This is a genomic window from Serratia sp. H1w, from assembly GCF_000633355.1.
Classification (GTDB): Bacteria; Pseudomonadota; Gammaproteobacteria; order Enterobacterales; family Enterobacteriaceae; genus Chania.
The window spans coordinates 1-57,671 of sequence record NZ_AYMQ01000087.1; the positions used below are offsets into that span (position 1 = coordinate 1).

General features: G+C 54.9%; 54 protein-coding genes (1 of these 54 running past the window's edge). 41 read left to right on the forward strand and 13 right to left on the reverse strand.

Translation table 11 applies throughout. The features are described from left to right. Position 1 precedes the first annotated feature (1 nt). On the reverse strand, positions 2 to 556 hold the full coding sequence (locus U869_RS0119775; RefSeq protein ID WP_025119781.1) for a GTP pyrophosphokinase family protein: 555 nt from the start codon (positions 554 to 556) through the stop codon (positions 2 to 4). 103 nt (positions 557 to 659) lie between these two features. Here U869_RS0119775 and U869_RS0119780 point away from each other — a divergent pair, with 103 nt between their 5' ends. From U869_RS0119780 to U869_RS0119910, 29 genes are all read left to right on the forward strand, one after another. Continuing rightward, positions 660 to 1,301 (forward strand): phage baseplate assembly protein V, encoded by a 642-nt coding sequence (locus U869_RS0119780; RefSeq protein WP_025119780.1) that lies wholly within the window; start codon positions 660 to 662, stop codon positions 1,299 to 1,301. After that, the gene (locus U869_RS0119785; RefSeq protein WP_025119779.1) at positions 1,298 to 1,645 is read left to right on the forward strand and encodes a GPW/gp25 family protein; all 348 of its coding nucleotides are present in this window, start codon (positions 1,298 to 1,300) and stop codon (positions 1,643 to 1,645) included. The genes U869_RS0119780 and U869_RS0119785 overlap by 4 nt, the downstream gene beginning before the upstream one ends. A gap of 4 nt (positions 1,646 to 1,649) precedes the next feature. Continuing rightward, entirely contained in the window at positions 1,650 to 2,558 is a 909-nt protein-coding gene (locus tag U869_RS0119790; protein ID WP_025119778.1) for a baseplate assembly protein, read from the forward strand. Continuing rightward, positions 2,551 to 3,078 carry a phage tail protein I gene (locus U869_RS0119795; RefSeq protein ID WP_029987267.1) on the forward strand — a complete coding sequence of 176 codons (528 nt, stop codon included), beginning with the start codon at positions 2,551 to 2,553 and terminating at the stop codon, positions 3,076 to 3,078. Before U869_RS0119790 ends, U869_RS0119795 begins: the two co-directional genes overlap by 8 nt. Before the next feature lie 13 nt (positions 3,079 to 3,091). Beyond that, positions 3,092 to 5,371, forward strand: coding sequence for a phage tail protein (locus U869_RS30135; protein ID WP_025119776.1), 2,280 nt, complete (start codon positions 3,092 to 3,094; stop codon positions 5,369 to 5,371). Between the two features lie 2 nt (positions 5,372 to 5,373). Continuing rightward, positions 5,374 to 5,895, forward strand: a complete 522-nt coding sequence (locus U869_RS0119805) for a tail fiber assembly protein (RefSeq protein ID WP_025119775.1) — start codon at positions 5,374 to 5,376, stop codon at positions 5,893 to 5,895. 279 nt (positions 5,896 to 6,174) lie between these two features. Beyond that, the gene (locus tag U869_RS0119810) at positions 6,175 to 7,344 is read left to right on the forward strand and encodes a phage tail sheath protein (RefSeq protein WP_025119774.1); all 1,170 of its coding nucleotides are present in this window, start codon (positions 6,175 to 6,177) and stop codon (positions 7,342 to 7,344) included. Between the two features lie 15 nt (positions 7,345 to 7,359). Then, entirely contained in the window at positions 7,360 to 7,881 is a 522-nt protein-coding gene (locus U869_RS0119815) for a phage major tail tube protein (RefSeq protein WP_025119773.1), read from the forward strand. A gap of 62 nt (positions 7,882 to 7,943) precedes the next feature. Further along, positions 7,944 to 8,240 (forward strand): phage tail assembly protein, encoded by a 297-nt coding sequence (locus U869_RS0119820; RefSeq protein WP_025119772.1) that lies wholly within the window; start codon positions 7,944 to 7,946, stop codon positions 8,238 to 8,240. 32 nt (positions 8,241 to 8,272) lie between these two features. Then, positions 8,273 to 8,392: a GpE family phage tail protein gene (locus U869_RS30970; protein ID WP_071998264.1), complete on the forward strand. Its 120-nt coding sequence runs from the start codon at positions 8,273 to 8,275 to the stop codon at positions 8,390 to 8,392. Continuing rightward, positions 8,385 to 10,832: a phage tail tape measure protein gene (locus tag U869_RS0119825; RefSeq protein ID WP_025119771.1), complete on the forward strand. Its 2,448-nt coding sequence runs from the start codon at positions 8,385 to 8,387 to the stop codon at positions 10,830 to 10,832. Before U869_RS30970 ends, U869_RS0119825 begins: the two co-directional genes overlap by 8 nt. A 13-nt stretch (positions 10,833 to 10,845) precedes the next feature. Next, positions 10,846 to 11,331 (forward strand): phage tail protein, encoded by a 486-nt coding sequence (locus U869_RS0119830; protein WP_025119770.1) that lies wholly within the window; start codon positions 10,846 to 10,848, stop codon positions 11,329 to 11,331. Then, positions 11,328 to 12,506, forward strand: a complete 1,179-nt coding sequence (locus U869_RS0119835) for a phage late control D family protein (protein WP_025119769.1) — start codon at positions 11,328 to 11,330, stop codon at positions 12,504 to 12,506. The genes U869_RS0119830 and U869_RS0119835 overlap by 4 nt, the downstream gene beginning before the upstream one ends. Positions 12,507 to 12,580: 74 nt before the next feature. Continuing rightward, on the forward strand, positions 12,581 to 12,799 hold the full coding sequence (locus U869_RS30975) for a DNA-binding transcriptional regulator (protein WP_071683683.1): 219 nt from the start codon (positions 12,581 to 12,583) through the stop codon (positions 12,797 to 12,799). A 324-nt stretch (positions 12,800 to 13,123) separates the two neighbouring features. After that, positions 13,124 to 13,573 carry a DUF2502 domain-containing protein gene (locus U869_RS0119840; protein WP_025119768.1) on the forward strand — a complete coding sequence of 150 codons (450 nt, stop codon included), beginning with the start codon at positions 13,124 to 13,126 and terminating at the stop codon, positions 13,571 to 13,573. A gap of 176 nt (positions 13,574 to 13,749) precedes the next feature. Next, on the forward strand, positions 13,750 to 14,757 hold the full coding sequence (gene btuC, locus U869_RS0119845) for a vitamin B12 ABC transporter permease BtuC (RefSeq protein WP_025119767.1): 1,008 nt from the start codon (positions 13,750 to 13,752) through the stop codon (positions 14,755 to 14,757). A gap of 70 nt (positions 14,758 to 14,827) precedes the next feature. Beyond that, a complete protein-coding gene (locus U869_RS0119850; protein WP_025119766.1) occupies positions 14,828 to 15,379 on the forward strand; it encodes a glutathione peroxidase in 552 nt (183 codons plus the stop codon). 15 nt (positions 15,380 to 15,394) lie between these two features. Next, positions 15,395 to 16,150: a vitamin B12 ABC transporter ATP-binding protein BtuD gene (btuD, locus tag U869_RS0119855; protein ID WP_025119765.1), complete on the forward strand. Its 756-nt coding sequence runs from the start codon at positions 15,395 to 15,397 to the stop codon at positions 16,148 to 16,150. Positions 16,151 to 16,549: 399 nt separating this feature from the next. Continuing rightward, positions 16,550 to 17,704 (forward strand): UDP-4-amino-4-deoxy-L-arabinose aminotransferase, encoded by a 1,155-nt coding sequence (gene arnB, locus U869_RS0119860; RefSeq protein WP_025119764.1) that lies wholly within the window; start codon positions 16,550 to 16,552, stop codon positions 17,702 to 17,704. Beyond that, complete coding sequence (gene arnC / locus U869_RS0119865; protein ID WP_025119763.1) at positions 17,691 to 18,671, forward strand: undecaprenyl-phosphate 4-deoxy-4-formamido-L-arabinose transferase; 981 nt, start codon at positions 17,691 to 17,693, stop codon at positions 18,669 to 18,671. The genes arnB and arnC overlap by 14 nt, the downstream gene beginning before the upstream one ends. Next, the gene (arnA, locus tag U869_RS0119870; RefSeq protein ID WP_025119762.1) at positions 18,671 to 20,653 is read left to right on the forward strand and encodes a bifunctional UDP-4-amino-4-deoxy-L-arabinose formyltransferase/UDP-glucuronic acid oxidase ArnA; all 1,983 of its coding nucleotides are present in this window, start codon (positions 18,671 to 18,673) and stop codon (positions 20,651 to 20,653) included. Before arnC ends, arnA begins: the two co-directional genes overlap by 1 nt. Further along, on the forward strand, positions 20,650 to 21,561 hold the full coding sequence (gene arnD / locus U869_RS0119875; protein ID WP_025119761.1) for a 4-deoxy-4-formamido-L-arabinose-phosphoundecaprenol deformylase: 912 nt from the start codon (positions 20,650 to 20,652) through the stop codon (positions 21,559 to 21,561). The genes arnA and arnD overlap by 4 nt, the downstream gene beginning before the upstream one ends. Then, a complete protein-coding gene (gene arnT, locus U869_RS0119880) occupies positions 21,558 to 23,222 on the forward strand; it encodes a lipid IV(A) 4-amino-4-deoxy-L-arabinosyltransferase (RefSeq protein ID WP_025119760.1) in 1,665 nt (554 codons plus the stop codon). The genes arnD and arnT overlap by 4 nt, the downstream gene beginning before the upstream one ends. After that, on the forward strand, positions 23,219 to 23,563 hold the full coding sequence (gene arnE / locus U869_RS0119885; protein WP_025119759.1) for a 4-amino-4-deoxy-L-arabinose-phosphoundecaprenol flippase subunit ArnE: 345 nt from the start codon (positions 23,219 to 23,221) through the stop codon (positions 23,561 to 23,563). Before arnT ends, arnE begins: the two co-directional genes overlap by 4 nt. Next, a complete protein-coding gene (gene arnF, locus U869_RS0119890; protein ID WP_025119758.1) occupies positions 23,560 to 23,952 on the forward strand; it encodes a 4-amino-4-deoxy-L-arabinose-phosphoundecaprenol flippase subunit ArnF in 393 nt (130 codons plus the stop codon). Before arnE ends, arnF begins: the two co-directional genes overlap by 4 nt. A 150-nt stretch (positions 23,953 to 24,102) precedes the next feature. Beyond that, a complete protein-coding gene (locus U869_RS0119895; RefSeq protein ID WP_025119757.1) occupies positions 24,103 to 24,561 on the forward strand; it encodes an NlpC/P60 family protein in 459 nt (152 codons plus the stop codon). Positions 24,562 to 24,618: 57 nt separating this feature from the next. Next, positions 24,619 to 25,632 (forward strand): lipoate--protein ligase A, encoded by a 1,014-nt coding sequence (locus U869_RS0119900; RefSeq protein WP_025119756.1) that lies wholly within the window; start codon positions 24,619 to 24,621, stop codon positions 25,630 to 25,632. 298 nt (positions 25,633 to 25,930) lie between these two features. Further along, complete coding sequence (locus U869_RS0119905; protein ID WP_025119755.1) at positions 25,931 to 26,668, forward strand: EAL domain-containing protein; 738 nt, start codon at positions 25,931 to 25,933, stop codon at positions 26,666 to 26,668. 251 nt (positions 26,669 to 26,919) lie between these two features. Continuing rightward, positions 26,920 to 28,362, forward strand: a complete 1,443-nt coding sequence (locus U869_RS0119910) for a protein adenylyltransferase SelO (RefSeq protein ID WP_025119754.1) — start codon at positions 26,920 to 26,922, stop codon at positions 28,360 to 28,362. Positions 28,363 to 28,389: 27 nt separating this feature from the next. On the opposite strand, the gene U869_RS0119915 is transcribed toward U869_RS0119910, so the two are convergent. The 9 genes from U869_RS0119915 to U869_RS0119955 form a co-directional block, all read right to left on the reverse strand. Continuing rightward, entirely contained in the window at positions 28,390 to 29,160 is a 771-nt protein-coding gene (locus U869_RS0119915; protein ID WP_029987262.1) for a heme ABC transporter ATP-binding protein, read from the reverse strand. Between the two features lie 7 nt (positions 29,161 to 29,167). After that, on the reverse strand, positions 29,168 to 30,172 hold the full coding sequence (locus U869_RS0119920; RefSeq protein ID WP_025119752.1) for an iron ABC transporter permease: 1,005 nt from the start codon (positions 30,170 to 30,172) through the stop codon (positions 29,168 to 29,170). Then, a complete protein-coding gene (locus tag U869_RS0119925) occupies positions 30,172 to 31,002 on the reverse strand; it encodes a hemin ABC transporter substrate-binding protein (protein ID WP_025119751.1) in 831 nt (276 codons plus the stop codon). Before U869_RS0119925 ends, U869_RS0119920 begins: the two co-directional genes overlap by 1 nt. Beyond that, positions 30,999 to 32,033 (reverse strand): hemin-degrading factor, encoded by a 1,035-nt coding sequence (locus tag U869_RS0119930; protein ID WP_025119750.1) that lies wholly within the window; start codon positions 32,031 to 32,033, stop codon positions 30,999 to 31,001. Before U869_RS0119930 ends, U869_RS0119925 begins: the two co-directional genes overlap by 4 nt. Positions 32,034 to 32,098: 65 nt before the next feature. Next, on the reverse strand, positions 32,099 to 34,174 hold the full coding sequence (locus U869_RS0119935; protein ID WP_025119749.1) for a TonB-dependent hemoglobin/transferrin/lactoferrin family receptor: 2,076 nt from the start codon (positions 34,172 to 34,174) through the stop codon (positions 32,099 to 32,101). A 95-nt stretch (positions 34,175 to 34,269) separates the two neighbouring features. Further along, positions 34,270 to 34,464 (reverse strand): hemin uptake protein HemP, encoded by a 195-nt coding sequence (hemP, locus tag U869_RS29565; protein WP_025119748.1) that lies wholly within the window; start codon positions 34,462 to 34,464, stop codon positions 34,270 to 34,272. Positions 34,465 to 34,619: 155 nt separating this feature from the next. Continuing rightward, a complete protein-coding gene (locus tag U869_RS0119945) occupies positions 34,620 to 35,105 on the reverse strand; it encodes a glutathione peroxidase (RefSeq protein WP_025119747.1) in 486 nt (161 codons plus the stop codon). A gap of 54 nt (positions 35,106 to 35,159) precedes the next feature. Further along, positions 35,160 to 36,206, reverse strand: coding sequence for a 3-deoxy-7-phosphoheptulonate synthase (locus tag U869_RS0119950; protein WP_025119746.1), 1,047 nt, complete (start codon positions 36,204 to 36,206; stop codon positions 35,160 to 35,162). A 334-nt stretch (positions 36,207 to 36,540) separates the two neighbouring features. After that, positions 36,541 to 37,362, reverse strand: coding sequence for a pyruvate, water dikinase regulatory protein (locus U869_RS0119955; RefSeq protein WP_025119745.1), 822 nt, complete (start codon positions 37,360 to 37,362; stop codon positions 36,541 to 36,543). A 481-nt stretch (positions 37,363 to 37,843) separates the two neighbouring features. On the opposite strand from U869_RS0119955, the gene ppsA reads away from it, so the two are divergent. Next, positions 37,844 to 40,222: a phosphoenolpyruvate synthase gene (gene ppsA / locus U869_RS0119960; protein WP_025119744.1), complete on the forward strand. Its 2,379-nt coding sequence runs from the start codon at positions 37,844 to 37,846 to the stop codon at positions 40,220 to 40,222. Positions 40,223 to 40,612: 390 nt separating this feature from the next. Here the strand turns inward: ppsA and ydiK are convergent, their stop codons facing one another. Both ydiK and araD read right to left on the reverse strand, forming a co-directional pair. Further along, positions 40,613 to 41,713, reverse strand: a complete 1,101-nt coding sequence (gene ydiK / locus U869_RS0119965) for an AI-2E family transporter YdiK (protein ID WP_025119743.1) — start codon at positions 41,711 to 41,713, stop codon at positions 40,613 to 40,615. Between the two features lie 229 nt (positions 41,714 to 41,942). Beyond that, positions 41,943 to 42,638: an L-ribulose-5-phosphate 4-epimerase gene (gene araD, locus U869_RS0119970; RefSeq protein WP_025119742.1), complete on the reverse strand. Its 696-nt coding sequence runs from the start codon at positions 42,636 to 42,638 to the stop codon at positions 41,943 to 41,945. Positions 42,639 to 43,119: 481 nt separating this feature from the next. Between araD and U869_RS0119975 the strand changes: the two genes are divergently transcribed. The 9 genes from U869_RS0119975 to menI all read left to right on the forward strand — a co-directional run bounded on the left by U869_RS0119975 (position 43,120) and on the right by menI (position 54,838). Beyond that, on the forward strand, positions 43,120 to 43,929 hold the full coding sequence (locus U869_RS0119975; protein WP_025119741.1) for a DeoR/GlpR family DNA-binding transcription regulator: 810 nt from the start codon (positions 43,120 to 43,122) through the stop codon (positions 43,927 to 43,929). Positions 43,930 to 44,134: 205 nt separating this feature from the next. After that, the gene (locus U869_RS0119980; protein WP_025119740.1) at positions 44,135 to 45,139 is read left to right on the forward strand and encodes a substrate-binding domain-containing protein; all 1,005 of its coding nucleotides are present in this window, start codon (positions 44,135 to 44,137) and stop codon (positions 45,137 to 45,139) included. 69 nt (positions 45,140 to 45,208) lie between these two features. Next, positions 45,209 to 46,723 carry a sugar ABC transporter ATP-binding protein gene (locus U869_RS0119985; RefSeq protein WP_025119739.1) on the forward strand — a complete coding sequence of 505 codons (1,515 nt, stop codon included), beginning with the start codon at positions 45,209 to 45,211 and terminating at the stop codon, positions 46,721 to 46,723. Then, on the forward strand, positions 46,716 to 47,705 hold the full coding sequence (locus tag U869_RS0119990) for an ABC transporter permease (RefSeq protein ID WP_025119738.1): 990 nt from the start codon (positions 46,716 to 46,718) through the stop codon (positions 47,703 to 47,705). The genes U869_RS0119985 and U869_RS0119990 overlap by 8 nt, the downstream gene beginning before the upstream one ends. Positions 47,706 to 47,719: 14 nt before the next feature. Continuing rightward, positions 47,720 to 48,766: an ABC transporter permease gene (locus U869_RS0119995; RefSeq protein WP_025119737.1), complete on the forward strand. Its 1,047-nt coding sequence runs from the start codon at positions 47,720 to 47,722 to the stop codon at positions 48,764 to 48,766. Continuing rightward, on the forward strand, positions 48,766 to 49,662 hold the full coding sequence (locus U869_RS0120000; RefSeq protein ID WP_025119736.1) for an L-ribulose-5-phosphate 3-epimerase: 897 nt from the start codon (positions 48,766 to 48,768) through the stop codon (positions 49,660 to 49,662). Before U869_RS0119995 ends, U869_RS0120000 begins: the two co-directional genes overlap by 1 nt. Next, complete coding sequence (locus U869_RS0120005) at positions 49,662 to 51,140, forward strand: FGGY-family carbohydrate kinase (RefSeq protein WP_025119735.1); 1,479 nt, start codon at positions 49,662 to 49,664, stop codon at positions 51,138 to 51,140. The genes U869_RS0120000 and U869_RS0120005 overlap by 1 nt, the downstream gene beginning before the upstream one ends. 228 nt (positions 51,141 to 51,368) lie before the next feature. Continuing rightward, positions 51,369 to 54,425: an FAD-binding and (Fe-S)-binding domain-containing protein gene (locus U869_RS0120010; RefSeq protein ID WP_025119734.1), complete on the forward strand. Its 3,057-nt coding sequence runs from the start codon at positions 51,369 to 51,371 to the stop codon at positions 54,423 to 54,425. After that, positions 54,422 to 54,838, forward strand: a complete 417-nt coding sequence (menI, locus tag U869_RS0120015; protein ID WP_025119733.1) for a 1,4-dihydroxy-2-naphthoyl-CoA hydrolase — start codon at positions 54,422 to 54,424, stop codon at positions 54,836 to 54,838. The genes U869_RS0120010 and menI overlap by 4 nt, the downstream gene beginning before the upstream one ends. 141 nt (positions 54,839 to 54,979) lie before the next feature. On the opposite strand, the gene U869_RS0120020 is transcribed toward menI, so the two are convergent. Then, the gene (locus U869_RS0120020; RefSeq protein WP_025119732.1) at positions 54,980 to 55,384 is read right to left on the reverse strand and encodes a hypothetical protein; all 405 of its coding nucleotides are present in this window, start codon (positions 55,382 to 55,384) and stop codon (positions 54,980 to 54,982) included. Between the two features lie 474 nt (positions 55,385 to 55,858). Here U869_RS0120020 and sufA point away from each other — a divergent pair, with 474 nt between their 5' ends. After that, positions 55,859 to 56,230: a Fe-S cluster assembly scaffold SufA gene (sufA, locus tag U869_RS0120025; RefSeq protein ID WP_025119731.1), complete on the forward strand. Its 372-nt coding sequence runs from the start codon at positions 55,859 to 55,861 to the stop codon at positions 56,228 to 56,230. Positions 56,231 to 56,241: 11 nt separating this feature from the next. Further along, positions 56,242 to 57,671 carry the 5' portion of a Fe-S cluster assembly protein SufB gene (gene sufB, locus U869_RS0120030; RefSeq protein ID WP_025119730.1) on the forward strand. 70 nt of this gene lie beyond the right edge of the window, so 1,430 of the gene's 1,500 nt are visible here — the first part of the coding sequence; its start codon is at positions 56,242 to 56,244; its stop codon lies beyond the right edge, outside the window.

The window sequence follows — 57,671 nt, forward strand, 5'->3', positions numbered from 1 at the left end:
ACTATTCCGCGCAGCTATTTAGCCGTGAAAATTGGCGTCTAATTACGTCGGGGAGGCCAATGTTTGATTTGTAGCCGATATCATGTTCAATTTCAGCCCAGGCGTGTTGGAGTATTGTTCTTATCTGAATTTCAATTTTGGTGTCTTTGTATTTACTGTGCTCGAATAAAGCCGATCTGTTTTTATCTAATGAAATAATATAGTGCAGTGATAAATACCCAAATCTATCTGGCTCTAGAGAAGATGCTTTGTTTATGGAGTTTTCTTTATCTACTAAAAATTCACGCTCTACAATTTCAGCAACTTTATCAACATCATCAGCGTAGTGAGTGATGATGCGAATTCCAACCACATCTGTTATCTCATCTATGTTTCTATATTTGTTCTTTTTGACTAATTTCTTTTCTAGACTATCGCGTTCTTTTACTCTTGACTCCAACGAGTGAATGGATATCCCATTGTTTAATAATAAGCTGGAAAGTAAGGACTCGAAACTTTTAGCACAAGAGTCATACTTTACTTTTTCTTTGTCAAAGGAACTGAGAATTTTTTCCATAAAAACCTCTTTTTTTTTTCAAGATAACATAATGCCGGTTGTTTCTTCAATCACCAAAGATCTCTTGATTGAGTCAATTGTCACAGTGCCTCAAGATCTTCCTATGACAACTCAATCCAAAATTTCAGAACTCGCACGAGCAGTGCGCAACCTCATCCGCATCGGTGTCGTTGTTGACGTCAATACCGATGAGGGATACTGCCGCGTCCAAACCGGCGGCAATACCACCGACTGGCTGAATTGGTTGACCTGTCGCGCCGGGCGCTCTCGCACTTGGTGGGCACCGTCAGAAGGTGAGCAGGTGCTTGTGTTGTCCCTGGGTGGCGAACTGGATACCGCCTTTGTGCTGCCGGGCATTTATTCCGATGACAACCCGCCGCCGTCAGTCTCCCCCGATGCTTTTCATGTCAGCTTTCCCGATGGTGCGGTCATTGAGTACGAGCCAGCAACCGGCGCGCTGAAAGTTACCGGCATCAAAACGGCGGACGTGACCGCCTCCGAGTCGGTCACCGTCACGGTGCCCGTGGTCACGGTCAACGCCAGCGAGAAAATCACTCTAAACACACCGGAGGTGGTCTGCACCAACAAGCTGACCACCGCCACACTGGAAGTGCAGAAAGGCGGTGAGATGAAAGGGAATATCAGCCATTCCGGCGGCACCTTCACATCCAACAACGTGCAGATAGACAACCACGGTCACGGCGGCGTGCAGCGCGGCGGTGGCTGGACGGAGGGCACAAGATGACAGCGCGCTACAGCGGCATGAACCGCGACACTGGCACCGAATTAACCGACCTTGACCATATCCGCCAAAGCGTGCGCGACATACTCATCACGCCGATTGGATCGCGGGTGATGCGTCGTGAGTACGGCTCACTGTTATCAGCCTTGATTGACCAGCCGCAAAACGCAGCGGTCAAGCTGCAAGTGATGGCAGCCTGCTACGTGGCCATTCTCAAGTGGGAGCCGCGCATCAGCCTGACGGCCATCACCTTCGAGAGCTATTTCAATGGCCAAATGGTCGTCGATATCACCGGCGTGCGCCGCGACGTAAGTGGCACATTTTCTTTAACCGTCCCCCTGAGCTGACACTATGCCTACCATTGATTTAAGCCAGCTTCCCGCCCCGAATGTGGTGGAGGAGCTGGATTATGAGAGCCTGCTGGCTGAGCGCAAAGCAACGCTGATTTCCTTGTACCCGCCAGACCGGCAGGAGGCTATTGCGCGCACCTTGGCGTTGGAGTCCGACCCTATCGTCAAGCTGCTGCAAGAAAACGCGTATCGCGAGCTAGTGCTGCGACAACGGGTGAATGAGGCTGCCCTTGCGGTGATGGTGGCCTTTGCCAGTGGTGGTGACCTTGACCAGCTCGGCGCGAATTTTGATACGCCGCGACTGGTGACCATTCCCGCCAATGACACCACGTTACCGCCAACCCCGGCGGTCATGGAATCTGATAGCGAGTATCGGCTGCGCATCCAGCAGGCATTTGAGGGTATCAGCGTTGCCGGGCCGTCGGGTGCCTATGAGCGTCATGGCCGCAACGCCGATGGCCGTGTTGCGGATGTGAAGGCAACCAGTCCGAGTCCTGCCTGTGTGACCATTTCGGTGCTGTCGCGCGAGGGGAACGGCACGGCCAGTGCCGACTTGCTGGCAGTGGTTGCTCGCGCCTTGAATGATGAGAACGTGCGCCCGGTGGCTGACCGCGTGACGGTACAGGCCGCAACCATCGTTAAGTATATTGTTGATGCGGTGCTCTATCTCTATCCAGGCCCGGAGGCGGCCCCCATACAGGCCGCAGCCGAGGCCAAGCTCAAACGCTACATCACCGCACAGCACCGGCTCGGACGTGATATTCGCCTGTCAGCCATCTATGCCGCGCTGCATGTGGAAGGCGTGCAGCGGGTGGAGCTGAAAAAGCCGCTGGCCGATATCGTTCTGGATAACACCCAGGCATCGTTTTGCGAGAAGTACCGCATCACCGTCGGGGGTTCTGATGAATAGCCGCCTATTGCCTGTCGGCTCCTCGCCGCTGGAGGCAGCCGCCGCGCGCGCCTGCGCTGAGTTGGTTCGCGTGCCGGTGCCGTTGCGTGATTTGTGGAACCCGGCAACCTGCCCACTCAATTTGCTGCCCTATCTGGCCTGGGCCTTCTCGGTTGACCGATGGGATGAAACATGGTCGGAGGTGGTCAAGCGCAACGTGGTGACCTCGGCGTTTTACCTGCACAGCCATAAGGGCACTATCGGAGCCGTTCGTCGGGTCGTGGAGCCGCTCGGCTATCTCATCAAGGTGCATGAGTGGTGGCAAACCAACGACCCGCCCGGCACCTTTCGACTGGATATTGGTGTATTAGAAACTGGCATCACCGAGGAAATGTATTTAGAGATGGAGCGGATGATTGCTGACGCCAAGCCGGTCAGTCGCCACCTTATCGGCCTCAATATCGTGCAGGACGTGAATGGCCCCATTTACACCGGCGTCGGCATTTACGATGGCGACACGATTACTGTTTACCCCGGATAAAAAGCGAGAAACCATGAGCAAATACAAAGCTATTCTGACCACCGCCGGGGCGGCAAAAATTGCAGCCGCCAGCGCAGGCGGAAAGCCCCTGAAAATTGACCGACTGGCCGTCGGGGACGGAAACGGCAAGTTACCCACGCCAAACCCGGCGCAAACCAAACTGATTAACGAGCGTTACCGCGCGGCGCTTAACTCACTGACTACCGATAAGGCTCTGCCAGACCGGCTGATTGCCGAGTTAATTATTCCGGCCAGCGTGGGCGGCTTCTGGTTGCGTGAAATGGGCCTGTATGACGCGGATGGTGTGCTGATTGCGGTCAGCAATATGGCCGAGTCCTATAAGCCAAAGCTGGAGGAGGGCAGCGGGCGCACGCAAACCCTGCGCATGGTGTTGATTGTCAGTCACACCGAGGCCATCACGCTGATTGTAAATGGCGATATGGTAACCGCGACCCGTGATTTTGTGGCGGCGGCGATTGATGACCATGCCAAGTCCCGTAACCATCCAGACGGCACAACAACTGCCAAGGGCTTTGTGCAACTGAGCAGCGTCACCAACAGCACCAGCGAGACCCTGGCGGCCACACCGAAAGCGGTCAAAGCGGTAAACGATGCTGCGGTGAAGTTGACGCAAAATCTGGCTGATTTGCCGGATAAGGCCAAGGCCCGCGCTAATCTGGGGCTAAAGTCTGCCGCCTTGTGTGAAACGGGTGAAGCTACCGGACAGGTGTTAACCGCCAACAGGGCGTTTGGCCTGGGTTTAATGCAGCCCGAGCGCAGGCATAAGCTGGCCGACCTTGGCGGGGCGAATGCTTTCACAGGGTTTACATGGTCAGCCGTTAGCGACCCGGATACGCCGCCAATTGCGGCATCTGCGGGGATTATTAACCATGCTTGGCGGCCATCGGCTACCGCTGCACCCTATGTGCTGCAACTGGCTTGGCGGCAGGGGCGCGCGGCTTTCCGCACCAAAGATTCCAACATGGATTTTCTAGGTTGGAGTGAATTACTGCATACTGGAAATGCTTATACAGCGGCGCAAAGTGATGGCAAGTATGCGCTGCGATCCATCAAGGTGAACGGTAAGCCGCTGAGTGCCGATGTCAATCTGCTGGCCGGGGATGTGAACGCCTGGAACAAGACCGAGGCAGATGCTCGTTACCTGAAACTATCAGGCGGTACGGTAAAAAGCCTGACGGTTAAAACCGATTCGACGAGCACAGAAAATACCGCGATGCTAATTACTGGCGTTGAACACACTCCTTTGATATTAAAGCGCAGCAGTGCCACCGCCAATTTATCTATCGGGTTCCAGCTCGGTGCCAGTACGCCACTATATCGGCTTGGTATTGATAATAAAAGTAATCTCTGTTGGGGTACTGAGGCAAATCAGGCTGTTAATAGCATAATCTATCACACCAACAATAAACCCTCGGCAGCGGACGTGAATGCCTGGAATAAAACCGAGGCGGATGGGCGCTATTTGATGAAAACAGGCGGCCAGTTATCCGGTATCGTGAAAACCAGTTCTGAATTTCAATCCACCAACCAAAATAACTATCGGATTATTGGAGGGAATTACGGCACATTTTGGCGTCAAGATGGAAACGCATTATATCTGCTAATGACTAACCCTGGAGACCAATTGGGTAGCTATAGCAGTCACCGTCCATTTGCCGTGTCAATGACCAGTGGTGGCGTGACATTAGGCACACAGATGACCCTGACTGATGCCAACTTTGTTAATAAAATGGGATTTGCAACCTATACTGACGGCGCAGGGAAGGTGCACCGGCAGGCTAACGGCTTGCGCCTTCGGGTGGCAGAAACCCAACTCGCCGAGTTTTATTATAATGAAACTGTTGGGCAAAGCGCCGAGGTGTCTTTGCATAATAAATACGGCACCACGGATTCCTATTTTTCGTTGCGCAATGACGGTTTGCTGAGTATCTCCGGTGTGAATCCCCAGATTAATTTCAGCGGTGGAACAGTGTATGCCAATGACGGGAATGTGTATGGCTCGGTGTGGGGTGGTTATCTAAGTAATTATATTGCCAACCAGGTTTCCACCCTGAATACTAATTTGCAGGCGTGGGTTTATAAACATTTCGCGCAAGCGGTACGTTTATCTGGGCGGGTGGTTGTTCGGGATACTGGTGGTCATATTTCATTGCCGCCAGGTTGTGTTTATACGGCAATGTCAGGCTCTAACTATGACCCTAATATCTGGGGGGCTTACTCTGCTGTCCAAGTATTAATTAACGGCCAGTGGGCCACTGTAGAAACGGTGTGATAATGAAACATTTAAAAAATCTCAAGCAATACAATCCCGACGAACCAGAGTTAGGCGCAATGGTGGCTTATCTGCGCGATGAGGATGGCAATGATTGGTATGAGCAGCAGCGGGATTTTTTACCCGATACCACCAAGATTGCCTATGATGCCGACGGCACTGTGTGGGCTGTGACGTGCGACGTTTCCATGTTGTGGCCCGTCAATTTGTCCGTTGTTGAAGTGAGCCAAAAAAACACGCCAGCCGGGCTGTCGGATGCCGGTGGTTGGATGTTTAACGGCAAGAAAATCATCCCGCGCATTTATACCCAGGCGGAGCATGAAGCACAGGCCCAGGCGCAGAAAGAAAAGCTGATGACCGAAGCCAGCGCGAAAACTCAGGCGTGGCAAACGCAACTCGCGTTGGGGATGATTACCGAGGGGGATAAAAAATCACTGATTGAATGGATGGAGTACGTGCAGAAAGTGCAAGCCATTGATGTCGGTCTGGCCCCGGATATTGTTTTCCCTGACCAGCCCGCATAAAGCAAAAGCCCGGCATAATTTGCCGGGCTTCGCTTCTTGGCGCGGCCTTTCCCTGGTGTTGTCGCGTCTGGGTAAACCCTAACCCGCCCGACCAAAACACGTCCAATCGATTAGATAGATCAATACAGACATATTGATCGGCGAAAACGATCGTAATGAAACACTCCTTCCTATCATTCCTTTGTGTTGTTGTCTGGCGGGCCTTCCAACGCCGATGACGTGCGCGCGCCCCTGCGTGGCGGCAAGCTGTCTGCACCAAACAACCACGGAGTAAACTCAATGAGTGACTACCATCACGGCGTGCGAGTCATTGAAATCAACGACGGCACCCGCGTGATTTCAACTGTTTCGACCGCCATTGTCGGCATGGTGTGCACCTCCAGCGATGCCGGCCCGGTCATGTTCCCGCTCAACGTGCCGGTATTGATTACCGATGTACAAGCGGCGGTAGGCAAGGCTGGTAAAAAAGGCACGCTGGCCGCTGCGTTGCAGGCCATTGCTGACCAATGTAAACCGGTCACGGTGGTGGTGCGCGTCGCCGAAGGCAAAGACGCTGCCGAGACCACCTCTAACATCATCGGCGGCGCAAATGCTACCGGCCAATATACCGGCATCAAGGCGCTGCTGACGGCGCAAGCGGTCACCGGCGTTAAGCCGCGCATCCTTGGTGTGCCAGGGTTAGATACGAAAGAGGTGGCCGCCGCGCTGGCGACGGTTTGCCAGTCTTTGCGCGCCTTTGGCTACATTGCCGCCTGGGGCTGCAAAACTATCTCTGATGCCATCAAATACCGTGACAACTTTGGCCAGCGTGAGCTGATGCTGATTTGGCCGGATTTCCTTGCATGGGATACCACGACAAACGCCAGTAACACGGCTTATGCCACGGCGCGCGCGCTCGGTCTGCGGGCCAAAATCGACCAGGAGCAAGGCTGGCACAAAACCCTGTCTAACGTCAGCGTTAACGGCGTGACCGGTATCAGTGCCTCGGTGTTCTGGGATTTACAGGCACCCGGCACTGATGCTGACCTGCTCAACAAAGCCGGGGTCACCACCCTCATCCGCAAAGACGGCTTCCGCTTCTGGGGTAACCGTACCTGTTCTGATGATCCGCTTTTCCTGTTTGAAAACTACACCCGCACCGCGCAGGTGATTGCCGACACTATGGCCGAAGGACACATGTGGGCAGTGGATAAGCCGGTTACCGCCACACTCATCCGCGACATCATTGACGGCATCAAGGCTAAATTCCGCGAGCTGAAAAGCAATGGTTACATCATTGATGCGGATTGCTGGTATGACGAAAGCGCCAACGATAAGGAGTCATTAAAGGGCGGGAAACTGTTTATTGATTATGACTATACGCCGGTGCCACCGCTGGAAGATTTAACCCTGCGCCAGCGCATCACCGATAAATATCTGGCCAATCTGGCCGCCGCCGTCAACAGCTAAGAGGACACCTAACGCATGGCACTCCCGCGCAAACTGAAATACCTCAACCTGTTTAATGACGGCTTGAGCTACATGGGTCTTGTCAGCTCGGTGACCCTGCCGAAACTGACTCGCAAACTAGAGAACTATCGCGGCGGCGGCATGAACGGCAGCGCCCCGGTGGATTTTGGCCTGGACGATGATGCGCTGAGTGTGGAATGGGCCATCGGCGGCCTACCTGATGATGCATTGTGGGGGCAATACGCTGCCGCCAATGCCTCGGCGGTGCCGCTGCGTTTCTGTGGCTCTTACCAGCGCGACGATACCGGCGACACGGTAGCCGTCGAGGTCGTGCTGCGTGGCCGTCACAAGGAAATTGATTCCGGCGAACAGAAGCAGGGTGAGGATACCGAGACCAAAATCACCACCCAATGCACCTATTACAAGCTGACTATTGACGGCAAGGAGCGCATCGAAATCGACACTATCAACATGATTGAACGTGTGAACGGCGTCGATATGTTGGAGCGCCATCGCCGCAATATCGGCCTGTCGTAATTTACTGGCGGTCAGCATGGCTGGCCGCACCTTTTCCCATTCAAATCAAGTGAGAGAACCCCATGAGCAACGTAGATGAAGCAGCAAAAGCCCCGAACGTGGTTACCCTGAATGTGCCGGTAAAACGTGGCGATACTGAGATTAAATCTGTCACGCTGATTAAGCCGAACACGGGCACCTTGCGTGGCGTGAGTCTGGCAGCCGTGGCGGGGGCGGAGGTTGATGCGTTAATCAAAGTCTTACCGCGCATGACGTATCCGTCACTGACCGAGAGCGAGGTCACCGCGCTGGAGTTGCCTGATATTGTGGCGCTGGCCGGTGAGGTTGTGGGTTTTTTCTCACAGAGTTCGGAACGCTAAATTTTCCCGCTGGTTTCTCGGTTGATGACCTGATGGCGGACATCGCAGTGATATTCCACTGGCCGCCATCAGAGCTTTACCCGATGAGCCTGTCGGAGCTTTTCAACTGGCGCGATAAGGCGCTCAAACGAAGCGGGCACGCGAATGAGTAACAACGTCAAGTTGCAGGTGCTACTCAAGGCCGTTGACCAAGCAAGCCGACCTTTCAAGCATATCCAGACGGCAAGTAAAACGCTGTCTGCGAACATCCGCGCAACACAGCAAGACCTCAAAAAACTGAATGCTCAGGCTAGGCGTATTGAGGTCTTTCGCGAGTCAAGTGCGCAGCTTGCCGTCACGAGTAAGGCACTAAAAAAGGCCAAGCAGGAAGCCGCCGCACTGGCGATTGCGCTGAAAAGCACAGTCAATCCCACCAATGCGCAGGTGAAAGCCATGGAAGCGGCCAAGCGGGCGGCCTCGGAGTTGCAGCTTAAGCACAACGGTCTGCGTCAATCTGTGCATCGCCAGCGCCAGGAGTTGGCGCAGGCTGGGATTAATACACGCACGCTGGCCAATGATGAGCGCAGGCTCAGGACTTCCATCAGCGACACCACTGGCCAGTTAAATCGCCAGCGTGAGGCGCTGGCACGCGTCAGTCAGCAGCAGGCTCGGCTAAGCAACGTCCAGCGGCGCTATCAGACTGGCAAGCAGTTGGCGGGCAATGTGGCAGGCATGGGCGCTGCCGGGGTAGGGATTGCGACGACGGGCCTGTATGCAGCGGGCCGGTTTATTGCGCCCGGCGTGGGTTTTGATAAGCAGATGTCGGCTACGCAATCCATTCTTGATGTGGATAAAAGTGACGAGAAACTGGTCAAAATCCGGCAACAGGCACGTGACATTGGCGGGTCGACAGCCTTCTCGCCGATGGATGTGGCGCGCACGCAAACAACGTTGGCCAAGTCAGGCTATGACGCTGATGCGGTTCTGGCTGCTACCGGCTCAACGGTAAATCTCAGTCTGGCCGCCGATGTGGATATCGCGCAAGCGGCTGACATCATCACCAACATGCAGTCAGCCTTTAACCTGCCGATGTCGGAGATTGAGCGCGTTGCGGATGTAATGACCAAGGGCTTTACCTCGTCAAATACCAACCTTGTCGAGCTGGGCGAGGCGATGAAGTACGCCGCACCGATTGCCGAGGCTGCCGGGGCCAGTATTGAAGACACCACCGCCATGCTGGGTATTTTGGCGGACAACGGCATCAAGGCATCCATGGCGGGGACGGGCACCAGCGCCATCTTTAGCCGCCTACAGGCTCCTCGTGGGCAATCACCGGCGGCACTGGGTGAGCTGGGTGTCAAGACGCGGGACGGCAAAGGCAACATGCTGCCCGTTGAAAAAATCCTTAAATCTATCCATGCGTCATTCAAGAAAAACAAACTCGGCACCGCGCAGCAGGCGGAATACCTGAAAGTCATCTTTGGTGAGGAGGCCATGAAGGGTGCCGTCAAGCTCGTTGCCGCTGCCGGTAGCGGGAAACTGGCGGAGAAGCGTGCGGCGATTGCCGGGTCGAAAGGAACCACGGACAAGGTGGCGAAAGTCCAGACCGACAACCTTGACGGGGATTTAAAAAACCTTCAGTCGGCCTGGGAAGATTTACAGATTGAGGTGTTCGAAAAGCAAGATTCAGCACTGAGAAAACTGACCCGCACGACGACGGAGTGGCTGGCCACCATTGGCAAATGGGCAAAGGAAAACCCGGAACTGACCAAAAAAATCTTCACGTTCACCACGGCCATTCTGGCCGCCATTGGCGCGCTGGGTGGGATTGGGCTGGTCGCATGGCCAGTGATTTCGGGCATTAACACAATCATAGCTGCTGCCGGGTTGCTCAGTACGGTGTTTAGCGCTGCCGGTGGGGCCATCATGGCTGTACTGGGGGCGATAACGTGGCCGGTGGTCGCCGTGGCTGCTGCCTTTGTCGCGGGCGCACTGCTTATCCGTAAGTATTGGGAACCCATCAGCGCCTTCTTTGGTGGGGTGATTATCGGTATCTCGGAGGCATTTGCGCCGATTGCCGAGTTGTTTACGCCGCTTAAGCCGATGTTTGACGCCCTTGGCGGCTGGCTCAAGCAGGCGTGGCAGTGGTTCACCGACCTGTTAAAACCGGTGAAGTCCAGTCAGGAGAGCCTTGATAGTTGCAAGAACGCCGGTGTTGAGTTTGGTCGCCGACTGGCCGATGCGCTGATGCTACCGCTTAAGGCATTCAACAAGCTGCGAGAGGGGATTAAGTGGGTGCTGGAAAAGCTGGGTGTCATCAACAGTGAATCCAGCGACATCGATAAAAAGGCGCAGAAGGCCAACGACTACGCCGCCGGGGCTAGCGGGGGTGGTTATTACCCTGTGGGTGGTGCAATGCCAGGGGCTTATGTGCCGGTCAGTGCCGGAGGTGGGCGGGCTTACACGGACAACAGCGTCAATAACTTCCATGTATCCAGCAGCCACCCCGGCGGCATGACCGAGGCGGAAACCAAGCGGATGTTGCTACAGGTGGTTGAAGACCGCGAGCGTAAAGCACGCGCTGCGCAGCGTTCAACATTGGCCAGTGATTAAGGGGGCAATAATCATGATGTTAATCCTGGGGTTGTTTGTGTTTCGCCTGCAAACGCTGCCTTACCAAACCATGCAGCGCAATGTTGATTATCGCTGGCCGTCCAATAGCCGGATTGGCCAGCGGCCAACGTTGCAGTTTCTTGGTGTCAGCGAGGAGAAAATCACGCTATCCGGGGAACTGATGCCGGAGATTACCGGCGGGAAAGTCTCGTTGCAGCTCCTTGATGTGATGGCCGCCGAGGGGCGGGCGTGGCCGATGCTGGAAGGCACCGGCACCATTTACGGGATGTTTGTGGTCAACAGTATCAGCGAGACCTGCACTGAGTTCTTTTCTGACGGTAGTGCGCGGCGCATTGAGTTTTCGCTCACGCTGACCCGCGTGGATGAATCCCTGACGGCGCTTTACGGGGATTTACGGGCACAGGCCGAGGATTTGCTCGGTCAGGCTGGAACGCTGGCAGGCAAGGCAAGTGATGCAATTGGGGGGCTGTTCTCATGATGCCGGGTTTAACGCTGGATGCGGGGACGAAAGTGGCCCCGGCCTTTATGCTCACGATGGAAGGTAAGGACATCACGCAGAACATCAGCCCGCGCTTGCTGTCACTTGCGCTGGCTGATAATCGCGGCTTTGAGGCTGACCAGCTCGATATCGAGCTGGATGATGCTGACGGTCAAGTCATGATGCCTGCGCGTGGCGCAGTGCTCGCGTTGCTGTTGGGGTGGCAGGGGCAGCCGTTGGTCAACAAGGGCACTTTCACGGTGGACGAAGTGGAGCACCGGGGCGCACCAGATACGCTAACGATTCGGGCTCGTAGCGCGGATTTTCGTGGCACGCTCAATTCACGCCGTGAGGAGTCTTATCACGACACCACGCTCGGCGCGGTGCTTGAGAAGATTGCCGCCCGTAACAAGCTGACGGCCAGAGTGGCCGAGGGGCTGGCCGGTATTGCTATCCCGCACATTGACCAAGCTCAGGAGTCCGATGCCAAATTCCTGACGCGCCTTGCCACCCGCAACGGGGCGGAGGTGTCGGTCAAAGCGGGGAAATTGCTGTTTCTCAACGGTGGCAGCGGCGTAACGGCCAGCGGCAAACCCATCCCGCAGGTGACCATCGAGCGCCGTGACGGTGACCAACATCAGTTTGCTATTGCTGACCGGGGAGCCTATACCGGCGTTACGGCCAAGTGGCTCCACACCAAAGACCCGAAAGCGCCACAAAAGAAAAAGGTCAAACTCAAACGCAAGCCGAAGGCTAAGCACCTGCGCGCACTGCAACATCCCAAGGCCACCAAGCCCACAGCCAGCAAGAAGGCACCGGCAAAACCGAAGGAGGAACGCGAGGGCGAGTATATGGCCGGTGAACCTGACAACGTGTTTGCGCTGACCACCATCTATGCCACCAAGGCGCAAGCTACGCGGGCAGCTAAGGCCAAATGGGACAAACTGCAACGCGGTGTTGCTGAGTTTTCCATTAATCTCGCCATGGGGCGTGCGGACTTGTACCCAGAAACGCCGGTGGCGGTAAAAGGCTTTAAGCGCGTCATAGACGAGCAGGCGTGGATAATCACTAAGGTAACCCACTCGCTCGGCGATGGTGGTTACACGACGGCGCTAGAGCTTGAGGTGGGGCTTTCCGATGTCGAGTACGAAGAGGAAAAACAAAGTGATGAATAATTATTAACTTGTTGTTTTATAAATAAAATATATTAAAATGTCTTTATCGAAACTGACCGGTAGAGGTGATAAATATGTTCCATTGCAACTTATGCGGCACTGCTGCACATGCCCGTTCTAGTCGTTACCTGAGCGAGAACACCAAGGAGCGTTACCATCAGTGCCAGAACGTCAATTGCGGACATACATTTGTCACCATGGAGACCGTTGAGCGGTCAATCATGTCGCCCGGCAGGGTAAACCCGGTGCTGCCTCACCCTAACCACTACGGCCAGCAAAGTATGTTGATGTAAGCAAATCGCCCCGGAAATCCGGGGCTTTTTTCGAAGTGTGGTCAATGCGTGGACACGCTTAGAAATAAATCCTTTTATTTCATATTATTAAACACTTATTGCTAGGCCGCGCAAGCGGCCTTTTTCTTTGGGAGCTACCGAACCAATCCCGGGGCGCTGCATGCTGCGCCCGTTCAGCTACATATGAACTCGCTCTCACCAAAATAACCGTGTAGGAATTGCGTAAGGAGAGTGAAAACGATCTGAAAATCGGCGTTGCTCCAATAGGCGTGCCAGGGGGGCCTTGATATAACCATGCCAGCTTTACTAAAGGGAGAGCGTTCAATGAAAAAGATCCTGTTGCTGGTGTGTTTACCCCTGTTGCTGCCGATTGCGGCTCAGGCGGCCGTATCTATTGATATCAACGTGCCCGGTGTTTCACTGCATCTTGGCGATCAGGATAAACGCGGTTACTACTGGGATGGCTACGACTGGCGTCCACCGCAGTGGTGGCATGAACATCAGGGGCGTGGCGTAGGGGAACGTAACGATCGTGGCCTGTATTGGGACGGTGGCCGCTGGCAACCGGCTCCGGCACACGGTAATGAACAGCGTGGAGGCAACCCTTTCCACGGCGATCGCCATGACAATGGCAATGTGCACAACAACCAACATGATAACGGCGGCCGTGATAATCAGCACGATCGTGGCAACGATCATGACCGTGGCAACAACAATAACGGCAACGGGCAGGGTAAACCTTACCCTGCCAATGGTAACGGTCCTCAGCGTTAATCAATTTCACGGAGGCTGGTATTGCCATCATCGTCTTGATGACCGGCAGTGCCAGCCGCTGTTTTCCCCACCATTCGTTCATTCAGACCTTCCCCTCAGCGTCCGAACCTCCTACTATTTGCTGCAAGACGTTATTTTCAGGCCATAATCCTGGCCAGTAGGGAAGTTGTGTAGTTATGCCGAGCAGTCAGACCTTCACGTTGTTACAACAGCAGCAACACCGACGCGATAAACGCTATTTGTCCTGGCTGACGCTGGGCGTCGTGCTGGCGTTTGCCTTCAGCCTGAGCGCCGGGGATCTGTGGATCTGGCCAGCGCAATGGTTGAGTGAGCCTGCACAGCTGTTTGTCTGGCAATTGCGGCTGCCACGCGCACTGGCCGTGATGCTGGTAGGGGCCAGCCTGGCGGTGGCCGGGGCGGCGATGCAGGCCCTGTTTGAAAACCCGCTGGCGGAACCGGGATTGCTGGGCGTATCCAACGGTGCCGGAGTGGCGCTAGTGCTGACGGTACTGTTCGGTAACGGCCTGTTGCCGGTGGCGCTGATGAGCATGAACGCCATCATTGGCGCTTTGGTGATGACCTTCCTGTTGCTGATGTTTGCCCGCCGTCGCCGGTTGAGTAACGCGCGTTTGCTGCTAGTGGGCGTCGCGCTGGGGATTGTGTGTAGCGCGGTCATGACCTGGGCTGTCTATTTCAGTTCGAGCCTCGATCTGCGGCAACTGATGTATTGGATGATGGGCGGTTTCGGCGGAGTGGATTGGCGGCAGAAATGGCTGCTGTTAGCCCTGTTGCCGGTGCTGCTGTGGCTATGCGCGCAAGGCAAGCCACTCAACCTGATGACGCTTGGCGAAATGCAGGCCAGGCAGTTGGGCCTTTCCCTGCATGTCTGGCGTAATCTGCTGGTGCTGGCCATTGGCTGGCTGGTGGGAACCAGCGTGGCGCTGGCGGGCGTGATTGGCTTTCTCGGCCTGGTGATCCCGCATATTCTTCGTCTCAGCGGTTTGACCAACCAGCGCTATCTGCTGCCTGGCTGTGCACTCGCGGGGGCGGGCGTGTTGCTGGTGGCGGACGTGGTGGCGAGGATTGCGCTGTTTTCGGCGGAATTACCCATCGGCGTGGTGACTGCGACGCTGGGCGCGCCACTTTTTATCTGGTTACTGGCCCGGACAAAAAGCGTAAGGTAAAGCGGCTACCGGCGATCGCCGGCGGTGTTTTTCTGTATCACCTGCAAATAAAACCAAAGGATACTATCTGATGAGCAACCCGATTTATGCCACTACCCTGCAAACCATCGAGAACCAATCAACCACGCTGGACGCCTATGCAGGCAAAGTGCTGCTGGTGGTCAACGTGGCGTCGGAATGCGGCCTGACCAAGCAATATGAAGGTCTGGAAACGCTGTATGAAACCTGGCGTGAACAGGGTTTTGCGGTGTTGGGCTTCCCCTCCAATGAGTTTCTTGGTCAGGAGCCGGGCAGCAATGAAGAGATCCTGGCGTTCTGCCGTGGCACCTTTGGCGTGCAGTTCCCGATGTTTGCCAAAATCGAAGTCAATGGCGAAGGGCGTCATCCGCTGTATCGGCAACTGATTGCCGCACAACCACAAGCCGTCGCGCCGGAAGGCAGCGGTTTCCTTGAGCGGATGAGCAGCAAAGGCCGTGCGCCGAAGCACACCGGCGATATCCTGTGGAACTTTGAGAAGTTCTTGATAGGCCGTGATGGCACGGTGATCCAGCGTTTCTCACCGGATATGACGCCGGAAGATCCGTTGGTATCTGCAGCTATCGAACAGGCTTTGGCCAAGTAAAGGAGCGACAGAACCATGCTGCAACTCAGTGAGGTTGGGGTAGAAGGGCGATTAATGTCGTTTTCGGGGCAAATCGCCGCTGGGTTGCAGGTGCATCTGATCGGCCCAAACGGTGCGGGCAAGAGTACGCTGTTGGCCAGATTGGCGGGAATGTTGCCGGGGATTGGTGAAGTCCGTCTGTCTGGCCGGTTGCTGGAGGCGTATTCAGGTGCGGAGCTGGCCAGACACCGGGCTTATCTGTGCCAGCAGCAGCCTCCGGTTACGCTGATGCCGGTGTTTCAATATCTCGCCTTGCATCAGCCCGTTGGGGCGGACGCCAATGAACTGGAAAGCACCATCCTTTATCTGGCCCGTAGCCTGAAGCTGGCGGACAAGTTATCCCGCATGTTGACCCAGCTTTCAGGGGGGGAATGGCAACGCGTGCGGCTGGCCGCGGTGCTGTTGCAGGTTTGGCCAACGATCAACCCGCAGGGCCAACTGCTGCTGCTCGATGAGCCTACCAACAGCCTGGATGTGGCACAAAAGGTGGCGCTGGATCGTTTGCTGCATGAATTCTGCCAAAGTGGCCGCAGTGCGCTGGTCTGCGCTCACGACCTCAATCATACCTTGCAACAGGCCGATCGGGTCTGGCTGTTGCAAGCAGGGTGGTTGGTGGCCGAAGGGAATACACACGATGTGATGGAGCCAGGGTTATTATCCAAGGTTTATGAAGTTGATTTTCATTTACAGGCGCTAGGAGAGCAGCGTTGGATCATGACAAAAACAGCCTAGTCATAATTTGCTGTTATTTTAATCAATAAGGACCAAAGATAAACGAAAAGTAAACGCGCCGAATATAAATAATCTCAGCGAGATCAAAATCTTCTCGAAAATCTTTCATTGTTAGTGGAAAAGCTGCGACGACCTGCTACGCTGATTACGTTCAAATAGAAACAAGTAACTAATTATAACGGCATAACATGATGATTATGCTATGAATTACTATTATTTTTCTGGCGAAATCTTACAGGATATTTCCTGAAATTCATTTCTCCCTTAAGGTTTAGTTAAGCTTGCCAACGTATATTGGCGGTTAATCCACCAGGAATCATTCTCTGTGACGTTTACTATCCGTTAAATGTAAGAGTCTTACAGTGGTTTAAAGCAAATCGAGACGTTTGGGGTTTAATTATGGATCAATTCCTGCCTTTTTCACGCCCGGCGATTGGGGATGAAGAAATTGCGGCGGTAGAAAAGGTGTTGCGTTCCGGCTGGATCACCACCGGGCCGCAAAATCAGCAGTTGGAAAGTGAGTTTTGCCGCACCTTTGGCTGTAAGCATGCGGTGGCCGTCTGTTCTGCAACGGCAGGTATGCATATCACCTTGATGGCACTGGGTATCGGGCCGGGTGATGAAGTGATCACTCCCTCTCAGACCTGGGTGTCCACCCTCAATATGATCGAATTGCTTGGCGCTACGCCGGTGATGATCGATATTGACCGTGATACCTTGATGGTCAGCGCGGCGGATGTTGAAGCCGCTATCACCGCACGTACCAAAGCAATTATTCCCGTTCACTATGCAGGCGCGCCATTACCGATGGATGCGTTACGCGATGTGGCACAACGCCACAACATCCCCCTGATTGAAGATGCGGCTCATGCCGTGGGCGCTCGTTTCAATGGTGAATGGGTGGGCGCGCGTGGTACCGCGATCTTCTCTTTCCACGCCATCAAGAACCTGACCTGTGCCGAAGGTGGCCTGATCGCCACCGATGATGATGAATTGGCCGATCGCGTCCGTTGCCTGAAATTCCACGGCCTGGGCGTTGATGCATTCGATCGTCAACTGCAAGGGCGTAAGCCGCAGGCTGAAGTGGTTGAACCTGGCTATAAATACAACCTGTCCGATATTCACGCGGCAATCGCCGTGGTGCAGTTGGCGCGGTTGCCAGAACTGAATGCCCGGCGCAAGGTGCTGGCGGAACGTTACCTGGCTGCGCTGAAAGACTCACCTTTCCAACCGTTGGGGTTGCCAGATTACCCGCACGATCACGCCTGGCATCTGTTTATGGTGCGTGTTGACGCCCAGCGCTGTGGTATTGAACGTGATCAACTGATGGAACGGTTGAAAGAAGTCGGCGTGGGTACCGGCCTGCATTTCCGCGCGGCGCATACGCAAAAATTTTATCGTGAGCGTTACCCACAGTTGTCACTGCCCAATACCGAATGGAACTCGGCACGTCTGTGTACTTTACCGCTGTTCCCGGATATGACCGAAGCCGATGTCGATCGCGTGGTCAATGCCCTGTCTTCCATTTTGGAGTCTTCTAGTGTCCCGCGTTGAACCCATTAGCAAAGTTTCGGTGGTGATCCCGGTGTTCAACGAGCAGGAGAGTTTGCCTGCCTTGTTGGAACGCACCACCGCCGCCTGTAAGCAGTTACTGCAACCGTATGAAATTATCCTGGTTGATGATGGCAGTAGCGATGACTCCGCTGCTATGCTGACCGCTGCAGCGGAACAACCGGGCAGTTGCATTATTGCCGTGTTGCTGAACCGCAACTACGGCCAGCATTCCGCCATTATGGCGGGCTTCAATCAGGTCAGCGGCGATCTGGTGATCACCCTGGATGCCGATCTGCAAAACCCGCCGGAGGAAATTCCCCGTCTGGTCAGCGTTGCGGAAGAGGGTTATGACGTGGTGGGCACCGTGCGTGCCAATCGTCAGGATTCCTGGTTCCGTAAAACCGCCTCACGCATGATCAACCTGATGATCCAGCGCGCCACCGGCAAATCCATGGGCGACTATGGATGTATGCTGCGTGCCTATCGCCGCCACATTATTGACGCGATGCTGCACTGCCATGAGCGCAGCACTTTTATTCCGATCCTGGCCAACACCTTTGCTCGCCGCACTACGGAGATCGAGGTACGCCACGCCGAGCGCGAGTTCGGTGACTCCAAGTACAGCCTGATGAAGCTGATCAACCTGATGTATGACCTGATCACCTGTCTGACCACGACGCCGCTGCGTCTGCTCAGCGTGGTGGGCAGTGTGATCGCGCTGTCAGGCTTCGTGCTGGCGGTGCTGTTGATCGTGTTGCGCTTGATCCTGGGGCCTGAATGGGCGGCAGGTGGGGTCTTCACGCTGTTTGCGGTGCTATTCACCTTTATCGGTGCACAGTTTGTCGGTATGGGATTGTTAGGGGAGTACATCGGCCGGATTTATAACGATGTCCGTGCTCGTCCCCGCTATTTTGTCCAGAAAGTGGTTGGCGCCAAGCCGACCCAAAATACTCAGGAAGAAGAATGATGAAAGCTATCGTATTTGCTTACCATGATATCGGCTGCGCAGGTTTGCAAGCGCTGACAGAAGCGGGCTATGACGTGCAGGCCGTGTTTACCCATACCGAAGATCCAGGTGAGAACAACTTCTTCTCTTCCGTTGCTCGTCTGGGGGCCGAGCTGGAGTTGCCGGTGTATGCGCCGGAAGACGTGAATCATCCGCTGTGGGTGGAACGTATCCGTGAGCTGCAACCGGATATCATCTTCTCATTCTATTACCGCAATATGCTGAGCGAAGAGATCTTGTCGCTGGCCCCTAAAGGCGGGTTCAACCTGCATGGTTCACTGTTGCCACGCTACCGTGGCCGCGCGCCAATCAACTGGGCGCTGGTGAACGGCGAAACAGAAACTGGCGCAACACTGCACAAGATGGTCAAACGCCCGGACGCTGGTGATATCGTCGGTCAGCATAAGGTCGCGATTGCCGATAATGACACCGCGTTGACGCTGCACAAGAAAGTATTGGAAGCGGCTCAAATCGTATTGAAAGAGCAACTGCCGAAACTGAAAAACGGCACCGCGAAGCTGACCGCTCAGAATGAAGCGGATTCCAGCTACTTCGGCCGCCGTACCGCTGCCGATGGTGAGATCCTGTGGCACAAATCTGCCCGTGAAATCAACAATCTGGTGCGCGCCGTTACCGAACCTTATCCAGGTGCATTCAGCTACCTGGGCCAGCGCAAGGTGATCGTTTGGCGCACACGTGTGCTAGATACTGCACACGATAAGCAGCCGGGTACGGTGCTGAGCACGACGCCACTGGTGATCGCATGTGGTGAAGGGGCGCTGGAAATCGTTGCTGGTCAGAGCGAGTCAGGCTTGTATGTGCAGGGTAGCCGTCTGGCGCTGGAAATGGGCATGGTGACCGACGTGCGTCTGGCCGCCAAGCCTAGCTCCGTGATGAAACGCCGGACCCGCGTGCTGATCCTGGGCGTGAACGGCTTTATCGGCAACCACCTCACCGAGCGCCTGCTGCGCGAAGATCGTTATGATATCTACGGCCTGGACATCGGTTCTGATGCTATCAGCCGTTTCCTGGATAACCCGCGCTTCCACTTTGTGGAAGGGGATATCAGCATCCACTCCGAGTGGATCGAATATCACATCAAGAAGTGCGACGTGGTACTGCCGTTGGTAGCGATCGCCACGCCGATCGAATACACCCGTAACCCGCTGCGCGTTTTCGAGTTGGATTTCGAAGAAAACCTGAAAATCGTCCGCGACTGTGTGAAATACAACAAACGCATCATCTTCCCGTCCACCTCCGAAGTGTATGGCATGTGTGACGATAAAGAGTTTGATGAGGACACCTCACGTCTAATCGTCGGGCCAATCAACAAACAGCGTTGGATCTATTCGGTCTCCAAGCAATTGCTGGATCGGGTGATCTGGGCCTATGGGGCTAAAGAAGGTCTTAAATTTACGCTGTTCCGTCCATTTAACTGGATGGGACCACGCCTGGACAACCTGGATGCGGCGCGTATCGGTTCTTCCCGCGCGATCACCCAGTTGATCCTGAACCTGGTTGAAGGTTCTCCGATCAAACTGGTGGACGGTGGGGCGCAGAAACGTTGCTTTACCGATATCAACGACGGTATCGAAGCGCTGTACCGCATAATTGAAAACCGCGACGGCCAGTGCGATGGGCAGATCGTCAACATCGGTAACCCGACCAATGAAGCCAGTATTCGTGAATTGGCGGAAATGTTGCTGGCCAGCTTCAACGAGCATCCGCTGCGCGGCAATTTCCCACCGTTTGCCGGTTTCAAGGATGTGGAAAGCAGCAGCTACTACGGCAAAGGGTATCAGGATGTTGAGCACCGTACGCCAAGCATCAAGAACGCGCGCCGCCTGCTGGGCTGGCAGCCGACCATTGCCATGCAGCAGACCATTGCCGAGACGCTGGACTACTTCCTGCGCACCACGGTAAAGGAAGGTGATGGTGCATGAAGAAGGTCGGCCTGCGAGTTGATGTAGACACCTTTAGCGGTACCCGTGAAGGGGTAACGCGCCTGCTGGAACTGTTTGCCAAATACGATATTCAGGCCAGCTTCTTCTTCAGCGTCGGGCCGGACAACATGGGGCGCCACTTGTGGCGCCTGCTTCGTCCTCAGTTCCTGCTGAAAATGTTACGTTCCAAGGCCGCATCGCTGTATGGCTGGGATATCCTGCTGGCGGGTACTGCCTGGCCGGGCCGGAATATCTCTCGATCTTTGGGGCCGCTGATGAAGCGTACGCTGGAGATGGGCCACGAGGTGGGATTGCACGCTTGGGATCACCAAGGCTGGCAGGCCAAGGTGGGGCAGTGGTCAAAAGCAGAGCTGGCCCAGCAGGTTCAGTTGGGTGTCGATGCGTTGACAAACGCGACCGGTGAACCGGTGCGGTGTTCGGCGGTAGCGGGTTGGCGTGCCGATCAGCGCGTGGTGGAGGTGAAGCAAGATTTTGCTTTTCAGTACAACAGCGATTGTCGTGGCACCCATCCTTTCCGTCCGCTATTAGAGAACGGCCAACCCGGCACGGTGCAAATCCCCGTGACGTTGCCCACCTTTGACGAGGTGATTGGCCGTGAGACCAGTATGGCGGACTTCAATGACTATATTCTGCAAGCGATAGGCAACGATCGCGGTGTGCCGGTGTACACCATTCACACCGAAGTGGAAGGCATGTCGCAGTCGGCGATGTTCGAACAGCTGTTACAGCGAGCCAAACAGCAGGGCATTGAGTTCTGTCCTCTGAATGCATTACTGCCGCAAGACGTAGCATCATTGCCGTTAGGCCGTATTACACGAGCGCCGTTTCCTGGCCGAGAAGGCTGGTTAGGTTGTCAAACCGAAGTTGGGGGAAAAGACGTTACATGAAAGCGCTGAAAGGAACCTGGGCCATCGTATTGGCCATTTTTTTTGCCCTGGTCTATCTGCTGCCGCTTAATGGGCGGCTGCTATGGCAGCCGGATGAAACCCGCTATGCCGAGATTAGTCGTGAAATGCTGGCGCGTGGGGATTGGGTGGTCCCTCATCTGCTTGGCCTGCGCTACTTTGAAAAACCAGTCGCTGGATACTGGTTCAATAACATCAGCCAATGGCTGTTCGGTGACAGCAACTTTGCCGTGCGATTTGGCTCGGTATTCAGCACTGGCATGACCGCCTTGCTGATTTTTGCCCTGGCCTGGCTGATGTGGAAAAACGCGCGTCGTGCCTACCTGTCGGTGCTGATCTTCCTGTCGATGGTGCTGGTATTCAGCATCGGTACTTACAGCGTACTCGATCCGATGATCTCACTATGGCTGACTGCGGCTATGGTCAGCTACTACCTGACGCTGAAAGCCACGACCACCAAAGGTAAGTTGGGCGGCTATGTGCTGCTTGGCCTGGCCTGCGGTATGGGCTTTATGACCAAAGGATTTCTGGCGCTGGCGGTACCGGTGATTGCCGTGATCCCGATCGTGATCCAGCAACGCAAAGTCAAAGACCTGTTCTGCTATGGGCCGGTGGCGATTGTGGTGGCGGTATTGCTCAGCCTGCCTTGGGCGTTGGCGGTAGCGCTACGTGAACCTGACTATTGGAATTACTTCTTCTGGGTGGAGCATATTCAGCGCTTTGCCGAAGACAATGCCCAGCATAAGGCTCCCTTCTGGTATTACCTTCCGATCCTGATCGCTGCGGTATTGCCGTGGCTGGGATTATTGCCAGGCTCACTGCTCAAGGGATGGCGTGAACGCGTCCAGCGCCCTGAGCTGTTCTTCCTGTTGAGCTGGGTCGTGATGCCGCTGATTTTCTTCAGTATCGCCAAAGGCAAGTTGCCGACCTATATTCTGCCATGCATGGCACCGTTAGCCCTGCTGATGGCGGCCTACGCCGAGGACTGTGTTGGTCAACTGCGTACCAGGGTATTCAAGGTTAACGCCGTACTGAACGGTCTGTTTGGCCTGATCGGTATTATTGCGTTGCTGTTGATCGGTTCCGGTGCGTTACCTAAAGTGCACCTGTTTACCGCCGATGAGTGGCCGAAAATCGTGCTTGGCCTGATTGCCTTTGGGGGGTGGTTGCTGTTTGCCGTGGTTTCCGCACGGGATAACGCTAAACGCTGGACCTGGGCGGCCGCTTGCCCGCTGCTGCTTTGCCTGTTGATTGGCTATGCCATTCCACAGCAGGTGACCGACTCCAAGCTGCCGCAAAATTTCGCCCGTGACAATATGGCCACGCTCAGTCAGAGCCGGTTTGTGTTGGCCGATCGCGTGGGTATCGCCGCTGGCCTCGCCTGGGAACTGAAACGCAGCGATGTGTTGATGTACGGTGAGAAGGGCGAGATCGCCTATGGCTTGGCTTATCCTGATGCTAAAGGTCACTATATCGGCGAGGAAGATTTTGCCGGCTGGTTGGCGCAGGCTCGCAAGCAAGGGGACGTATCGTTGGTGATGCAACTCTCCCGTGGTGAGCATGTGCCGACAGATTTGCCAACGCCAGACAGCGTGGTCGAGATGCATCGCATGGCATTGGTATGGTATAAGCAGCAGCCATGATGGCGTATTTATTGGTGATCCTGGTTAGCCTGTTCACCTGTGCGGGGCAACTGTGTCAGAAGCAGGCGGCCCTTCGCTGGCAACAGGCAACCGCACGGCGGTGGGTTATAACGCTGCGCTGGTTGGCGCTGGCGGTGTTGCTATTGGGGCTGGGCATGTTGGTGTGGCTCACGGTGTTGCAGCGTATGCCGCTCAGCGTGGCCTATCCGATGCTGAGCCTCAATTTTGTCCTGGTGACACTGGCAGCACGTTGGTTGTTTAATGAACCGACCACGCTGCGCCATTGGTGCGGCGTGGCGTCAATCATTCTGGGGATCCTGCTGATGAGTCTGCAATCATGAAAGGCTATCTTTGGGGCGCAGCCAGCGTCCTGCTGGTCACGCTGGCCCAGTTGCTGATGAAATGGGGCATGGGGCAGATCCCGCTGTTGTCCTTTGCCGATGTCACCTGGCCGTTAATCAATCATTATGGTTTGGCTCTGCTTGCGGTAGCTATCGGTATCTTCGGCTATGCGTTATCGATGCTGTGCTGGTTCTTTGCGCTCCATTATCTGCCGTTGAACCGGGCCTATCCGCTGTTGAGCGTCAGCTATGCGCTGGTCTATCTGGCCGCGGTGATCTTGCCCTGGTTTAATGAATCGGCGACCTTGCTCAGAACGCTTGGGACGCTGTTTATCCTGTTTGGCGTCTGGCTGATTAACAGCCATGGGGCGGAAAAAAACCATCAATAGCGTAAAAAACGCGAGTAGCGCGATTATCTCGTTCACAATACTTGCCTTTTTCCCGACTTGAGCGATAAATTAACGCCAGACAGCATTCTCCTTAACTGGGGTGGCAGGGTGAAATATCCGGTTAGGCGTTCAAGTGAAGGGAAAAATGCGATGCGCATGTGGTTTCTATTAGCCAGTTTGATCCTCGCCGGTTGCAGCAGCCATGCGCCGCCGCCGAGTGGCCGTTTATCCGACTCCATCGTGGTAGTCGCGCAATTGAATGAGCAACTGCGTCAATGGTATGGCACCCCGTATCGCTACGGCGGGCTGGACCGCGGCGGGGTAGACTGTTCCGGCTTTGTTTATCGTACCTTCCGCGATCGTTTTGATATGCAACTACCACGCTCTACCGAGCAGCAAACCGGAGTGGGAACCAAAGTCTCGCGTGATGAGCTGATGCCTGGGGATCTGGTGTTCTTCAAAACCGGCAGCGGTGAGAACGGCCTGCATGTGGGTATCTACGATACCAACGACGAGTTTATCCATGCCTCGACCAGCAAAGGCGTGATGCGCTCCTCACTGAATAACGTTTACTGGCGCAAGGTGTACTGGCAGGCGCGCCGGATTTAACGCCCCAAATCACCTATCTGGTGTATGATGGCAGTACTGCATGATGAGATGACTGCCATGAATTCCTTACGTTTATTAATTTCCGACTCCTACGATCCCTGGTTTAATCTGGCGGTAGAAGAGTGCATCTTCCGCGAAATGACCACACAAAAAATCCTCTTCCTGTGGCGTAATGCCGAAACCGTGGTCATTGGTCAATCGCAGAACCCGTGGAAAGAGTGCAATACCCGGCGGATGGAACAGGATGGCATTCGGCTGGCACGGCGCAGCAGCGGTGGTGGGGCGGTGTTTCACGATCTGGGCAATACCTGCTTTACCTTTATGGCCGGTAAACCCGGCTATGACAAAACCGTTTCTACCGGCATTATTCTGGCGGCGCTAAAACAGCTGGGGGTTAATGCAACGGCATCCGGGCGTAACGATCTGGTGGTAGAAACGACCGATGGCGTGCGCAAGATTTCCGGCTCAGCCTACCGCGAAACCCAGGATCGTGGCTTTCATCATGGCACGTTGTTGCTCAATGCCGATCTCAATCGTCTGGCGGATTACCTCAACCCCGATCCGAAAAAATTGCAGGCGAAGGGGATCACCTCCGTGCGTTCCAGAGTCGCCAACCTGGCCGAGTTTGTGCCAGAGATCGACCATCAACAAGTTTGTGACGCCGTCATTCAGGCATTCTTCGCCCATTATGGTGAAACGGCGCAGCCGGAAGTGATCTCGCCGGATGTGTTCCCAGACTTGCCCGATTTTGCCCAACAATTTGCCAAGCAGAGCAGCTGGGAATGGAATTTTGGCAAAGCACCCGCGTTTAGCCACTTGCTGAATGAACGTTTTACCTGGGGGGGCGTGGATATCTTCTTTGATGTTGAGAAGGGCGCGATTGTACGTGCACAGATCTTCACCGATAGCCTGAATCCTGCACCATTACAGACCTTGGCCGAAAAGCTGGTGGGATGTGCCTATCGCAGTGAGGCTCTGGCAGAATGCTGTGCGCAATTGGTAGCGCAGTACCCGCAGCAGGAAAATGAACTTGGCGAACTGCGGCGCTGGTTGTTGGAAACCATCAAGTAGTTCTCTCGGATGTCCTTTTTGGGATTTTTATTAATTAAATCAGGTGATCGCCGTATCACCTGATAGTGTTAAGCCAAAAATAATTCCCACAAACAATAAGGCCATTAATTTTTAATGCTTCATGCAACAAACTAAATTAACTTACCCAACAGTCGAGCAAAAAAACATCGCTCAAATTATCAATTACTTGGCAGTGTTGGCATAATCACATTACAACTTTTGAACAATGGTCAGGGATTGATCGGTAAAACTTATTGTTATACGATGGCTTGCACGCCATTAAGCCGCTGGCATTAAAATGAATATTCAATCGGACGTTGAATTTATTAGTCAGTATGTGTTCCTGCCGATTTATTCCATGACAGGAAAGTTGCTGGCGGTGGAACTGCTCACCCGTTTCACTGGCTCGGGTGGCAACCTTGCGATGCCTACAGAGATCGGAGTCCGGTTATTATCCCCGCAACAAAGGATTGAATTATTCAACGACCAGGTCACGCTGGCTGAAAAGCACGCGCCGTGGTTTGTGGCTAATGGGGTGTCATTGACCATTAATGTCGAAGAAACGGTGGTCGATTGGCTGCTTGGCAACCAGGATCAACGCCTGCGGGTGCAGCAATTAGCGTTTATTGCCTTTGAAATTAATGAGAGTTTCCCCAACCTTTCCGCCGGGAAAGACAACGGGAAAATCCGCTTGTTAAGTGACTACTTTACGCTGTGGCTCGATGGTTTCGGTTCTGGCAAAGCGACGCTGACCGCGCTGTACGATGGTTTATTTGACTATGTCAAAGTCGACAAACGCTTTTATTGGCAATTGTTTACCCAACAGGGATATGACCTGGTTATCGATTCACTGCTCAAGAATATCAATCAACTTTGTAAGGGAGTTATTGTCTGCGGTATTGAGAAACACGAGTACTTCAATAAATTGACCAACACCGGTGTTTTAGGGCTACAGGGGTTTTTATGGCCTGCCATCAGTGTGGATAATCTGAGTTCTCTACGCAGGATCGCCGAAGAGTTCGAGAATAATAACTGACTTTCTGGCTTACACACCGGGGTAAAGAGTGGACTGGATGATTTTTACCGTGATCCCAGCGCTGATTATTATTGTGGCCTTATCGTTGATAAAGCACTTTAACCAGACACGCAATAAATCTTTAAAAGGTTCTCGGCGCCGCCGATAAGCCTGTTACGCCCTCTGCCAGTAAAGCAGGGGGGCGTTCTCCCTGCAATTCCTCCGTGTTAATTCGCCTCGGCAAGCTCTACACTGACAGTGATGGAGGGCCTATGCCGCAATTTGAAAACGCTTATTATCAACAGCTACCCGGTTTTTATACCGCACTGCAACCTACGCCGCTCAAGGCTGCACGTTTGCTGTACTACAGCCAGCCGCTGGCACAGGAGCTGGGGCTGGACGCCAGTTGGTTTACTCCAGAGAAGACGCCAATCTGGGCGGGTGAAGCCCTGTTGCCTGGCATGCAGCCATTGGCGCAGGTCTATAGCGGCCATCAGTTTGGCTCCTGGGCGGGGCAGTTGGGGGATGGCCGGGGGATCCTATTGGGCGAACAGCGGCTCGCGGACGGCCGCAGCATGGACTGGCATCTGAAAGGAGCCGGGTTAACACCGTATTCCCGCATGGGGGATGGCCGGGCAGTGCTGCGCTCGGTGATCCGTGAATTTTTGGCTTCCGAAGCGCTTTACCACTTGGGGATCCCAACCACGCGGGCCTTGACGATCGTCACCAGTGAACATCCGGTGTTTCGTGAACAGCCGGAACGGGGCGCGATGCTGCTGCGCGTAGCGGAAAGCCATGTCCGCTTCGGTCATTTCGAACATTTCTATTACCGTAAACAGTCGGAGCAGGTCAGGCAACTGGCGGACTTCGTCATTGGGCGCCACTGGCCGCAATGGGCTGAGGAACAAGATCGCTATCTGTTGTGGTTTACCGATGTGGTGGAGCGCACCGCGCGGATGATCGCCCACTGGCAGTGCGTAGGTTTTGCCCATGGTGTGATGAATACCGACAATATGTCGATCCTCGGCCTGACGATGGATTATGGTCCTTATGGTTTCCTTGACGACTACCGGCCCGATTATATCTGCAATCACTCCGACCATCAGGGCCGCTACGCGTTCGATAACCAGCCTGCCGTGGGGCTGTGGAACCTGCATCGGTTAGCGCAAACGCTGTCCGGTTTGCTGACTGCGGAACAGCTACAGCAGGCGCTGTCCGCCTATGAACCGGCGCTGATGCAGGCTTATGGTGAGCAAATGCGTGCCAAGCTGGGCTTGTTTACTCAGTCGAAACAGGATAACGACCTGCTGACCGGCCTATTGAGCCTGATGGCGCAGGAAGGGCGTGATTACACCCGCACGTTCCGTTTACTGAGCGACGTTGAGCAGCAGCAGGCGCAAACGCCAATGCGTGATGAGTTTATCGATCGTGACGCCTTTGACGGCTGGTACCAGAAGTATCGCCAGCGCCTGCAACAAGAGCAGGTCAGCGATGCCGAGCGCCAGCAAGCGATGAAACTGGCGAACCCTAAGTTGATCCTTCGTAACTATCTGGCGCAGCAGGCCATCGAAGCGGCAGAGCAGGATGACGTCAGCAAGTTGGCACGACTGCACCAGGCGTTGCTACAGCCTTTTGCCGACGATGCGCAGTATGACGATCTGGCGGCCTTGCCACCGGATTGGGGCAAGCATCTGGAAATTTCCTGTTCGAGCTGAATGCCGTAAGCCCTCCATGGCTTGCCGTTACTGCCGTAAAAACACCTGCGGCAGGGCGGTTTCCGGGTGGGCGACAACGCCCAGATCGGCCTGATACCAACGCGTCAGGATATCCGTCTGTAAGACCTCTTGCGGAGTGCCGGAGGCGACCAGGCGGCCCTGATGCAACAGCAGAATACGATCGGCGTATAGCGCAGCCAGATTCAGATCGTGCAGTACGCAGCAGACCGCCAGCGGCTGCTGGCGCGTCAGGGAACGCAATAGGCGTAAGGTATGCTGTTGATGATACAGATCGAGCGCCGAGGTGGGCTCATCCAGGAATAACCAGGATGGCGCGGGTTGCGGCTGCCATAATTGCACTAAAACCCTCGCCAACTGTACTCGCTGCTGCTCGCCGCCGGAGAGCTGACGGTAATCACGCTGGGCCAATGTGGCACAGTCGGTCTGTTCCATCACCTGCTGGATCGCCTGCTTGTCATCCCGCCCGCTATGTGGGGAGCGGCCCATGGCAACCACTTCTTCCACGGTAAACGGAAAGGCCAGCTCGCTGTGTTGACGCATTACCGCCCGCACTTTGGCCAATTGCTGCGGTAGCCACTGCTCAAGCGGTTTGCCTTGCAGGCGGCACTCGCCACAGTCAGCGGCCAGATAGCCGGTGAGCAAGCGTAACAGAGTCGATTTCCCTGCGCCGTTGGGGCCGATGATCGCTACCATCTCACCGCTGGCGATGCTGAGGGAAACATCGGTGATCAACCGGCGATCCCCCAGGTTGTAGCGTAACTGTCGTGCTGTCAGCATTGAAGAGTCATCCACCCGTGCGCTCCCGCTGGCGCATCACCAGCCACAGAAAATAGGGACCGCCAATCAGGCTGGTCATCAGACCTACCGGCATCTCTGCCGGGGCAACCAGCGTACGTGCCAGCGTATCGCTCACCAGCAGCAGGCAAGCGCCACCGAGGGCAGAGGCTGGCAACAACCAGCGGTGATCGCCCCCAAGCCGCATGCGCACCAGGTGTGGTACCACCAAACCAATAAAACCGATCACGCCACTCATGGCCACGGCAGCCCCAATCAACAAGGCGCTCAGCAAGAGTAATTGCAGTTTGGCGCGTTGCACATTCACCCCAAGGTAATGTGCTTCTTCATCGCCCAGCTGTAGCAAATTTAAACGGCGTGCCTGTAACAGCGTTAACAACGCGGTCGGCAGGATCAGCGAGGCGGCGACTACCAGAGTGGGCCACTGTGACTGGCTGAGGCTGCCCATCATCCAGAGTGAAAACTGCCGCAGTTGCTGATCGCTACTGAGGTAGGACAGCACGCCAATCGCCGCCATGCAAAGCGCATTGATGGCGATACCGGCCAGCAACAGCCGCGACAGGCTGCCGTGCCCGCTGCGACTGATACCGTAGATCAGTATCGACACCAGCAGGCTGCCAAGAAACGCCGCCAGCATGTGGCTATAAAGCGCGATTAGCGGGGGCAGGGCCAGTGGCATGACGATCACCAGAGCGACAAACAGTGCACCGCCGCTGCTGATGCCCAACAGGCTGGGATCGGCCAAGGGATTGCGAAACAGTCCCTGCATCACCGCACCGGAAACGGCCAGCGCACAGCCGATGACTACGGCCAACAGCACGCGCGGCAGGCGAATATTCAGCCAGATATGCCAGGAGGCATCGCTGAGTGGAGCTTGCCACAGGGTGCGAAATGACAGAGTCAACGCTCCCAGGTTGGCGGCTCCAAGCGCCAGAATGGTCAGCAGGATCAGCAGGCTGCCAATTGCCAGACGGGGAGAGGTTCGGCAACGCATTACTTTTGCTCCGCCGCTTTTCGCAACAGGCTGAGCGCCTGCGGCGTTTCCAGCCCAAAACCGAGCAGCGCCATATCATCAACGATCAGCACGCGGCGATTTTTCCCTGCTGGGGTCAGCGCGATGCCGGGCAACTGCCACAGATTTTCCTGGCCGCCGATGGAGTGAACGCCATCGGTCGTCACCAGCAGCAAGTCTGGTGCGCTGGCAATCACGCCCTCTTGTGACAGCGGACGGTAACGGCTGAAGCCTTGCATGGCATTTTGCAGCCCTGCGGCTCTGATGATGGCATCTGCCGCAGTTTGTTGGCCCGCGGCCATCGGGGTAATGCCGCCGTGGCTCATCACGAACAGCACCTTCACCGGCAGCGGGGTATGGGCGATGGCGGCCAACTGCTGCTGATAGCGCTCGGCCAACTGCTTGCCTTGGCTACTGCGGTTGACGGCCTCGGCGATCACGCTGATTTTTTCGGGTACCGCCTGTACGGTGGTATCACCAGGGACACGTACCACTTTCACACCGCTGTCTGCCAACTGCTTGAGCACCAGCGCGGGTTCTGCCAGTTCGGTAGTCAGGATCAGGGTGGGTTTCAGCGCCAGGATGCCCTCGGCATTCAGCTGACGCATATAGCCCACGTCGGGCAATTTCTGCACCACAGCAGGGTGCAGGCTGGTACTGTCTCGTGCCACAACTTCATCGCCCGCGCCCAGCGCGAAGGCAATTTCGGTCACGTCACCGCCTATCGAAACTATCCTCTCGGCCGCCGTGGCGGCCAATGGCAACGCCAGCGCGATACACAGCGCCAGGCGACGGGGCAATGAAGTTATCATGCGGCGACTTCCTTTGGTTCAAGTGCAGCAACCTGCTCACGCCACTGGAGCTGCTCCGGCTGGCCTTCGGTACGCTGTCCGTAGAGTTGGGCGATCTGGGTGCCATCGGCGGCGAACAGCTCCAGGCTGGTGACCATGCCATCTTTGGTTGGCTTGCGGGTGATCCAGCTTTCGGCAATCGCCCCTTCAATCAGGTGCAAGGTAAAGTGGCGGTTGAAGATGTTGACCCAGCCGTCCTGCGGCATCAGGCGTTCGATCTGGCCGGTAAAGATCTGCACGCAACCGCGGTTGCCGACGAAGATCATGATTTCGTTCTGCGCAGACTTGGCGGCTTCCAGAATGTCAGTCAGTGCGCTGTTGTCCACGAGATAGGCCAGATCGTTACCCACGGCACGGAAGGCCTGTTGACGGGTCAGGTCATTGCGGCTCAACAGTTGGAAGAACTGGTGAACATCGGTCATGGCGCGCCAGTCGGCATCGATTTTGGCGGCATCAGGGGCGCTGTTGCCCACTTTAACCTCGGCCGGTTGCAGTGCTAATTCCGGGTTCTCAGCGCTCTGGTGGCGTTCGACCAGGGCGAACCAGGCGGCGAGATCGGTTTCGTCGGTGGTGTAGACTTTGTGCAGTGCGTCGCCTTGATGATCAAAAAACTGAATGCTATGACGCACGCCGCGTTTGTTGGTTTCACTCAGGGCGAAAACGCTGGCCCATTGGTTGAGGAACAGGCGCAGATCCAGCTCACGTGGATTGAGGATCAGCCCGGCATGGCCATTGAGGTGTTGATTCTGGTAACGGCCAACCTGCTCGTGTACCGCGTAGCTGTTACGGGTTATGGATTTGGTGACACCGACCTGTTCCAGTTCGGTCAGCAGCGTGCGGGCATCGGCCTGCAGGCGGCGCGCATCGTGGCCAACGCGGGCGTGGGTCAGTTCGGCTTCGCTGATCTCAAACAGGTCAGCCAGATCGCGGGCATATTTACCTGGGTGATCAATTTTCGCCTGCTCATAACGTTGGTATAAGGTCTCGCTCATTATATTGCTTCCTGTACTGTGGGTGAGTTGCGGGCAACAAGGTGTGCCCGCTTTGGTTCAAAGGGTTACCACTGATAGCTGACCAGCAGTTTGGCGTTACGACCATCCTGCGGAATGCCCTGTGGTGAGTAATATTCTTTATCGAAGGCGTTGTCCAGTACCACGGTCGTGGTGACGCCCTGCAGGTTTTCGCGGCCTTTATAGCTCAGATAGAAATCGTTCACGCCATAGCCGGCCTGTTTGCTGTAGCCACTGGCCACATGGTTCGCACTCTGGGTAAAGGTGCCTACCCAGCCGGTAGACAAGCCGGTTTCGGCAATGGGGATATCCAGCACGCTGGTGACCGTATCCGGGTTGATACTCGGCAGCCAATCACCGGTCGCTTCATCTTTACCACGTGTACGGTTATAGGCCAGATCCAAACCGAACCACTGGGTTTTATAATTCAGCGAAGCATCCCAGCCCCAAATCTTGGCGCGATCGATATTGGTTGAGAAAGTGGTGCAACTGATGCAATACATACCGGTTGGGCCACGACCCAACTCCATGGTGACATCGGTGGTGATGTAATCGCGGGATTTGGTATCAAAGTAGCTGGCCTTGAATTGCAGGCTGTCATTGGCCATCAGCAAATCATCGAAGCGCAAGCCGAAGCCGTATTCCTGTGTGGCGTTGGTTTCCGGCTTCAGGTTCGGGTTAGGTACCCAATAGTTGGTGATGGTTGTTGGCCCCATTGGGATCGAGAAGTGCTTGGAGTCGTTGTACATCTCGCCCATGGTTGGTGCCCGGAACGCTTGGGCATAGGACGCGAACATCATCAACCAGTCGGTAGGTGTGACGCTCATTGCACCACGAGATGACCACCTGTCGGCGTTGACGTCGTCATAACCGTCGCTGGAGCCTTTATAGTTGTCGTAGCGGGTGCCGGCCAGGAAGGTGACAGGCAGATCGCGCAAAGTGATCTCATCTTGCAACCAGCCGGAAGCGAAGTTGATTTTGGCCTGCGGGAAGCTTTCAGTAGCGCCCCCTGGAGTCTGTTCCTGGCGGTAAGCTTCACTGCCATAGGTGAACAGGTGCGAAGCGAAACTGTCGGCAAACAGGCGGGTACGGTTTTCCAGCTTGCCACCCTTGGTAGTTTGCTTACGGGCTTCATCCGCGCTGCCGTCGGTATGCGCGTTAATCTCCACTTCGGAATAATATAGCTTGGCATCGGCATCCAGCCAATCTTGCCCGGTAGGTTTGAGCTTGTAGCCAACCTGAGCATCACGCTGAATGGTGGAGCGATCGGTCAGCAAATTACCGCTGGAAACATCCGGTGTCTGGGGGTTTTTGGGTTCCTGTGCCCGGTTGTTGTAGTAGCGCAGGTTACCGCTCAGTGACTGACTGTCGTCGATAGTCCAGGTGCCTTTGGCCAGCACGTTGCTGATAGTTTCATCATTCGGCGCGTTAAAACCATCGCCCTGACGAATATCACCGACATCGCGAGTGCCGAAAGAGATTAAACCATCGAGATCGTCGGTTTTACCGTAAGCGCTAGCACCCATACCAAGACTATGATCGCCACTGGCCGCGGTACCGAAGACACGGTAACCGGTGTTATGGCCCGGTAACAGCAGATCGGCTGCATCGACGGTCTCATAGGCGATCACGCCGCCGAGTGCACCACTGCCATACAGCAGTGCGGATGGGCCACGCACGACTTCAATACGTTTTACCAAACCAGGATCGATAAAGGTGCCATTGAGATGGCCGGTATCGGTGCCTTGACGAACACCGTCAACCAGGGTCAGCACGCCACGACGATCGTAGCCACGCATCGAGATGTCCTGTCCGTTACTCCGGCCAGTACCACTCACGGTAATACCCGGTACATGGCGCAGCATATCTCCGGCGGTTGTGGCGGTCTGGCTCTGAGGGCTGTTGCCGTCGATCACCGTCACCATCATCGGTGCTTCAAAGCTGCTGCGCTGATTACCGGTGGCAACCACGGTCATGGCGTCGTCTTTGTGGTTGAGTTGTTCCTTGGTGGTAGCTGTTGTCGCGCTGGTGTCGGTCTGGGCAAAAACCGCCGTCGGCAAAGCGCAGGCAATGGCCAGGCTTAATGCGGATAAACGCAGCCGGGAGGCAAAGATGGCAGGCATGTGGCAATTCTCCGTATGTTTTCAACATATCAATAGATTTGCTGGCTGCCTGGATCGCAAGATCGGGGTGGCTGGCGTTAATAAGGATTAAAGTGTTATTTGGTTAAGATCAATTTCCCTGCTTTGGTCTGACGCAACTGGTAGCGCTGTCCCTGATGGATGATCACCGCCAGCCCATCGCTGCCCAGCAGTTCGGCACTGTCAAAGCAGGGGGGTAAAGCTGTGTTTACACCGCCTTCAGGCGTGACCAACGCGTTATTGGACTGATGGGAATTATTAAGATTGTCCATATAATCAACCAGTGAATGGTAATTGATATCAAATTGATAATCATTATCATGTGAACGAAAGGTTACATCAAGGAAAATTTTCTTACCGATGGAACCTTTTTGTCGCAATGCTTACCGAAGCTGGATTGACGCGGGATGATTTGCTGACGAAAAGACTATTTCAACAGGGTTTCGATACGCCCGAACAGGCGCTCGGGTTTGGTGACGGGGGCAAAGCGCGTGATGCGCTCGCCATCGGCAGTGAGCAGGAATTTGGTGAAGTTCCACTTGATTCGTTGGCTGCCCAACAGGCCGGGAGCACGGCGTTTTAACTCGCTGAACAGGGGATGGGCCTGCGCGCCGTTGACGTCAATTTTGCTGAACAGCGGAAAGCTGACGCCGTAGTTGAGGGTGCAGAAATTGGCAATTTCCAGCGGATTGCCTGGCTCTTGCCCGCCAAACTGATTGCAGGGAAAGCCCAGCACCATCAAGCCGCGTGAACGATAAAACTGCCACAACTTCTCTAAGCCAGCATACTGCGGTGTAAAACCACACTTACTGGCGGTATTAACGATCAGATAGGCCCGCGCCGGAAAATCTGCCAGCGTTTTATGTTCCCCTTGCAGGGTGACGCAGGGGATGGACAGCAGTGAATGGCTCATAGGCAAAGGTTCCAGCTAAACGGGCGCGGTAAATGAACTGCGCCCGTCGTGAGATCAGAAACGAGTATCTACCGCATCGGCCAGCATAGCTAACAATTGCTCACTGTCCGACCAGCTCAGGCAAGGGTCGGTAATAGATTGTCCGTAGGTCAGCGATTGGCCAGCCACGATCTTCTGCGTACCTTCCACCAGGAAACTTTCCGCCATCACCCCGGCCACGGCCACGGAACCCGCACGGATCTGTTGGCAGACGTTTTCCGCGACTTCTAGCTGGCGGCGATGCAGTTTCTGGCAGTTGCCGTGGCTGAAATCGATCACCAACTGTTCGGGTAAATCGAACTCACGCAGGCTATCACAGGCGGCTACCACATCGGTCGCATGATAGTTTGGCGTCTTGCCGCCGCGCATGATGATATGACCATAAGGATTGCCGCTGGTTTGATAAATGGTCATCTGACCGGTTTTGTCCGGTGACAGGAACATATGACCGGCACGTGCGGCACGGATGGCATCAATGGCGATGCGGGTATTGCCGTCGGTACCATTTTTGAAACCGACCGGGCAGGAGAGCGCCGAGGCCATTTCACGGTGGATCTGGCTTTCGGTGGTACGAGCGCCAATCGCGCCCCAGCTAATCAGATCGGCAATATACTGGCCGATCACCATATCCAGGAACTCGGTCGCCGTTGGCAGACCGAGCTGGTTGACCGCCAACAGCAGCTTGCGGGCCATCTCAATGCCACGGTTGACCTGATAGCTGCCGTCCAGATCGGGATCGGAAATCAAACCTTTCCAGCCCACCACGGTACGCGGCTTTTCAAAATAGGTGCGCATCACGATTTCCAGGCGATCCTGATAACGCTCGCGCAGTACGTTAAGGCGGGTGGCGTAGTCCATCGCCGCATCCAGATCGTGAATGGAGCAGGGGCCAATCACCACTAACAGGCGCTTATCCTCGCCGGTCAGGATTTTTTCAATACGCTTACGTGACGCTGTCACGTTATCGGCTACCGACGCTGAGATCGGCAACTTTTCCGCCAACGCTTGCGGCGTGACCAAGCTGTCAATGCGCGCGGTCCGCAGTTCATCTGTTTTGTGCATGATTATCTCGAAAACTGTTCTTCGCTACGGCAGGAATACCGGGAAGTGATGGCGATCACAATAACGCAAAAACCGCTGAATTCAACCGGAGAGATGGTGATCTGCTGATTAAAACCGGAAAAAAAAGCACAAAAACGTGGGGCGGAGGTGATTGTTCCCCTCACCCCAACCCTCTCCCCAAGGAGAGGGAGCCAGTTCAGTGCTCTGTTCAAGATCGGTGCGAGTTTGCGACCTGTTCGGTGGAGAACGCCAGTCAGACGCAGGAGTTAATCTGTGGCACGTTCGGTCCCCTCTCCCTTTGGGAGAGGGTTAGGGTGAGGGGACGCTACCAATATCAAAACATCCTTCTGCTCATACCAAGGATATCGAGGATCTTGGTGGAGATCTCTTCTACCGAATAGTTGGTGGTATTGAGGTAGCGGATCTGGTTTTTGCGAAACAGCGCTTCAACTTCAGCAACTTCCATCCGGCACTGGCGCGGAGAGGAGTAACGGCTGTTCTCGCGGCGTTCCTCGCGGATGGCCGTTAGCCGTTCCGGGTTAATGGTCAAGCCAAACAATTTATGCTGAAACGGTTTCAGCGCGGCAGGTAGTTGCAAATTATCCATATCGTCGGCGGTAAACGGATAGTTGGCCGCGCGGATACCAAACTGCATCGCCAGATACAGGCTGGTGGGGGTTTTTCCGCAGCGAGATACGCCAAGCAGGATCACCTGTGCCTGATCGAGGTTGCGTAGCGAGATACCGTCATCATGAGCCAGGGTGTATTCAATGGCCGCGATCCGGGCGTCATACTTGCCCAGATTGTTTTCCGTCAGTCCATGTGTGCGATTGGGCACCGGCGTTGGATCCACCGCTAATTCGCCCTGCAGCGGGCCGACCAGCGCTTGCACGATATCTTGGCAGAACCCCTCACTTTGGGTGATCACCTGGCGCACTTCCGGCGAGATAATCGAGTAGAACACCAGCGGGCGCACCCCGGTCTGCTGGTAAATCTCATTGATCTGCTGGCAAACGCCCCGCGCACGCGCTTCGGTTTCCACAAAGGGCAGAGTGAAGGTGGTGGCCTTGACGGGAAACTGCGACAGCACCGCATGTCCCAATACTTCGGCGGTGATGGCCGTGCCATCCGAGATATAAAAAACGCTTCTTTCCACCTGTGGCTCCTTAACTGAACCTATTATCTGAGATGACTGATAGCAACATCATGGTCTGCATACCTACATATGGTAAAGAGGAGGGGGGAAATTTTGTGACGATGGGAATAATCAGCGCCAATAAATATAATTATCAAAACTTGGTTTTATTTTTTATAAAATGAGTTGTGTTATTTTAACGGCGTTTAGTGCGACCAATTGGTGTTATTTCCACCAAATCACCCACGTAAAACACGGGTATTTAAGCAAAAGTTTAAAGAATACATAATTTGTTGAATTGTAAGCTTTTAGCTATTTAGGGAACGATCCCTATTAAAAAAATGCCCGCTGGAATTCTCTTAATTGCTATTTTCTTCATTGGCTTGATCGATTCACCTTTCCATTGTCTATGGATCATTGTGCTAGTCTGGCTAGGTGCCGTTTTTGCGGTACGAGTCAAAAATCCGTCAATACCCTACTGATAGCAATAAGGATTGTCTCGATGTCTAACAATGGCCCAGACTTGCGTAATGTGCTTTGGTACAACCAGCTTGGCATGCACGACGTTGACCGTGTCGGGGGCAAAAATGCCTCCCTCGGTGAAATGATCACCAATCTTTCCGATTTGGGCGTGGCCGTACCCAACGGTTTTGCCACCACCGCCCAGGCATTTAACGATTTTCTTGAGCAAAGTGGGGTTAACCAGCGCATTTATCAGCTGCTGGATCAGACTGACGTTGACGATATTGCTCAACTGTCCAAGGCCGGTGCGCAAATTCGCCAATGGGTGATCGATACGCCTTTCCATGCGGAATTTGAACGAGAAATCACGCTGGCGTACCAGCAACTGTCCGAGGGTGAAAGCGAGGCTTCCTTCGCCGTGCGTTCTTCCGCCACGGCCGAAGATATGCCAGACGCCTCATTTGCCGGCCAGCAGGAAACCTTCCTCAACGTGCAGGGTATTGATGCGGTAATGGTGGCGATCAAACACGTCTTCGCCTCCCTGTTTAACGACCGGGCCATTTCTTACCGTGTGCATCAGGGTTACGATCACCGTGGCGTGGCGCTTTCCACCGGTGTGCAGCGTATGGTGCGCTCCGATCTGGCCTCTTCGGGCGTCATGTTTACCATTGATACCGAGTCCGGCTTTGATCAGGTGGTGTTTATTACCTCGGCGTTTGGCCTGGGTGAAATGGTGGTGCAAGGGGCGGTCAACCCGGATGAGTTCTATGTCCATAAGCCGACGCTGCTGAAGGGCAAGCCGGCCATTGTGCGCCGCAATATCGGCTCGAAAAAAATCCGCATGGTGTACGCACCTTCGCAGGATCACGGCAAGCAGGTACGCATTGAAGATGTGCCAGAAGAGCAACGCAATCGTTTCTCTTTGACCGATGATGAGGTACAGGCACTGGCGCATCAGGCATTACTGATTGAAAAACACTACGGCCGCCCGATGGATATCGAGTGGGCCAAAGATGGTCATACCGGCAAGTTGCTGATTGTCCAGGCTCGGCCAGAAACCGTGCGTTCCAATGAGCAGGTGATGGAACGCTACCAGTTGAACGGCAACAGCACCGTGCTGGTGGAAGGCCGCGCCATTGGCCATCGCATTGGGGCTGGTCCGGTGAAGGTCATCCACGATATCAGCGAAATGGATCGCATCCAGCCGGGCGACGTGCTGGTCACCGATATGACCGACCCGGATTGGGAACCGATCATGAAGAAGGCGTCGGCGATCGTCACCAACCGTGGCGGGCGCACCTGCCATGCGGCGATCATCGCTCGTGAGCTGGGGATCCCTGCCGTGGTCGGCTGTGGCCACGCCACAGACCTGCTGAAAGAAGGACAGAAAGTCACCGTCTCCTGCGCCGAAGGCGACACCGGGTTTGTCTACAGCGACATGCTGGAATTCAGCGTCCAAAGTTCGGAAGTCACCGAGCTGCCAGAGTTACCGTTGAAGATCATGATGAACGTCGGCAACCCGGACCGCGCGTTCGATTTCGCTCGCTTGCCGAATGAAGGCGTAGGGCTGGCCCGGTTGGAGTTTATTATCAATCGCATGATCGGCGTACACCCGCGTGCCCTGTTGGAATTTGACCAGCAAACCCCAGAGCTGCAGGCAGAAATCAAGACGCTGATGCAGGGTTATGACGATCCGGTTGAGTTCTATGTGGGTCGTTTGACCGAAGGGATCGCCACGCTGGGTGCCGCATTCTGGCCGAAGCGAGTGATCGTGCGCCTGTCTGATTTCAAATCTAACGAATACGCCAACCTGGTGGGAGGCGAGAAGTACGAGCCGCACGAAGAAAACCCGATGTTAGGTTTCCGTGGCGCGGGTCGTTATGTGGCGGATAGCTTCCGCGACTGCTTCGCCATGGAGTGCGCCGCGATGAAGCGGGTGCGTAACGAAATGGGGCTGACCAACGTTGAGGTGATGGTGCCATTTGTGCGTACCGTGGCTCAGGCGGAGGCCGTAGTGGCGGAGCTGGGGCGTCAGGGGCTGAAGCGCGGCGAGAACGGGCTGAAAGTGATCATGATGTGCGAGATCCCGTCCAACGCCTTGCTGGCCGATCAGTTCCTTGAGCACTTCGATGGCTTCTCTATCGGCTCCAATGATATGACGCAGCTGACGCTGGGGCTGGATCGCGATTCCGGCGTAGTCTCTGAGCTGTTTGATGAGCGTAACGAGGCGGTCAAGGCGCTGCTTTCCATGGCGATCCAGGCGGCCAAGCGTCACGGCAAATATGTTGGGATCTGTGGGCAAGGCCCGTCAGACCATGCAGACTTTGCCGAGTGGTTGATGGATCAGGGGATCGATAGCCTGTCGCTGAACCCGGATACCGTGGTGCAAACCTGGGTAAATCTGTCGCAAAGAAAATAAACCTGCATCACCACGCCTGTTGAAAACATAAAACCGCCGGTTAATCCTGGCGGTTTTTTTATCTTGGCTGGTTTTTTTAAATAAAAAAAAGCCCATCAAAGACGGGCAAAGACTACACACAGCAATTCAGAGATACGGGTTAGCTTGTAGGGGTCTTAACTGAAAAACAATGACTGCAACACAATGATTTTCAGCAAGATAGAGTTTTATACTAGGCAGTTATCCGGCGCGCGTCATTAAGAATCGTCCCAATAAAATTGACCGACTGGCTGCAATAACAGGCATTTGAATTACAGGTATTATTGATGCAGGCAGGCCAAGCGAATAATGAACGGGAAGAGGAATATGGCGTTAGTCGCCTGCCCAGTGGCTGGGCAGGCGATGCAGGGATTACAGCTGTTCTAAATCTTTGGCTACTTCTTCCAGATCGGCGGTCGGTTCCGGGGCTTCGTTGACCCAGGCGCTCACCAAGCGATAAGAGACTGCCAATACCACCGGGCCGATAAACAGGCCAATCATGCCGAAGGCCAACAGGCCACCGATGACGCCAGACAGGATCAGTATCAGCGGCAGATCGGCACCCATGCGGATTAGCGCCGGGCGCAGGAAGTTATCCAACGTCCCGACCACGCAGCTCCACACTAATAGCACGGTGCCCCAGGTGGTGTCTCCGGTCCAGTACAGCCAGATAATCGCCGGGATCAGCACCAGCAATGGCCCCAGTTGGGCGAGACAGAAGATGAACATCACTACGGTCAGCAAGGTGGCCGCTGGGATGCCTGAAATAGCCAGCCCAATTCCGCCCAGGATTGACTGCACCAATGCCGTCACCACCACACCCAATGCGACCGCGCGGATCGCTTGGCTGGCCAGTAACACGGCCGCGTCGCCGCGATTGGCAGCAAGGCGTATGGCAAAATGGCGGATTGCCATGGCTACCTGCTCACCACGGGCGTACAGCAAGGCACTGAACAACAGCATCAGCGAACAGTGGATCAGGAAACGGCCAATATGTGCCGCCTGGGTGACGACCCAAGTGGCGGTTTGGCCAAAGTAAGGTTGTATTTTGGCTATCAGGGCGTTACCACCGGTGTTCACCAACAGATGATAGCTGTTATAGAATTTGTGCCCGATCAGCGGAATGGAACGCAGCCACTCTAACTGTGGTGCGTGGATCTGGCCCGGGGCGTTCACCCATGCCACGATTGGAGCACTGTTATCCACCACGCTGCTGATCAGCAGGGCAATCGGCAGCACGAACAGCAATAGCAGCAGGATGGTCATGGCCGCTACGGCCAGTGACCGACGACCCCACAGCAGCTGTTGTAGCTTGATCAATACCGGCCAAGTGGCGATCACCACCATCGCCGCCCAGGCAAAGCCCAGAATAAACGGTTGAACGACCCAAAAACAGGCGACGATCATAATGGCGATAAACAGCACGCCAAAAATTATCGTCGGTAAATCGTAGCGGCGTTGCGGTTGTGTCATGTATGCGATTTCATCCTAGTGAGTTGAGTCCTTGGTACCCTTTCATCATGGAGCATTTTTGGTAACTTTCACAGTTAGCCGCACATTTTGCCGCGAATTGCCATCTGCGGTACAGCCTTTCATTGATTAGCGGGGCAAATAATTCAGGTGGGGTCAACGGGCTTGCTGCTGGGCGGACCAGCCTGCGATCCAGGCTGGTTGATGGTCGAGACTCTCTGGCGGGGAAGGGCTATTGGCCGTAATAGGCTTTGGCGCCGTGCTTACGTAAGTAGTGTTTGTCTAACAGCGTGGCTTGCATTGCCGGAACCTGGGGGCTGAGCTGTTGGGTAAACAGATTCATATAGGCGATTTCCTCCAGCACCACGGCATTGTGTACCGCGCTGGCGGCATCTTTGCCCCAGCTGAACGGACCATGGCTGTTGACCAACACTGCCGGGATCTCATTAGGGTTGATGCCGAGCTGCTGAAACGTCTCGATGATGACCTGACCGGTTTCATGCTCGTATTCGCCTGCGATCTCCTCATCGTGCATCAGACGGGTGCAGGGAATGGTGCCGTAGAAATAGTCTGCATGGGTGGTGCCTAATGCTGAAAGCGATTTGCCTGCCTGCGCCCAGATGGTGGCGTGGCGGGAATGGGTGTGGACGATGCCGCCAATGTCGGGGAAGGCTTGATACAACGCGAGGTGGGTTGCGGTATCCGAAGAGGGCTTTTTATTCCCCTCCACGACTCTCCCGCTAGCCAGTTCAACCACCACCATATCTGTCACCTGCATGGTGCTGTATTCCACCCCGGAAGGCTTAATTACCATTAACCCCGCCTGGCGATCGATACCGCTGACATTCCCCCAGGTAAATGTCACCAATTGATGTTCAGGCAATAATAAATTTGCCTCAAAAACCTGCTGCTTTAATTGCTGTAACATAATTCACCTCGTGAGATATTTGTCGATTGGTGGGGGATACCACCAAAGCTGGCTCTGTGCATTCAGGCAAGGGTGTTGGCCTTAATAAAATGCGATTGCCGGGAAATAAATAACAAAGCCTGTTGTCGTCTCTGGCTAAAATACTGTGCTTGTTGGCAGGATTAAAGCGAGTGAGGTGTTCGAAAAGAATAAATGGTTAGATTTGGGTGTACTCGGTCACATTCGGGCATTGTTTTGTTGTTTGAGTGTGCCCGTTTGTTTTTGATAAAGACTTTTATTGACGCCTGATACTCTGTTTTATGTGACTATTATTGCAATTTTAGTGTATGTAATTTTGTTTGTTGCATGATTTAGTGATTTTTATCACATAATAGTCGGTAGAAAAGGCAGGTAAATCGTTTCTTGAATTGAGTCACTTTCATACCGAGTAAAAAATATCATTATAGCGTTAAGCCAATCTCGCTATTTTTAAAGGGATATCATGTTGCAAGCCGAACGTTATAAGCTCATTTGTAGCCACGTACAACAACAGGGTTCTGCTTTGGTAACTGAGTTATCCGTGGTCTGTCAGGTATCCCCTGAAACGATCCGCCGGGATTTGCGGGTGTTGGAAAAGAACAAGAAGCTGATCCGCAGCTTTGGCGGGGCCGTGGCTCTGGACGTACACGACGTACCGGTGCTTGACCACTGGGAGAGTACGGCGGTGTCAAACAGCGTCGATCAGGCGGAAAGCTTTCGCAAAAGAACGGAAGAACACCCTGATATCAAGATGAAAATTGCCAAGTCCGCGCTGCAATTTATCCATCCGGGTGACTGCATCCTGCTGGATAACAGCAGTACCTGCTGGTTTTTGGCCCGACAGATCCCGGATATCGACATCACCGTGGTCACCAACTCGGTCAAAATCATTCAGGCCCTGGCCTGCCGCGACAAGATCCGCGTGATTGGCATCGGTGGAGAATACTCAAGAAGGCATGATGATTTTCATGGCCCGGTGGCCGAAAGCGCGCTGAGAAACTTCCAGATCAATACTTTTTTCTTCTCGTGCCAAGGGCTGAATCAGGAACATGGCATCCGTGACGGTAATGAAATTAACGCCAGATTAAAACAGGTCATGTTACAGGTGTCGGAGAAAAAGATCCTGCTGGCGGGTTCTAGCAAGTTCGAACAATATTCATTTTGTCGCATATGTATGTTGGATGAAGTTGATATTTTGATTACCAATAAACTCGTCTCACCTAAATACCGTGGGGATAATCCAGGATTGGAAATTATCGAAGCCCAAAAGTAAGCCGTTATTAAGGAAGTGACGGTGACGATATCACCATTATTGTGCTCAGCAATAAAATAGTGTCAACACCAGTGTCAGTTAAATAGTTAAGTAAAAATAATATAAATCCCGAGGGCTTAAACTCGCCGCCTGAATAGCAATAATCTGGTTGGCGGTAAAGCCGGGAACCCTACTGCTTAAATAAAATTCTGCCGAGGATCGTCTTATGAAAAAAGCACTCTTACCTTGCCTGATCGCCACGTTGATTACCGCTCATTCCGCCTGGGCCGAGGATGCCGTGGCGGTGCAAAAAGCCAATAAGCCTTTCACCATGGGCGTGGTGGTTAAAGTGGGTGGCATTCCCTGGTTTAACGTGATGGAACAGGGCATCAAAGAGGAAGGCAAGGCTCTGGGCGTCAACGCCTGGCAGGTGGGGCCAACCACCGCCGATCCGGCAGAGCAGGTGCGGGCGATCGAGGACCTGATCGCTAAAAAGGTCGATGTGATTGGGGTGGTCCCTAACGACGCCAAGGTGCTGGAGCCGGTACTCAAACGCGCTCAGGAAGCCGGGATCAAGGTGATCACCCATGAATCCCCAGGCCAAGTGAACGCGGACTGGGATTTCGAACTGTTGGATACCCAGAGCATGGGGGCCAATCATATGAAAGATATGGCGCAGTGCATGGGGGAAGAAGGCAAGTACGCCATGTTTGTCGGCAGCCTGACGGTGCCGTTGGTGAACGAGTGGGCCGATGCGGCAATCGCCTATCAGAAAGCGAATTATCCGAAGATGACCCTGGTTGAGGATCGTTTTGGCGTGGCAGAGTCGGTCGATGACTCCATGCGTACCGCCAACGACCTGCTGTCCAAGCACAAAGATCTGAAAGGGATCATGTCATTCGGTTCACAAGGGCCGATCGGCGCGGGACGTGCCATCGACAAACGTAAGAAGAACGACACCACCTGCGTGTTTGGTACCTTCACGCCGGGCCAGGGTATCAAACTGCTGGAGAAAGGCGCTATCGACGGCGGCTATATCTCCAACCCAATGCTGGCGGGCAAGGTCTTTGTACAGGTGGCTACCGCCATGATGAACGGTGAGCCGATCAAGGATGGCGGCAAGCTGGGTGGCATGGGAGACATCAAAATCAAAGGCAATACCCTTCTCAGCAACAATCCGGAAAAACTGGACGTGGAAAACACCAAGCGGTTGGTCAAGCTTGGCCTGTAAACACGGGTAATGTGACATTGCCGGGCAACCGTTTTGCCCGGCATCTTGGTTATTGCAGGGAACGGTATGATGAGTCAACTTTCTGATACTGATAATAAAGTTCCATTGATCACGCTGAAGGCACTGTCAAAAAGCTTCGGGGGGCATCAGGCGCTGAAAAATATCACGCTGACCCTCAACCAGGGAGAGGTGCATTGCCTGGCAGGGGCCAATGGCTGTGGTAAAAGCACGCTGATTAAAACCATCAGCGGTGTCTATGCTCCCGACGCGGGCAGCGAAATTTGCATCGGTGATAAAACCTATAGCCGCCTGACGCCGGGGCGCGCGCGTGATTTAGGCATCCAGGTGATCTATCAGGATCTGTCATTGTTCCCCAACCTGACGGTGGCAGAAAATATCGCGTTTGAATACAACCTGAACGGCTATCTGGGCTGGTTCAGCAAGCGCAAACTCCAGGCCAAAGCCCGGCAAATCCTTGATGAGCTGGCCTTCAATATCGATCCCGATGCGCTAGTACAGCATTTGCCCATCGCCCAGCGTCAGCAGATCGCGATTTGCCGCGCCCTGGTGGCACAGGCGCGTCTGGTGATTATGGATGAGCCGACCGCTTCGCTGACGCGTACCGAGGTCAATCAGCTGCTGCGTACGGTGAACTATCTGCGGGATAAGAATATAACCGTGGTGTTTGTCAGCCACCGGCTGGATGAAGTGAAAGAGATTTCAGACCGTATCACGGTGATCCGTGACGGCGAAAAAGTGGGTACCTGGGAGGCGCAGGAGTTATCGACCGGGCGTATTACCGAATTGATGACCGGGCTGACCATCGTCCATGAGCAAAAACCGCCAAATGCCGAGTTGGGCAAGGTGGTGATGCAACTGGATAAGCTGAGCCGCAAAGGCCAGTTTCAGGACGTTTCATTCAGCCTGCATCGCGGTGAAGTGTTGGGTCTGTGTGGCCTGTTGGGGGCAGGGCGTACCGAACTGGCGCTCAGCCTGTTTGGCATCACGCATCCAGACAGCGGCGAACTGCATATCGAAGGCAAAAAAGTCCGCATCAAAAACAACACCCAGGCGATTGAGCTGGGGATTGGCTACGTCTCTGAAGATCGCCTGACGCTGGGAGCGGTGTTATCCCAGTCGGTGGCCGACAACATGGTGCTCTCCATTCTCAAACGTATTCAGACACCGTGGTACCTGATTGATGAGGCACACAAGGATGAACTGGTGCAGCAGTGGATCAAGGATCTGGATATCAAGGTGAGTAACCCAGACAACGCGCTGTCCACCTTATCCGGGGGCAACCAGCAGAAAGTGGTGTTGGCGAAATGGATCCTGACCCGGCCTAAAATCCTGATCCTGGATGCGCCAACGGTGGGGGTAGATATCGGCGCCAAAGACAGTATCTACAAACTGATCCATCGCCTGTCCGGCGTAGGTATCGCGGTGCTGCTGATATCCGACGAAGTTCCCGAGGTTTACTACAACTGCGACCGCATTTTGCACATGTCGCAGGGGCGGATCGTCAATGAACTGATCCCCGGCCAGATGAGTGAGCAACAGCTTGCGGAGGCGATTAATGGTTAATGTAAACTGGCTTAAGCCGAGTTCTGTCGAGGGATGGTTGGGCTGGGTGATCGCCATCATGCTGGTGCTGTTTTCTCTGCTCAGCAGCGAATTTCTCTCGTTGCAAAATCTGCTGGATTTAAGTGAAAGCTACGCGGTTACCGGCATTTTTGCGCTCGGTTTGTTTGTGGTGCTGGTCACCGGCGGAATTGATATTTCCTTTGCGGCGGTAGCCTCGGTAGTGCAGTACGCGGTGGCTTCGCTGCTGATGCACGATTTAGTGACCAACCCGGTCTGGTGCCTGCTGAGCGCGGTAGCGATTGGCATGACGCTGGGTATGGTCAACGCCATCTTGATCTACTCGCTGAATATCGTCTCGATCATTATCACCATCAGTATGCAGTCGCTGCTGTTTGGCCTGCTGATGTGGGTTACCGGCGGTCAGAGCATTTATGACCTGCCAGACTGGTGGATTGCCCAGCGATCCGTCCTGCCTTTCAGCTTTGGCGGCGAAAGCTATCAGATCGGTTTACCGCTGGTGGTGATGCTGGCTATCGCACTGCTAACCCTGTTGTTGCTGACGAAAACCCATATCGGCCGCCAACTGTACGCGGTGGGCGGCAGCCCTGAATCGGCCCGGCGCATCGGTATCCGTGTGGTGCTGGTGTATCTGTTTGCCTATGGCTATCTCGGTGCCACCGCGGCGATTGGCGGCATGTTGCAGGTGTATCGGATGAGCGAAGTGGTGCCTAGCGCACTGGTGGGAGGCGAACTGGATGTGTTGGCCGCAGCGGTGCTTGGCGGTGCCAGCCTGTCCGGCGGGCGCGGAACGGTGATCGGGACGCTGATGGGGGTGTTCCTGATCGGCATCCTGAAAAACGGCCTGAACCTGATTGGCGTATCCAGCTATTTCGTCAATATCGTGATTGGCATGGTGATCGTGGCGGCGATATGCGTCACGCATTATAAGAAACGCAAAGAAACCGATGTCGGTTTCGTCTGACAGGGGCCAAAGGGATGAAAAACAACCGTTTATTTGCTGTTGATGGTGCGGTGTCCGGCCTGCTGGGGATCTGCTGTCTGGCGACCTTGGCGTTTACGCTGTTGATGCCAGGGCGCTTTTTTACCGAGAACACTTTTCTGAGTATTGCGTTTCAACTGCCGGAGCTGGGGTTACTGACCTTTGCCATGTTCGTGCCGATGCTGAGCGGCGGGTTGAACCTGTCGATCATCGGTACCGCCAACCTGACCAGCCTGTTTATGGCCTGGCTGCTGATCAGTTTTGTGCCACCGGAAGCCAGTACGGCGGTGCAACTGATGTGGCTGGTGCTCGCTTTACTGGGCGCTGCGCTGATCGCCGTGATCATTGGATGCCTGACTGGGCTGATGATCTCCCGTATTGGTGCTCACCCCATTCTGGTGACTCTGGGAAGCATGACGATCATCAGCGGGATCGGCGTCTACCTGACCAAAGGGGCGGCGTTGAGCGGCATGCCGCCGCTGGTGCGCAGTATAGGGGCGGAAGTGGTCTGGGGCGTGCCGGTACCGATGCTGATTTTCATTGTGGCATCGGTGGCGTTGGCGCTGTTGCTGGGGAAAACCCGGCTGGGCAAATCCATCTACATGTGCGGCAGCAACATCAACGCCACCTGGTTTAGCGGCATTCGTACCGATCGGGTGATGCTGGCCATCTATAGCATTTCCAGCCTGCTGTGCGTGCTGGCCGGTTTAATCATGATGGCGCGTTTTAACTCGGCACGCATGGGGTATGGCGATTCTTACCTGCTGTTGACCGTGTTGGCGATTGTGTTGGGGGGCACCAACCCGTTTGGCGGCGTTGGCAAGGTCAGCCATGTGTTTTGTGCGCTGCTGGTGTTACAGGTGATCGCTACCGGCCTGAGCCTGCTGGGCGTCAGCCTGCACGTCAATCTGGCGGTCTGGGGCATCACCCTGATCTGCGCGCTGGCTTTCAGAACCTTCAAGGACAAATGGCAGGCACGCCGTGCCATGGATCGTAATCGGGCCAAGCTGCAACGTTCGCTGGCCACCGGTGAGGAGAAATAATGCGTAGTCATCCGTTAGGTATTTATGAGAAAGCGTTGCCGAAGCAAACCAGTTGGTTGGAAAAGCTGGCGCTAGCCAAAGCCTGTGGTTTTGATTTTGTCGAAATGTCGATTGATGAAAGTGATGAGCGTCTGGCTCGTCTGGACTGGAGTGCGCAAGAACGCATGGCCATTCTTCAGGCCATGCAGCAGACCGGCATCCGCATCCCGACGCTGTGCCTCTCGGCGCACCGGCGCTTCCCGTTTGGTAGCCGCGATAGCGCTACACGTGACCGTGCCAGGGCGATCATGGTCAAGGCAATCAAACTGGCGCAGGACCTGGGTATCCGTACCATTCAACTGGCCGGCTACGATGTCTATTACGAACCGCAGGACAGCGAAACGATAGCGCGCTTCGAAGCTTCGCTGGCCTGGGCCGTGGCGCAGGCGGCCGGGGCGCAGGTGATGTGCGCGGTAGAGATTATGGATACGCCGTTTATCAACGCCATCAGCAAGTGGAAAGTGCTGGCGGAAAAAATCAATTCGCCGTGGTTTACCGTTTATCCGGATATCGGCAACCTGACCGCCTGGGGCAATGATGTGGACCGCGAGCTGAGTTGCGGCATCGATCAGATTGCGGCGATCCACCTGAAAGATACTTACCCGGTTACGGCAGAGGCGCCGGGGCAGTTCCGCGATGTGCCTTTTGGTGACGGATGCGTGGACTTTGTCGGGCTGTTTAAAACCCTGCAACGGCTCAACTATCGTGGCACTTTCCTGATCGAGATGTGGACCGAAAAGTCGCCGCAGCCCTTGTTGGATATTATCCACGCGCGTCAGTGGATCGAAGAGCAGATGCGTGTTGCTGGCTGGCAGGATGAGCGTTCATCCATGACCATCCCGGGGGAGGTAGCGTGATGAGCCACTATTATCTAGGGATCGACCTGGGCGGCACCGTCACTAAAGCTGGTATCTATAGCCCCGAAGGGCAGGAGCTGGTGGTCACCGAGCAGGCGTTGCCGTTGCTAAGCCCGCAGCGTGGGTTTTGCGAAAGGGATATGGCCGGGCTGTGGGAAGCCACCTGTCAGGTGATCCGCCAGGCGTTGGCCGCAGGCGAAATAGATGCCGGGCAAATCAAAGGGGTGAGCTTCTCGGCGCATGGCAAAGGGCTTTATCTGGTGGATAAACAGGGCCGGGCAGTACGTCAGGGCATTGTGTCATCGGATTCACGTGCGCAAGCCTTGGTCAGCCGTTGGCAGCAAGAGGGCAAAGATCGTCAAGCCTATGGCTACAGCCTGCAACAGCTATGGCCATCGCATCCTGCGGCGTTGCTACGCTGGCTGAAAGATCACGAGCCGGAAAGCTACGCGCAAACCGGCTATGTGCTGATGGTGCATGACTATATCCGCTATTGCCTGACCGGTGTCTTCACCAGTGAAGAAACCAATATTTCCGGCAGCAACCTGTTTAACCAACAGCAGGGCGCGATCGATCCGGCATTGTTGTCGATCTTTGATATTGAAGAAGTGGCGGAGAAAACGGCAGAAATCATCGGTTCAGCCGATTGTGCGGGTTATGTCACGACCGCAGCTGCGCAGCTCAGTGGCCTGAAAGCGGGGACGCCGGTATTTGGCGGTATGTTCGACGTGGTAGGGGCAGCCTTGACCTCCGGGGTGCAGGATGCCAGTCAACTCAGCGCGGTGGCCGGAACCTGGTCCATCGCTACCCGGGTTTTCGATCGCATCATGCCGGCGGAGTATCCTTACGTCTGGGGTAAATACAGCATTCCCGGCACCTATTTTGTCCATGAAGGCAGCCCGACCTCGGCCGGCAACCTCGCCTGGTTTGTGCAGCAGTTTCTCCCCAACCTGCCGGACAGCTACGCCACCTTGAACCAGTGGGCGGAACAGGGTTATCAGAAGTCGGAGGATATTCTGTTTTTCCCTTGGCTGTACGGCTCCAACTTCAAGGCCAATCTGCACGGTGGTTTCCTTGGGTTGTGCGGCCATCATGGTGTGGAAGATATGGTGTATGCCATCTACCAGGGGATCGTGTTCTCGCATCTGCTGCATCAGGATCGCATTCTGGCACTCAGTGCCGGGACTGACAGCATCCGCTTCACCGGTGGGCCAACCCATTCACGGGTATGGATGCAGATGTATTGTGATGCCAGCAATCTGCCGTTGGAGATTGTCGACGTGCGCCAGTCTGGCTGTCGGGCCGCAGCGCTGTGTGCCTCGGTGGGGGCCGGTGAGTTTAGCGGGTTCAGCAGCGCCATTGAGGCCAGCCAGGCACCGATCGTCCGCCTTGAGCCAGATGCCGCGAAACACCGCGTATTGCGCCAACGATTTGAGCGTTTCAAACAGGTGGCAGCAGCACTCAGCACGGTGGAGTAACCGCCAGACTTTCCTTTCCCCAAAGCGCAGCTAACGGCTGCGCTATCATTTTCCCCGCCAAATAATGCTAATTGCAGGATGTACAAGCGGCAAAACACCCGCCATTATGAGGTAGATAGCGCAGGTTTGGCTTACGCCCCTGATCGCTATCATGATAATAAAAAAACAGGGGAGGGTCAGTTCCGGGCCCGATTAAGCAATCTAGAGCAGACAGAGTTCAACAAGCGAATGATCCCACAAATTTCTCAGGCACCCGGCCTCGTTCAACGGGTGCTGGACTTTTTGGCCGCGCTGAAACAGAGCGGATTCAACGGTGACACCGCCACTAGCTATGCCGATCGGTTGACGATGGCGACGGACAACAGCATCTACCAACTGTTGCCTGATGCGGTGGTATTTCCTCGTTCAACCGCCGACGTGGCGCTAATCGCCCGGCTGGCCGATGAAGAACGCTTCAAAGCGTTGACCTTCAGCCCGCGAGGTGGCGGCACCGGCACCAACGGGCAGGCACTGAACACCGGCATTGTGGTTGATATGTCGCGCTACATGAACCGCATTCTGGACATCAACGTCGAGCAGGGCTGGGTACGGGTAGAAGCCGGGGTCATTAAAGACCAGCTCAACCAGTATTTGCGGCCGTTCGGCTATTTCTTTGCTCCTGAGCTTTCCACCAGTAACCGGGCTACTCTGGGCGGCATGATCAATACCGACGCGTCTGGCCAGGGTTCGCTGGTGTATGGCAAAACCTCAGACCATGTGCTGGGGCTGCGGGCGGTATTGCTGGGGGGCGAGATGATCGACACCCGTGCCATGCCGACGCCGCTGGCGGAAACGATTGCTCAGGAAGATACCCCGGAAGGGCGCATCTACCACACGGTGCTGAACCGTTGCCGCGAACAGCGGGCGCTGATCCTGGAAAAATTCCCCAAGCTGAACCGCTTCCTGACTGGCTACGATCTGCGCCATGTACTGAGCGACGATCTGCAATCCTTCGATCTGACGCGCATTCTTACCGGTGCCGAAGGGACCTTGGCCTTTATCACCGAAGCGCGGCTGGATATCACGCCGTTGCCGAAGGTACGGCGGCTGGTTAACGTAAAATACGACTCTTTCGATTCAGCCCTGCGTAATGCCCCTTTTATGGTGGAAGCCAAGGCGCTGTCGGTGGAAACCATCGACTCCAAGGTGCTGAATCTGGCCCGTGAAGATATCGTCTGGCACTCGGTCAGCGAACTGATCACAAACGTGCCGGATAAAGAGATGCTCGGGCTGAACATCGTTGAGTTTGCCGGTGACGACAAAGAGCTGATCGATGGCCAGATGGAAGCGCTGTGCGAACGGCTGGACGACCTGATTTCCGAGCAGCAGTCTGGGGTGATCGGCTATCAGATTTGTGGCGACCTGACCGGCATTGAGCGCATCTACAACATGCGTAAAAAGGCGGTTGGCTTACTGGGTAACGCCAAAGGGCAGGCCAAGCCCATTCCGTTTGCCGAAGATACCTGCGTACCGCCGCAGCACCTGGCCGATTACATTACCGAGTTCCGCCAACTGTTAGATAGCCATAACCTGAGCTACGGCATGTTTGGCCACGTGGATGCCGGGGTGTTGCACGTACGTCCGGCACTGGATATGTGCGATCCACAGCAAGAAGTGCTAATGAAGCAAATCTCTGACCAGGTGGTGGCGTTAACTGCGAAATACGGTGGCCTGCTGTGGGGCGAACACGGTAAAGGCTTCCGGGCGGAATATAGTCCGGCGTTCTTCGGTGAGGAACTGTATGAAGAACTGCGTCGCATCAAGGCCGCGTTTGATCCACTCAATCGCCTGAACCCTGGGAAGATCTGTCCGCCGCTGGGTGTTGACGCCGTGATGATGAAGGTTGATGCGGTGAAACGCGGCACGCTGGATCGTCGCATTCCGATCGATGTCCGCACCTCGTTCCGTGGCGCGATGGAGTGTAACGGCAACGGACTCTGCTTCAACTTTGATGTGCACAGTCCGATGTGTCCGTCGATGAAGATCACCGCCAATCGGATCCACTCACCTAAAGGCCGTGCGGCACTGGTGCGCGAATGGTTACGGTTGCTGGCAGAGCAGGGCGTCGATCCCGTCGCGCTGGAACAGCAGTTGCCACAGCAGCGCCTCAGCTTCCGCACCCTGGTCGAGAAAACCCGTAATAGCTGGCACGCTGGCAAGGGGGAATATGACTTCTCCCATGAGGTCAAGGAAGCCATGTCTGGCTGCCTGGCCTGTAAGGCCTGCTCTACCCAGTGTCCGATCAAGATCGACGTGCCGGGCTTCCGTTCGCGCTTCTTGCAGCTATATCACACCCGCTACCTGCGTCCGTTGCGTGACTACATGGTCGCTGGCGTTGAGAGCTACACCCCGCTGATGGCCAAAGCGCCCAAGGTGTTCAACTTCTTCTTCAAGCAGCCTTGGGTGCGGGAACTGAGCCGCAGCAGCATCGGCATGGTGGATTTGCCGCTGCTTTCCAGCCCGACGTTACGCCAGCAGCTTTCTGGCCATAGCGCGTTTAGCATGACACTGGAGCAGTTGGAGGCATTGAGCGATAGCCAGCGCGAACAGCATGTGCTGGTGGTGCAGGATCCGTTTACCAGCTATTACGATGCCCAGGTAGTGGCAGACTTTGTCCGGCTGGTGGAAAAACTGGGCTACAAACCGGTATTGCTGCCGTTCTCACCGAACGGCAAGGCGCAACATATCAAAGGTTTCCTGACGCGCTTTGCCAAAACGGCGCGCAAGACCGCAGACTTCCTCAATCGGGTTGCCAAGCTTGGGATGCCGATGGTGGGTGTCGATCCGGCTCTGGTGCTGTGCTATCGCGACGAGTATCAAGAAATCCTTGGAGCCGATCGGGGTGATTTCCAGGTGCAACTGGTTCACGAATGGTTGCAGAAACTGCTGGCCGAACGTGCGGAACAGCCCGCCACCGGGGAAGCCTGGTATCTGTTTGGTCACTGCACCGAAACGACCGCATTACCGGTCAGTACCCAGCAGTGGACTTCGATCTTTGCCCGTTTTGGTGCCAAGTTGGAAAACGTCAGCGTGGGTTGCTGCGGTATGGCGGGCACTTACGGCCATGAAGCCAAGAATCTGCAAAATTCCCTGGGGATTTATGAGTTATCATGGCATCAGGCGCTACAACGTTTGCCAAGGCAACGCTGTCTGGCGACCGGTTATTCTTGCCGCAGCCAGGTCAAGCGCATTGAAGGCAATGGCGTGCGGCACCCGTTACAGGCACTTCTGGAGATGATTGCGTGAAGCTGTGGAAACGTGAAACAACGCTGGAACAACTCAACCAAAGCGGCGAAGGATGTATGGTGGCCCATGTGGGCATTCAATTTACCCGGCTGGAAGATGACTATTTAGAGGCGGTGATGCCGGTTGATAACCGCACCACTCAGCCGTTTGGCCTGTTGCACGGCGGTGCTTCGGTGGTGCTTGCCGAGTCGATGGGCTCGATGGCCGGTTATCTGTGTACCGAAGGGGAGCAAAAGGTGGTGGGGTTGGAGATTAACGCCAACCACCTGCGCGCGGTCTTTAAAGGGCAGGTGCGCGGTGTTTGCCGTGCGTTGCACGCTGGCCGCCGCAATCAGGTCTGGCAGATCGAAATCTTCGACGATCGCGATCGCCTGTGCTGTACCTCCCGGCTGACTACCGCAGTATTGGAGTAAGGGCGTGCGAGGGGGAATGTGCTCGTTGTTTCCCCGCACCCCAACCCTCTGTGCGGAGTCGAGGTAGTGTGTAGGGGAGCCGCATGCTGCGCCCGAGGGTGGCACATTCGGACCCCTCTCCCTGTGGGAGATGGGTCGGTTTCATAGCTGGAACGGTACCCGTTTTACAAAATCTTTCTGAAAAGCGGTGGCTTTGTCCCAGCCGCCCTCCATCGAATATTTCTGGCAAATCAGCGTCAGCGTATGCCGGGCAAAATGATAGCTCTGCACGCGGAACAACTGGCAACGCTGGGGATTGTTGATCTCGATAATCAGCCTATTGTGCAGTTTGCTCAACGCATGCAGATAGCTTTCGTCATCGCCGTTTTCCAGGCATAAATTCGCCATACCAAGGCTGACGGCGTTGTAACGCTTCAGGTGATTGATATGGCATTCCGGCCGCTGCAGCGCCGCTTCCGCCATATAGAAATCCACCGTGACATCACGGATGTTGAACTTGTACTCATCAATCTTGCCCAGCAGCCACGCATTTATCGAGATAGCCATAGGTCCACGCCGAATTAAAGCTAATGATAATCATTATCATATTTGCTGCTGTGGCGATGATCAATGCTCCCCGCCGATTTTTTTCTGTTGTGGGTGATTTGAGTGTCACAGGCTAAAAACACGCGAACGACTAGACTTAAAGCAGGGAAAGGCATTTTTCAGACAGACAAGATGCAGAAATAGGTATTTTCTATGAATGTTTAAAATCGTCGTGTTATCTATCGCTATAACCTTGCGAGGGTCGCGGGATAAGGTCGACGGAATGTGATTAATTACAGCAAATTCAGGTGGATGAAAATTATCCTGCTTGCTGTTTGGTCTGGATATGCCAGCGGTTTATCGTGTTGCCGAACGCCAATCCGGGCGTTTGACAAATACCCCCGCAAAACAAACGGTTGAAGTGATAATCATTATCACTAACATAGGCGGTAAGCCAGTTCGGCTGTGGTAAAACACGAATGTGAGGTAGGCCATATGCATACGGAAGATGTTGGTACTTTTTCCTTGGCAGATAACGTCTGGCAAGGCATCGCGCTGAGCGACAGCGCGGTGAAGCAGATAATCAGACTCATGCAGCAGGATGCTGAGGTTAAAGGGCTGCAACTCGGGGTTAAACAATCCGGCTGTGCGGGCTTTGCCTACGTACTGGATTTGACCCGCGAACCTGCCAGCGACGATCTGTTGTTCGAGCGCGACGGGGCAAAACTGTTCGTGCCGCTGAAGGCGATGCCGTTTATCGATGGCACCACGGTAGATTTTGTTCGGGAAGGGCTGAATCAGATGTTCAAATTTAACAACCCTAAAGCTCAGAACGCCTGCGGGTGCGGTGAGAGCTTTGGCGTTTAAGCGATACCAAAATGACACGAAGCAACGTAGAAACAGCGAATGATGTACCGGCTTGGGTCAGCGAAGGTCGCTACAAGGAAGGATTCTTTACCCAACTGGCCACCGATGAGTTGGCCAAAGGCATCAACGAAGAGGTGGTTCGCGCCATCTCGGCCAAGCGTAACGAACCCGAGTGGATGCTGGAATTCCGCCTGGAGGCTTATCGTGCCTGGCTGCAAATGGAAGAGCCACACTGGCTGAAAGCCAACTATGACAAATTGAACTATCAGGATTACAGCTATTATTCGGCGCCGTCCTGCGGCAGCTGTGATGACGCCTGTGGTTCTCAGCCAGGGGCGGAACAGCAGCCTGGTGCCAGCACGGAAAATGGCTATCTGACCAGCGAGGTTGAACTGGCGTTCAATCAACTGGGCGTTCCGGTGCGTGAGGGTAGCGAGGTGGCGGTGGACGCCATTTTCGACTCGGTTTCCGTCGCCACCACCTATCGTGAAAAGCTGGCGGAAAGCGGGGTGATCTTCTGCTCGTTCGGTGAGGCCATTCACGAACATCCGGATCTGGTGCGCAAGTATCTTGGCCGCGTGGTGCCGCACAACGACAACTTCTTTGCCGCGCTCAATGCAGCGGTGGCTTCCGATGGCACTTTTGTCTACGTGCCAAAGGGCGTGCGCTGCCCGATGGAGCTTTCCACCTATTTTCGCATCAACGCTGCGAAAACCGGTCAGTTTGAACGTACCATCCTGATTGCCGATGAAGGCAGCTACGTCAGCTACATCGAAGGTTGCTCGGCGCCGGTACGCGACAGCTATCAGTTGCACGCTGCGGTGGTGGAAGTGATCCTGCATAAAGACGCCGAAGTGAAGTATTCCACGGTGCAAAACTGGTTCTCCGGTGGCGGCGAAAGCAAGGGCGGTATTCTTAACTTCGTTACCAAGCGCGCGTTGTGCGAAGGGGCGGGTTCAAAAATGTCCTGGACTCAGTCGGAAACCGGCTCGGCGATCACCTGGAAATACCCTAGCGTGATCTTGCAGGGCGACAACTCGATCGGTGAGTTCTTCTCGGTGGCGCTGACCAGCGGTTACCAGCAGGCGGATACCGGCACCAAGATGATCCATATTGGTAAAAACACCAAATCGACCATTATTGCCAAAGGGATCTCCGCCGGGCACAGCCAGAATACCTATCGCGGATTGGTGAAGATCCTGCCTGGGGCGGAAAACGCCCGTAACTTTACCCAGTGCGATTCGATGCTGATCGGACCGAACAGCGGGGCTCATACCTTCCCTTATGTGGAAACGCGCAATAACAGCGCCCAGCTTGAACACGAAGCCACCACGTCGAAGATTGGTGACGACCAGCTGTTCTACTGCCTGCAACGGGGGATCAGTGAAGATGATGCCATCTCGATGATCGTCAATGGTTTCTGTAAGGACGTGTTCTCCGA

Coding starts and splice junctions, on each gene's coding strand:
- U869_RS0119790 (WP_025119778.1), top strand. CDS start 1,650: ATGCCTACCATTGATTTAAGCCAGCTTCCCGCCCCGAATGTGGTGGAG.
- U869_RS0119925 (WP_025119751.1), bottom strand. CDS start 31,002: ATGATAACTTCATTGCCCCGTCGCCTGGCGCTGTGTATCGCGCTGGCG.
- U869_RS0119930 (WP_025119750.1), bottom strand. CDS start 32,033: ATGAGCGAGACCTTATACCAACGTTATGAGCAGGCGAAAATTGATCAC.
- arnD (WP_025119761.1), top strand. CDS start 20,650: ATGAAGAAGGTCGGCCTGCGAGTTGATGTAGACACCTTTAGCGGTACC.
- U869_RS0119975 (WP_025119741.1), top strand. CDS start 43,120: ATGTTGCAAGCCGAACGTTATAAGCTCATTTGTAGCCACGTACAACAA.
- U869_RS0119840 (WP_025119768.1), top strand. CDS start 13,124: ATGAAAAAGATCCTGTTGCTGGTGTGTTTACCCCTGTTGCTGCCGATT.
- btuD (WP_025119765.1), top strand. CDS start 15,395: ATGCTGCAACTCAGTGAGGTTGGGGTAGAAGGGCGATTAATGTCGTTT.
- btuC (WP_025119767.1), top strand. CDS start 13,750: ATGCCGAGCAGTCAGACCTTCACGTTGTTACAACAGCAGCAACACCGA.
- ydiK (WP_025119743.1), bottom strand. CDS start 41,713: ATGACACAACCGCAACGCCGCTACGATTTACCGACGATAATTTTTGGC.
- U869_RS0119820 (WP_025119772.1), top strand. CDS start 7,944: ATGAGCAACGTAGATGAAGCAGCAAAAGCCCCGAACGTGGTTACCCTG.
- U869_RS0119990 (WP_025119738.1), top strand. CDS start 46,716: ATGGTTAATGTAAACTGGCTTAAGCCGAGTTCTGTCGAGGGATGGTTG.
- U869_RS0119985 (WP_025119739.1), top strand. CDS start 45,209: ATGAGTCAACTTTCTGATACTGATAATAAAGTTCCATTGATCACGCTG.
- U869_RS0119915 (WP_029987262.1), bottom strand. CDS start 29,160: ATGCTGACAGCACGACAGTTACGCTACAACCTGGGGGATCGCCGGTTG.
- U869_RS0119775 (WP_025119781.1), bottom strand. CDS start 556: ATGGAAAAAATTCTCAGTTCCTTTGACAAAGAAAAAGTAAAGTATGAC.
- arnT (WP_025119760.1), top strand. CDS start 21,558: ATGAAAGCGCTGAAAGGAACCTGGGCCATCGTATTGGCCATTTTTTTT.
- U869_RS0119900 (WP_025119756.1), top strand. CDS start 24,619: ATGAATTCCTTACGTTTATTAATTTCCGACTCCTACGATCCCTGGTTT.
- ppsA (WP_025119744.1), top strand. CDS start 37,844: ATGTCTAACAATGGCCCAGACTTGCGTAATGTGCTTTGGTACAACCAG.
- U869_RS0119935 (WP_025119749.1), bottom strand. CDS start 34,174: ATGCCTGCCATCTTTGCCTCCCGGCTGCGTTTATCCGCATTAAGCCTG.
- U869_RS0119995 (WP_025119737.1), top strand. CDS start 47,720: ATGAAAAACAACCGTTTATTTGCTGTTGATGGTGCGGTGTCCGGCCTG.
- U869_RS30970 (WP_071998264.1), top strand. CDS start 8,273: ATGGCGGACATCGCAGTGATATTCCACTGGCCGCCATCAGAGCTTTAC.
- U869_RS0119795 (WP_029987267.1), top strand. CDS start 2,551: ATGAATAGCCGCCTATTGCCTGTCGGCTCCTCGCCGCTGGAGGCAGCC.
- U869_RS0119895 (WP_025119757.1), top strand. CDS start 24,103: ATGCGCATGTGGTTTCTATTAGCCAGTTTGATCCTCGCCGGTTGCAGC.
- U869_RS0120020 (WP_025119732.1), bottom strand. CDS start 55,384: ATGGCTATCTCGATAAATGCGTGGCTGCTGGGCAAGATTGATGAGTAC.
- U869_RS0119980 (WP_025119740.1), top strand. CDS start 44,135: ATGAAAAAAGCACTCTTACCTTGCCTGATCGCCACGTTGATTACCGCT.
- U869_RS0120010 (WP_025119734.1), top strand. CDS start 51,369: ATGATCCCACAAATTTCTCAGGCACCCGGCCTCGTTCAACGGGTGCTG.
- U869_RS0119830 (WP_025119770.1), top strand. CDS start 10,846: ATGATGTTAATCCTGGGGTTGTTTGTGTTTCGCCTGCAAACGCTGCCT.
- U869_RS0119850 (WP_025119766.1), top strand. CDS start 14,828: ATGAGCAACCCGATTTATGCCACTACCCTGCAAACCATCGAGAACCAA.
- U869_RS0119810 (WP_025119774.1), top strand. CDS start 6,175: ATGAGTGACTACCATCACGGCGTGCGAGTCATTGAAATCAACGACGGC.
- U869_RS0120000 (WP_025119736.1), top strand. CDS start 48,766: ATGCGTAGTCATCCGTTAGGTATTTATGAGAAAGCGTTGCCGAAGCAA.
- U869_RS0119805 (WP_025119775.1), top strand. CDS start 5,374: ATGAAACATTTAAAAAATCTCAAGCAATACAATCCCGACGAACCAGAG.
- U869_RS0119780 (WP_025119780.1), top strand. CDS start 660: ATGACAACTCAATCCAAAATTTCAGAACTCGCACGAGCAGTGCGCAAC.
- U869_RS30135 (WP_025119776.1), top strand. CDS start 3,092: ATGAGCAAATACAAAGCTATTCTGACCACCGCCGGGGCGGCAAAAATT.
- arnF (WP_025119758.1), top strand. CDS start 23,560: ATGAAAGGCTATCTTTGGGGCGCAGCCAGCGTCCTGCTGGTCACGCTG.
- araD (WP_025119742.1), bottom strand. CDS start 42,638: ATGTTACAGCAATTAAAGCAGCAGGTTTTTGAGGCAAATTTATTATTG.
- U869_RS0119920 (WP_025119752.1), bottom strand. CDS start 30,172: ATGCGTTGCCGAACCTCTCCCCGTCTGGCAATTGGCAGCCTGCTGATC.
- U869_RS0119905 (WP_025119755.1), top strand. CDS start 25,931: ATGAATATTCAATCGGACGTTGAATTTATTAGTCAGTATGTGTTCCTG.
- arnE (WP_025119759.1), top strand. CDS start 23,219: ATGATGGCGTATTTATTGGTGATCCTGGTTAGCCTGTTCACCTGTGCG.
- U869_RS0119835 (WP_025119769.1), top strand. CDS start 11,328: ATGATGCCGGGTTTAACGCTGGATGCGGGGACGAAAGTGGCCCCGGCC.
- U869_RS0119910 (WP_025119754.1), top strand. CDS start 26,920: ATGCCGCAATTTGAAAACGCTTATTATCAACAGCTACCCGGTTTTTAT.
- U869_RS0119945 (WP_025119747.1), bottom strand. CDS start 35,105: ATGAGCCATTCACTGCTGTCCATCCCCTGCGTCACCCTGCAAGGGGAA.
- U869_RS0119950 (WP_025119746.1), bottom strand. CDS start 36,206: ATGCACAAAACAGATGAACTGCGGACCGCGCGCATTGACAGCTTGGTC.
- U869_RS0119815 (WP_025119773.1), top strand. CDS start 7,360: ATGGCACTCCCGCGCAAACTGAAATACCTCAACCTGTTTAATGACGGC.
- arnA (WP_025119762.1), top strand. CDS start 18,671: ATGAAAGCTATCGTATTTGCTTACCATGATATCGGCTGCGCAGGTTTG.
- U869_RS0119785 (WP_025119779.1), top strand. CDS start 1,298: ATGACAGCGCGCTACAGCGGCATGAACCGCGACACTGGCACCGAATTA.
- arnB (WP_025119764.1), top strand. CDS start 16,550: ATGGATCAATTCCTGCCTTTTTCACGCCCGGCGATTGGGGATGAAGAA.
- hemP (WP_025119748.1), bottom strand. CDS start 34,464: ATGGACAATCTTAATAATTCCCATCAGTCCAATAACGCGTTGGTCACG.
- sufA (WP_025119731.1), top strand. CDS start 55,859: ATGCATACGGAAGATGTTGGTACTTTTTCCTTGGCAGATAACGTCTGG.
- U869_RS0120005 (WP_025119735.1), top strand. CDS start 49,662: ATGAGCCACTATTATCTAGGGATCGACCTGGGCGGCACCGTCACTAAA.
- U869_RS0119825 (WP_025119771.1), top strand. CDS start 8,385: ATGAGTAACAACGTCAAGTTGCAGGTGCTACTCAAGGCCGTTGACCAA.
- U869_RS30975 (WP_071683683.1), top strand. CDS start 12,581: ATGTTCCATTGCAACTTATGCGGCACTGCTGCACATGCCCGTTCTAGT.